The following is a 41809-nucleotide window of genomic DNA, read 5'->3' as shown; positions in this document are numbered from 1 at the left end:
ACATTAGCTCAGTTGGTAGAGCGATACCTTGCCAAGGTATAGGTCATCGGTTCGAACCCGATATGTCGCTCCAAATTTTAAAATTGCAAAATATGACTGACTCAGCTTAGAGTAATACCTTACTAAGGTATAGGTTTGAACCATTCTTTATTAGCTAGAAAGGTCGCTCCAACTCTCAATTTCTTTATATTATCCCTGATATCGTTTGTAGCATAAATTTATGGGCGTTTGATTAGCTCAGTTGCTTATTCTTAACATGATCAGGCGATACCTTGCTTGTTTTCCAAAGTATCAATCATCGGTTCGAACCATTCTTTGTTTATAAGAAAGATCGCTCTAAAGTAAAATATGACTGACTCTGTGTAGAGCGATACCTTGCTTACTTTTCCAAGGTATCAGTCATCGGTTCGAATCACTCTGCATGAATAGATAGGTCACTTCAAATCTTTATTCTTTAATTTAGAATTTAACTTTTGTTCGCCATTAATGAAATTTAATTATCTGAAATATAAATATTTTATAGATTATATGTTACTTGTACTTTCTTTAAACATGCTTTCTATTTCTAAAAACATCCATTCCATAATTGGGCCGTATGCCCTATCTCTTCGATTGACCACACCCATTTCGACTAATAGTGGATTGGGAATATTCTCTGTTGAAAGTTCTTTAACATCAGTATGGTACCATTGTGAATTAATGATATGTTCTGGAACCAATGCCCAGCCTAAACCTCTAATGACTAATGCTGTCATATAATAATAGCTGTCGATATACCAGTGGCGGCTTGATAAAGGTTTTGCTTGATGGTTACCGACACGATCGCGTATGACAAATTGTCGATATTGATTGAGATCATCAATGTTAGGCGCTTGAATATTTGAGAGAGGATGTTCAGTCGAAACAATGAGGCCATATTTAAATTGCCCAATGGACATGAACTCTAGTGAGTTAGGTAAGGGGCTGACATGGAAAAGGATCCCAAGATCCACTTTTTCATTGTCAACCCAACGTGCAATGTCTTCTTGAGAACCGTTAATAATGGTTAATTTAAGTTCTGGATAGACATGGGCTAATCGAGAAAAAAGTAATTCAAATGCATTAATAGGAACGGCTTCATCAATCGCTACCTGTAATTCGACTTCTTCTCCCATACAGATGGTCATTGCGCGAGATTGTAAACGCTGGCATTGCTCTATTATCCCTTGAGCTTGTATAAACATATCCTGCCCATCTTTGGTTAATGTAGGTAATTTCCCATCCCGATTAAATAGGGTAAACCCTAAGTCTGTTTCTAAGAGAGCGATAGCCGTACTGACTCTCGATTGGGCCCGACCGAGTTTACGTGCAGCAGCTGAAAATGATCCTTGATTAACCGCCATTACAAAAGCTTCTAATTGAGCGAGTGTCCAGTTCATGGTTCAAGATCTCGTTAACTATCCGAAAAGCGGATGGGAAGTGATTTTATTTATCTATTCTAGCAGAGTACTCTTTGCCTGTTTTTATAAAAAATGAAGTGTCGTTTATGCAAGTCAGTTTAAAATCCAGCAGTAACAATATGAATCGTACATTTTGGCGTTATGCTATTCCATCAATTGCTGCAATGTTAGTGAATGGTGTTTATCAAGTTGTTGATGGCATTTTTATTGGACATTATATCGGACAGCAGGGATTAGCGAGTGTCAGTATGGTATGGCCTATTATTTATGTTATCGCAGGACTGGGTTTGATGATTGGAATGGGAGCGGGAAGTTTACTGTCCATGACTCGAGGCCAAAGTGAAAAAGAGGGAATGCCTGTTAGTCAAAAAAGCATTGTTGATATTTTGTGTTCATCAAGCTTATTAATGGTTGTGATGGGCTTTTTTGTTGCTCTGACTTTAATGTTATGGGGAAGGGATTTTCTTAAGCTGCAAGGCGGAGAAGGAGAGGTCTTATTGATTGCAGAGCAATACTTAAGCCTCTTTATCGGGGGAGGGTTTATCACTATATTAGCCTCTGCCATGCCCATCTTTATTCGCAATAATGATGCGCCGACCTTAGCAACAACATTATTGATTATTGGTGCCTTACTGAATATCATTCTAGATTATTTGTTTATTGTGCAATTTGATTTGGGACTAAAAGGCGCTGCTATAGCGACATTAAGTGCACAGTTTTCTGTCTGTATCGGGGGAATATTTTACTTTCTTTCTAAGCAATCTAATATCCACTTTAAACGAGATTATATTACGTTTAATTTTTCATTAGTGAAAAAGATTGTGTTATTGGGCGCCTCAAGTTTAGTCATGTATCTATATGTGAGTTTTGTTTTTGCCTTACATAATCGCTTGTTTATGCAGTATGGTACAACAGTTAATCTCGGTGCTTTTGCTATTGTGGGTTATTTGATGGTGCTTTATTACCTCGTAGCTGAAGGGCTAGCTGAAGGAATGCAGCCATTGGTGAGTTTTTTTCATGGCGCATCACAACCACAAAAAATTAAAGCTGTAGTGATTTTGTCAATTAAGGCGACAATTATTACAGGTTTAGTCTGGATTGCTATATTAAATATTTTTCCTCATACAATGATAGGGATGTTTAATGATTTTGATGAGCAATTAATTCAAGAAGCGACTTTAGGGATACGGTTACATCTTTTTGCGATGTTTTTAGACGGTATTGTCGTTTTGGCCAGTATGTACTTTATGGCGGTAGGCTTGGGTGGGCGTTCTTTATGGATTGCTATTGGTAATTTATTGACTCAGCTGCCATTATTATATTTTTTACCCAAATGGTTTGGAATAACTGGGATTTGGTTAGTGTTACCTTTATCAACAATTATCATGTTCATTGTTGTTGTGCCTATGTTATGGCGTCATTGTTTTGCGCTATCTAAGGTTGGTCCAAAAAAGAAGCTCATTTTGCAGTCAAATTAACTGGTTTTTGTGGGTTCGCTCATGGGCTCTTCTATGTTGTCTTCTTTGCCCAAGATGTTATTAATGATTAAATAGGCTGTGGGTACCACAAAAAGACTTAAACAGGTACCTAGAGCCATGCCACCGATAATGACCCAGCCTATTTGATTACGAGCAACCGAGCCTGCTCCGTCGGAGAGGACCAAAGGCAGCGCTCCACAGATCATGGAGAGTGCTGTCATTAAGATGGGTCTTAAACGAATAGAAGCGCCATTAATAATCGCTTGACGCACATTCATGCCCTCTTTGCGCAAGTTGTTGGCAAAATCAACAATTAAAATACCATTTTTACTGATGAGTCCAACGAGCATAATTAAACCAATTTTCGTGTAGATACTTAATGTTGTGTCAGTCATATACATGGCATATAACGCACCAACAATGGCCAAAGGAACGCTTAACATTACAATGAAGGGATCGAGGAAATTATTAAAGTGCACTACAAGCAATAAATAAATGAGTGCTAAGGCAAAAGCAAAAGCGATGGCCAATTGAGAACCTGATCGTAATAAATCACGTGCTTCGCCTGTAAAATCATAGTTATAATTTTGCGGGAGCTGAGTATTGACATAATTTTCTAGGTAGTCAATTGCTTGGCTTAAAGAGTAATGATTTCCAATGCTTGCAGAGATAGTCGCTGAGCGCATTTGATCGAACTGATCTAAACTTTGCGGGATCACGGTTTCAGAAAAACTGATCACATTTTCTAGTGAAATCATTTCACCATTTGCCGCCCTGACATACATGTGGTTTAGATCAACGGGGTTCATGCGATATGCTTGAGGTACCTGAGGGATCACTTCGTAGTCGTAACCATCTAAACCAAAGAAACCAATAACAGGTTTACCCAACATGGTATTGAGGGTGCTTTCTATATCATTAACGCTTACACCTAAGTCGGCTGCTTTATCTCTGTTTATTTTTACTTGTAGTTGTGGCTTATCAATTCTAAAAGTCGTACTGGGGTTGGTAATTCCTGGGTAACCTGCTAAGTCTGCGAGAAGTTTATCGACGTGAAAGCTCATTTGCTCGTAGGTATCAGCTGATTTTAGTATGAAACTTAACGGTTGTTGTGTCCCGCCTGGAACAGTATTGAGTTTAAAGGCAAATGCTTGTATTCCTGGAATGGCAGCCGCTTTTTCTTGTATTTCTTGCAAGATTTCATCTTCACTGCGTTTACGCTCACTTTGCGGCGTCAGTAAAATCCAACTAATACTATTGGTTGCACCAAATAGAGGGATCCCGTTAATCATGCCCGAGGTTCTGCGTTCTGGAATGGAAGCATAAATATCATTAATAGGCTGAGCATATTTGACTAAATACTCATAATTGGCATTGCTGGGGCCAAGACCCAGTACGTTAATAGCTCCAGTATCTTCTATTGGCATAAGCTCTGAAGGAATATCTTCAAACAGTTTGATACCACCGAGGACTAATATAATAAAAACGGCAGCAACCATCCATTCCATGTGTAATACACTTGAGAGTGTTTTCTTATAGGCAATACGAACTTGTCGAAAGATATTATCGGCAACTTTTGTCAGTTTTGTTTGATGTCCTTTGCGAGGCAGTAAATAGGTACACATTACAGGGGAAACAAACAATGCCAGAATGCCTGAGACTAATACGACAAAGGACATGGTTAATGCAAACTCTTGGAAAAAAGCGCCAGAAAAGCCAGGAACAAAGGCAATAGGGGCAAAAACCGTTGCGACAGATAAAGTGATAGTGAAAATAGCAAAGCGAAGTTCTTTAACACCAGCGATAGAGGCTTGCAGGCGGGTCATTCCTTGTTCCATGTGACGGTGAATATTTTCTAATACCACAATCGAGTCATCAACCACTAAACCAATGGCAAGCACCCAAGCGAGCAAGGTTAAACCATTTAAACTGTACCCCATTATCCACATGACGGAAGCTGCACCTAACATGGATAAAGGAATGGTTACTAGCGGAATAGTAATCGAGCGCAGTGAGCCTAGAAACGCAAAGATAACAATAAAGACAAAAAAACCGGCTTCAAAAAATGTTTTATAGACTTCTTCTATGGATTGCTTACTAAATTGAGTGACATTCCAGTTAGGGGCAATATACAGTCCTTCAGGGGCATCCTCTTGAATGATCTTTAGTAGTGCAATAATGTTATCGGCTGTTTCTATTGAATTGGCTTTGTCGGCTGCGGTGATCCCTAAAATTACGGCAGACTCTCCGTGTACTATTCCACCACTTTGGTAATCGGTTGCGCCAAACTCACTGTAGCCAATATCTTTTATACGAACGAATCGACCATTCTCATTACGGATCACAATATTATCAAAGTCGGTTACACTGGATAAATTAGTATCTGTATTGACACTAATTTTGACTAAATCGCCATACAAAGAACCTGTGGTTGACACTAAATTATTATTGTTAAGTGCAGTGGTAATATCATCCGTTGTGACGTGATGCGCTGCCATTTTTTCAGGCAACAGCCAAATACGCATGGCGTATTGCCTTTCACCAAAAATGTTAATTTCATAAACACCTGGAACCGTTTCTAATCGAGGAATGACGATATTACGTAAATATTCTGTGATTTGTTTATTATCTAAAGTGTCAGACGTACTTTCTATGTACAAAATACCACTCGTTGCACCTGCGTTAGGGTCGATTTTTGTGATGACTGGACTGTTAATACCAGTGGGTAATTCCCACATGATCCCATTAATACGATTACCTATTTGCGATAGGGCGGCCTCCACATCGGTACCAATAAAAAACTTTAATGTGATCAGGCTTTGTTCTTCTGTATTACTGGCCATAGAATAATCTAGGCCTTCTAATCCAGTTAGTACCCGTTGCATGGGAACAGTAACAAATTCTTCCATTACTGTCGGGCTTGCGCCGGGAAAAGCGGTTGTTATGGTTACTTCAGAAGTGGGTAAAAGCGGGAAGTGCCTAACCGGCAGTTGCTGGTAAGCGGCTAATCCAACCAATATAATTAATAGACAAAGCGTAATGGCATAAACGGGTTTTTCTATAAACCTTTGAATAAGCATGTTTTTTACGCACCTTTATGTCTTTGATGGTTGAGGCTGGGATGGTTGTTTTGTTTGACCTGAACTGACTAATGCACCATCAGTGACTTTACGTAACCCAGCGCTGACAATAGTGTCTCCTGCTTGAAGGCCTTTTGTGATAATGACTGTATTTGCTTGTCTTTCGCCCAGTGTAACAACGGTTCGCTTTGCCTTGCCGTTATCGACTTTATAGACATGATTACCGTATAAAGAGTGCATCACAGCAGTTTGAGGAACGACAAGTTGAGGTTTTTTATCATCCAGCATTAAACTGATCTCAGCGTAACTACCTGGGATCAGGCCCTGAGGGGACACTTCTGCACGAATGCTTGCCGTTCGTGTGCTCTCATTGAGTAAAGGATCAATGGCATATACAGTACCGACGTGGCTAGGACTATTGCCTTCAGTACTTGAGCTAATATCAACTTTATTCCCTTTTTTAATGAGTTTGATATATTTCTGAGGAATGGAGAATTCAACGCGTAAGCGGTCAATGAGTTCTAAGCTGGCTAATTCTTGCCCAACAACAACCTCATCACCGACTTCTACATTGATAAGGCCTAAACGGCCGTCAAATTCGGCTTTGGTACTGGCTAAATCAAGGGATTGTTTTGCTGATTCAATTTTTGCTTTGCTGATAAGGTAGTTACTTTTTGCTGTGGTTAACTGTTCTAAGGAGATAACCTTTCGCTCATATAGTTTTTTTTGGCGTTCAAATTCAAACTCGGTGAGTTTTAGTTCGGCTTGGTTTTCATTAAGTTGTGCTTGAAGGACTTGCGGGTTGATTTCTAAAATGATGCTGCCTTTTTTGACATTACTGCCTGAACGCACATTAACGGCAGTGATACGACCAGCAATTTGCGCACGTAACGTGACGCCACTGAAGGATTGTATGGTGCCTACAGCATGGATAATGGTGCCGAGTTCTTTTGATTCTACCTTTGCCATTTCAACGATTGTGGCTTGTGAGGAAGGCTTTACAGCGAGTTCTTTGGCTTTATAGTCTGCTTTAATAAAATAGGATCCAACGGCAATAATGACAATGAAGGCCGTAATAATTAAAATCCTTTTTTTTCGCGGATCATTCATGTTTTATTTAACCTGTAATGTTTAAACTAGATGCATTTCCTGTCTATATTTAATGTAGTTCTAAATGAAAAAATCGCCATCTCTATTATTATGTAAATTCAAGCTTTATGTTGTATTTGTGCGATTTTTAAAATGACGCGTAAAGATTTAGCGGTTTACGTTCACAATAGGAGTTAAATGGTTTAGCTGAACCATGCATCTTGAAGTATCAATATATTGGAGAATAAGAATAATGAGTGATGATGCTTTAATTTCGACCCCTCTTTATACAAGCCAGCAAGTCAAAGCCGCTGAAATGCGAGCCGTGGAGGCTCAGAGCTGTTCATTATTTAACTTGGTTCAGTTGGCAGCGTCAGCTGCTTTTGAGTTATTAAAGCAATTAAGAAAAACAAACCAATCAATTAGTTTATTAGCTGGTAATGGCAATAATGGTTCAGATACTTATGTATTGGCAAGTTTGTTATTAAAAGAAGGGATCAAGGCTCAGGTGATGTCTCAACATAAGGCAGATTTACAGCCTGAATTGCGGCAAGCTCAAAAAAACTACCTTGATGAAGGTGGAACAATAGCGCCTTTTTGTGAGTCTAGGATTTTAGCCGCATCTGTCATTGTGGATGGATTATTAGGCACAGGGTTGAGGAAAGAAAAACTGACAACAGAAATGGATAAACTTATTTCAACAGTGAATGAAAGTGACGCTTGGGTACTGAGCTTAGATGTCCCTTCTGGTATTGATGCCAATACTGGTTTTGCTTATTCCACAGCGGTAAATGCGGATGTAACATTAACTTTTGGAGGCCAAAAACAAGGGCTATATACTGGCCGAGCTCGTCACTGTTGCGGAAAAGTTTATCATGCTTTTGTTGGACTGACAGAGCAATTGCCTGAGACAAAGACACAAGTGCTTTCTCAGTGTCATGTCAGTCAAGTTTTACCACCTAGACGAAAAGATGCTCATAAAGGTGACAATGGTAAAGTGGTCGTGATTGGGGGCGACTTAGGAATGGTGGGCGCAGTGATGATGGCGTCAGAGGCTTGTTTGAGATCAGGGGCTGGATTGGTTTCTACTATTTCAAGACCTGAGCATGGGATTATGTTGAATGCTAACAGATCTGAAGTGATGTTTTGTGCCTGTGAAAAGCCCGATATCAAAGTTAAAGATCGTATTGACTGGGCTGATGTGATTGTTATTGGGCCTGGTTTAGGTAGAGATAATTGGGGGAAGGAATTATTTAATCAGGTTAAATTGCGCCATAAACCTTGGGTGGTGGATGCTGATGCATTATATTTATTAAAAGAACAGCCTAGTTATCAAGAGCAGCGAATATTAACCCCTCATGCTGGTGAAGCTGCGAGGCTGTTGGGGATTTCTCGTCTTGAAGTTGAGCAAGATAGGTTTTCAGCTGTAGAAAAATTATACTCTATTTATCATGGTGTGATTGTGCTCAAGGGGGCTGGAACATTGATTTATGATGGTGTGAAAATAATGGTCGTTCCTGTGGGAAATCCAGGTCTTGCCAGTGGAGGAAGCGGTGATGTGTTATCGGGCATTATAGGAGCATTATTGGGACAAGGATTGACCGCTTTAAATGCAGCTATATTAGGGGTTGTGGTTCATGGCAAAGCCGCTGATATTGCAGCAATAGACGGAGAAATCGGTATGCTTGCCAGTGACCTAATGCCTTTTATTCGCCAACTGCTTAATGAGAAGATCATTAAAATATGATGGAGATTGTTTAGATAAGCAACCGTTTAGTATAAAATACTGGCAGTTATGTTCACGCCTAAAAACAATGAAAATATAAACCGTTTTTACAATCTGTAATGAAATCACTTTTTTGAAACAATTATTATTGAAGTAACTATGATATCAAGATTAACATCTGTCACATTTCACTTAAAAAATGAAAATGAGACTGTGGCCCTAGGGCTGACACTAGCCAATGTGATCTCAGCACCTTTGGTGCTTTATTTAAGTGGGGATCTGGGTGCAGGAAAGACCACACTAAGCAGAGGTTTGATCCAAGGATTAGGTCATAAAGGGGCGGTGAAAAGTCCCACATATGCACTTGTTGAGCCATATGAGCTGAATAATTTAGTGGTTTATCATTTTGACTTGTATCGCTTACTTGATCCTGAAGAACTTGAGTTTATGGGTATAAGAGATTACTTCGGAGACAATACGATCAGTTTAATTGAATGGCCTGATCGTGGGTTTGGTATGATCCCAGATGCAGATTTAAGTATTTTAATGCAATATGATGGATTAGAACGGACAATTACTTTGAATGCCACAACAGATGAAGGCTGTCGCATATTGTCGTGTATACATAATGAAAAAAAATAAACGTTTTGCACAATTTACCATATTGTTATTGGCCTGTTTTGTTTCTCTATCTTCTTATGCCGCTAATAAATTGGCCGGTGTTAGGATTTGGGCTGCACCTGAATCAACACGAGTGGTTTTTGATTTGAGTGCGTCACCGCAATATTCTCATTTTACATTAACGAACCCTTATCGAGTGGTCGTTGATTTAAAAGGAGGAACAACATCCGTTAACCTTAAGAAAATTGCAAATAATAGTAAAATAGTGAAAGGCATTCGAATCAGTACTCCGCCGAGAAAAGGGACATTACGTCTCGTTATTGATCTGAATAAACGTGTTAAAGCGAATTTATTTTCTTTATCTCCCACAGCGCCATATGGTAACCGTTTAGTCGTGGACTTAGACGACAGTCAAGTTGCGAAAAGTACTAATTTGACCGCACCTAAAAAAATGCGTGATGTCATTGTAGCTATTGATGCTGGCCATGGGGGAGATGATCCCGGTTCCATTGCAGCTTCCGGAGTTTATGAAAAAAAGGTCGTGCTTCAAATAGCGAAAAAGCTAGCAAAAAAGATTAACGCTACACCGGGAATGAAGGCGGTGATGACACGTACCGGCGATTATTTTGTTAATTTAAATAAACGATCTGAGATTGCCCGGAATAGTAAAGCGGATTTATTAATTTCAATACATGCTGATGCGTTTACGTCTCCAAGACCTAAAGGCGCTTCGGTTTGGGTGTTATCTATGCGCCGAGCAAACAGTGAAATCGGTCGCTGGCTGGAGAAAAAAGAAAAACACTCAGAGCTATTAGGCGGTGCAGGGGAAATTATTAAAAATACCGATAATGAGCAATATTTAGCCATGACTTTACTGGATATGTCCATGGATAGATCCATGGCTATGAGTCATAATGTTGCCGGGAAAGTGTTAAGTAATTTGGGTAAAGTTACCCAATTACATAAAAATAAACCTGAATCGGCCAGTTTTGCTGTGTTGAAATCACCCGATATCCCTTCAATTTTGGTTGAAACAGGCTTTATCTCTAATGCAAGAGAAGCGAAATTATTGACTCAAAGAGAACATCAAACGAATTTATCGAATGCCGTTTATAAAGGTGTCTTGTCTTATTTTAAAGCGTATCCACCAACAAATTCCTTTTTTGCAAGTCAAGCTCAAAGGCGTCATACAGTGAGAAAAGGAGAGTCTTTATCGGTATTAGCACAACGTTACCGAGTATCGATGGCCAGTATTAAAAAAGCGAATCGCTTAAAATCGGATGGTTTACGGATTGGGCAAAAATTAATTATTCCAAAAGCATAATATTATAATGCTGTTGGCGTCTTTCCTAGGTTTGGAAGTATTTTATGGCAATTCTTAAGCTGTCTCCCCAATTGGCAAATCAAATTGCAGCAGGTGAAGTGGTGGAGCGACCTGCTTCAGTGATTAAAGAGCTCGTTGAGAACGCGCTAGATGCCGGTGCGACTCAAGTTAATATTGAAATCGAAAAAGGCGGCAGTAAGCTTATTCGCATTCGAGATAATGGGGCTGGGATCGCCAAAGAAGATTTAACCTTAGCCTTATCTCGTCATGCGACTTCTAAGGTGACAAGTCTAGATGATCTCGATGCTATTTTAAGCTTCGGGTTTAGAGGTGAGGCGCTTGCGAGTATTAGCTCTGTATCAAGGCTGACTTTAACATCGAATACGTTAGAGCAAGATAAAGCCTGGCAAGCGAAAACCCAAGGGATAGAAATGGCGGTAGACGTATTACCGGCTGCACATCCTGTGGGTACCAGCATCGAAGTCATGGATTTATTCTTTAATACACCGGCTAGGCGTCGTTTTTTAAAAAGTGATAAAACAGAATTTACCCATATTGATGAATGGCTAAAACGGATTGTTTTAGTGAGACGGGATGTCCATTTTACATTGAAACACAATGGTAAAATGATACGAAACTACCGTAGTACTAGTAATCAAGCGCAATATTTACAACGTTTAGGACAAGTGTGCGGTAAAGTGTTTGCTGAAACGGCATTAGCGATAGATTGTGAACATGGAGATTTAAAACTTCATGGTTATTTACAATCTCCAGAAATTCACCTCAATCATGCCGATACTCAGTACTTCTACGTTAATGGACGTCTTATTCGTGACAGGCTGGTTAATCACGCCGTGAGACAAGCTTTTAGTGAACTCAATTCTGCGGTTAATCCTAGTTATGTGTTGATGTTGAACCTCGATCCTTTTCAAGTTGATGTGAATGTCCACCCAGCAAAACATGAAGTTAGATTTCATCAAAGCCGATATGTGCATGATTTTATATTACAAGCTTTACAATCAGCGTTAGCTCAAATGTATTTTGATGAAAATTCAAATGCCGATAAAGTGATTTTACAGAGCAGTGTTGACGATAAGGTGTCGTTACCTCAATCTATTGTGAACGCATCGGATCGATTGAAAGTGGATGAAAAAGAGCCTGAACAGTCAAATGTTCACTCACATTATTTTTTGCCAACTCACTCAATTGGAGAAAACAAAGTATCACAAATATCTTCTGGGTTAAGGGAACATACAGCTTACACAGCAGAGAATAATCAAGATGATACTGAACATAACGTCATCGCCAAACAATGGGAGGGCTCAAAGGGGAGCGCAGAAGAGATAGTCACCCATAATAGCAATAGTCCAAATCTAAAATCGACTCAACACGGAAAAGGGGCTTATTCGGCTGGAAAGCAGGGTCATGATTTACCTTCTCAAGCTGAAATTGTTGCCTATGGTGCTTTGTTGACAACGTCTCAGGATGTGGTGGGACTCAAGAAAAGTGCGCATTCAAATATATCAATGCCCTTGATGTTAGCAAAGGAGTATTGGGTCCTCACTCAGGATGAGGAATTGTTACTGGTAAAGATAAAAGACATTCAGAAAATTGTATTGAAAAATGAAATAAAGACTAAGCTAGCCCATGGGCTGATTAGCCAGCCTTTATTAATGCCTGTGTCTGTAGCGGCCGATCCTGATTGGATTGATACCATTAAATTAAGAGAAGTTTGTTTTAAAAAGTTGGGGATTGAGCTATCAATTCGACTTGGGCAGTTGATAATAAAGAAAGTGCCCCCATATTTAAGAGACAGTCAGTTAGCGACGCTTATCCCTGAGTTATTACAATGGCTAAGGTTTGAAGCTCCTGATGATGCTGCTTTAGTCACTTGGTTAGCAAAAGCCGCTGTGGTGAAGTTTATTGCACCATCAGAGGTGTGGTTGAAATGGATTGAGTTGGATGAAGATGTTCAGCAACAAGTAATAGCAAAGCAAGCTACCAGATTACCCTGGCAAGCATGGTTAAAAGAGAATACGAGTGAGTAGAGACATATCTCCAAAAGTGATTACCTTGATGGGGCCTACTGCATCAGGTAAAACAGCATTAGCGATAAAACTCGTACAAGAGTTCAATTGTGAAATCATATCTGTGGATTCAGCTTTAATTTATAAAGGCATGGATATTGGTACGGCGAAACCGACAGAGAGTGAACTTAAATACGCGCCTCATCGCCTAATCAATATTATTGAGCCGAATGAAAGTTACTCTGCGGCTGATTTTAGGCGAGATGCCTTAAATGAAATTGAAAAGATTTTGCTGCGGGGAAAAGTGCCACTTCTCGTGGGCGGGACAATGCTTTATTTCAAAGCGCTGTTGGAAGGTTTATCACCTTTACCTGCAGCGGATGAGACAGTCCGCCAACAAATCGCATTAGAGGCTCAAACTAAAGGCTGGTCGTGTTTACATGAGGAATTATCGAGTTTTGATCCGATTTCAGCAGCAAGGATCCACCCTAATGATCCCCAAAGGTTATCACGTGCAATCGAAGTTTATCGGCTCTCTGGGCGCTCTTTAACGGAGCTTTCTCAAACAAAATCTGATACCTTTCCTTACGATGTTGTGCAATTTGCGATTGCACCCACCGATAGAAAGATGTTACACAAGACTATTGAACAAAGATTTAGTGAGATGTTGGCTGAAGGGTTTGTTGAAGAAGTTCGAAAATTGAAAGCCAGAAAGGATCTACATTTAGATTTACCATCAATGCGTTGTGTTGGTTATCGTCAATGTTGGGAATACCTAAATGGTGACATTGAATATGATATTATGGTTGAAAAAGCTGTCGTCGCGACTAGGCAATTGGCTAAGCGTCAACTAACATGGTTACGAGGATGGCCAGAATTAAATTGGCTAGAAAGCGGTGAGGAAAATAATCTTGCTACAATAATGCGACTGTGTCGCTAGCTTATTAGCTGCAGCTGTATAATACTAAAACCAAACAATAAAGTTTTCTTTATTAGATTTATTACTGAATATTACATAAAAAGGAAATGAGAAATGGCTAAGGGGCAATCTTTACAAGACCCGTTTTTGAACGCTTTGCGTCGTGAGCGCGTTCCTGTATCAATCTATCTCGTTAATGGTATAAAATTACAAGGTCAAGTTGAGTCTTTTGATCAATTTGTGATTTTATTGAAGAACACTGTTAGCCAAATGGTATACAAACATGCCATTTCAACTGTAGTGCCTTCTCGTCCATTTAATGTGTCTAATCATCAGCCATCACAGAATGCGCAGCAAAATTATAATGCGCCTATTGATGACAACGGTGAAGTCTAATTTGAGGAGTTTGCTTTTTGTTTGATCGTTATGAGGCAGGTGAAAGTGCTGTACTGGTTCATGTTGATTTTTCTGATGAAGATAGTAGAGAAGATCTCCTTGAACTGCAGTTATTAGTCGAGTCAGCAGGAGCCCAGTCAATTGGCGTTATTACAGCGAGTCGTCGTTCTCCGGATAGAAAGTATTTTGTCGGTTCAGGAAAGGCAGAAGAATTAGCGGCTTTAGTTGCAGCCACAGAGGCTAATGTTGTCATTTTTAATCATGCCTTAAGTCCTGCTCAAGAGAGAAATCTGGAGCATCTATGCCAATGTCGTGTATTAGATCGTACCACGTTGATTTTAGATATTTTTGCCCAAAGAGCGAGAACCTATGAAGGAAAGTTGCAGGTGGAGCTAGCGCAATTGCGCCACATGTCAACGCGCTTAATTAGAGGATGGACCCATTTAGAGAGGCAAAAAGGTGGTATTGGTATGCGCGGGCCTGGGGAAACTCAGCTTGAGACGGATAGACGCCTATTAAGAGGTCGAATAAAAAGCATCAATAAACGCTTAGCTAAAGTTGATAAGCAAAGGGAGCAAAGTCGACGGGCACGAAATCGTAGTGATTTAGCAACCGTTTCTTTAGTGGGGTACACCAATGCAGGAAAGTCGACTTTATTTAATGCGTTGACACTCTCAGAGGTGTATGCTGCCGATCAGCTCTTTGCAACATTAGATCCTACGTTAAGAAAATTGGATTTAGATGATGGCAGCGTGATTCTTGCTGATACGGTTGGGTTTATTAGGCATTTGCCTCATGATCTCGTTGCTGCTTTTAAGGCAACGCTACAAGAAACACGTCAGGCTGATTTATTGCTGCATATTGTTGACTGTGCAGATGAAAATATGGGTGACAATTTTGAACAAGTGCAAAATGTACTGAAAGAAATTGAAGCTGATGATATACCACAATTGATTGTATGTAATAAGATAGACTTACTTGATGATGTGAGCCCTCATATCGATTATGATGATGAGGGGAAGCCTATGCGAGTATGGATTTCGGCTCAGAAACAGCAAGGTTTAATGCTGTTACAAGAGGCAATCAATGCCTTGGTAGGAAAAGCAATTAGTCAATTTACCTTGCAAATTCCTGCCAGTGCAGGGCATTATCTTGGACATTTTTATCGGCTGGATGCCATACAAGCAAAGGAATATGACGATTTCGGTAATTGTATTTTGTCTGTGCGTTTGTTAGAAACTGATTGGCTTCGCTTAACGAAACAGAGTCATGGGGAATTAACGACTTTTATTGTTGAAGAAAATGATACAGTAGAAGTTAATATTTAGTCGTTTCTTTTATTTTTATATGAATACGGAGTACTAAATGGCTTGGAACGAGCCCGGTAACAAGGGCAACGACCCTTGGGGAAAGAAGAATGGGAATGATAAAGGCCCACCAGATTTAGATGAAGTATACCGTAACCTAACCAAACGCTTTGGCGGAAAAGGTGGGGGGTCGGGCGTGAGCTCTTTTGCGGTATTAATCGTACTTGGGATCCTCGTTGTTGCGTGGGGGTTATCCGGTTTTTATACGGTAAAAGAAGCAGAAAAAGGCGTCGTCCTTCGTTTTGGTCAATATGTTGGTGATATTGGTCCTGGCCTGCATTGGAAAGCGACTTTTATTGATACGGTTATCCCTGTGAATGTGTCCACTGTTCGCTCTATTCCAGCGTCTGGTAGCATGTTAACGAAAGATGAAAACCTAGTTCAGGTTGAAATGGATGTACAGTATCGCGTTGTGAACGCAAGAGATTACCTATTCAGTGTGGTCAATGCGGATAGTAGCTTAAGTGAAGCAACTGACAGTGCACTCAGATTTGTTGTGGGTCACAATACCATGGATGCGATTTTAACCACTGGGCGCGATCAAATTAGGCGCGATACTTGGGATGAAATTAATCGTATTATGAAGCCTTATAATACGGGCATTGAAATTGTCGACGTCAACTTTTTACCTGCTCGACCACCAGAGCAAGTGAAAGATGCTTTCGATGATGCCATTTCTGCGCAAGAAGATGAGCAACGCTTTATTCGAGAAGCTGAAGCTTATTCGCGTGAAATCGAACCTAAAGCGCGTGGTGAAGTGCAGCGTATGGATGAGCAAGCTAATGCTTATAAACAGCGTGTAACGTTAGAGGCAGAAGGTCAAGTGGCGAGCTTTAATAAGCTGGTACCGGAATACCTTGCTGCACCGAATGTGACTCGTGAGCGTTTGTATTTAGATGCGATGCAAGCGGTGTTGTCAGGTACAAATAAAGTGTTAGTTGATTCAAAAAATAGTAATAACATGATGTATTTACCATTAGATCAATTGCTTAATTCTTCGACAAAAAAGAGCAGTAACACTTCGAAACAAAGTAGCATTCAAGTGACACCAACAAGCGTTTCAGGGATCCCAAGCAGTATTCCTATGGATGGCCGATCCAGTCGCAGTGATCGTACTAGACAGGGGAGAAACTAATCATGGGTAGACTTAGTGCTATTATTGTTGCCTTAGTGATTGCCATTGGTTTGTCATCATTGGTTGTGGTCAATGAAGGAGAAAGGGCAATTGTTTCTCGTTTTGGTGTGATCATCAAAGTGGATGGTAAAACCAAAGTATATAGTCCTGGCTTACATTTAAAAGTGCCTTTCTTGGACAAAGTGAAGTTTCTTGATGCGCGCATTCAAACCTTGGATGGCCAAGCGGATCGCTTTGTGACGTCTGAGAAGAAAGATTTAATGGTCGATTCATACGTTAAGTGGAAGATCATGGATTTTGAGCGTTATTACCTTTCAACCAATGGCGGACAAAAAGCCACGGCTGAATCGTTATTGCAACGTAAAATCAATAATGATCTTCGCACTGAATTTGGTCGCCGTACCATTAAACAAATTGTCTCGGGTGAGCGTGATGAAATGCAGTCTGAAGCACTTAAAAATGCAAAAGACAGTGCTGCTGATCTTGGTATCAAAGTGGTTGATGTGCGTGTGAAGCAAATCAATCTACCTGCTAATGTGAGCAGCAGTATTTATCAACGCATGCGTGCAGAGCGTCAAGCTGTTGCAAAAGAGCATCGTGCGCAAGGTCGTGAGCAAGCAGAGATTATTCGTGCTAGAACCGATGCGAGTGTGACGGTTCAAATCGCAGAAGCAAAAAGAAAAGCACTGACTACTCGCGGTGAAGGAGATGCATTGGCGGCGAAAATTTATGCTGACTCTTATACCAAAGCACCGGACTTGTATAGTTTCATGCGTAGTTTAGAAGCCTATAAAGCCAGTTTCGCTAATGGTTCAAATATGATGGTGTTGGATCCCGATAACGATTTCTTCAAATTTATGAAGAGTCCGACGGGCAAATAATTCGCCATTAAAACTCAATGAGTAACTGAAGCCCGATTTTTATCGGGCTTTTTTATTGCTATAAATCATTTGAATGTGTTTTGTTAGCTTTTTAATGGTTAAAAATTACATCTGTATTAGTTTGTCGCAGTCAGTCGTTATTTTTATTGTCTATTTTTTGTGCATAAATGTCGTTCAAGTTAACATAGTTAATATACTTGTGTATTTTCGCTATGATCTGTTTCTAATTTTTGGCTATAATGAGCGCGCCTCAAATCTATGTTAATTGATTTAAGTAGATAAGCTTAATTTCAAGTAACGTTATAAAACAAAAATTCCAACACTCTCTGGAGATAAGTGGATGAGCAATGCGCCAGTCAATACCGGACGTCGCAGATTCCTGACCGCAGCAACCGCCGTAGTGGGTGGTGCTGGTGCCGTCGCTGTAGCGGTTCCTTTTATTAAGTCATGGAATCCGAGTGCCAAAGCGAAAGCTGCAGGTGCGCCGGTTCAAGTAAATATTAACAAATTAGAGCCCGGTCAATTGATCCGTGTTGAGTGGCGCGGGAAACCTGTATGGGTTGTCCGTCGCACTGAATCGGTTCTCACGGAGCTTCCTACGCATGATGATCAATTACGTGATCCTGATTCATTAGAACCTCAGCAACCTGTGTATGCACAGAATGTGGGTCGTTCTATTAATCCTGAGTATTTTATTGCCGTTGGTTTATGTACTCACTTGGGTTGCTCACCAACCTATCAGCCTGATACGTTCGGTGAACAAGTTAAAGGGGTAACCTCTGGATTTTTCTGTCCTTGTCACGGTTCTAAATTTGACATGGCAGGTCGTGTTTTCCAAGGCGTACCTGCTCCGTTAAATTTAGTGATCCCACCACATCAATATCTTGATGACGGTACCGTACTTATCGGCGAAGATGAAGGGGCTACCGCATGATTAAAAATCTAATCAACTGGATTGATGAGCGTATTCCAATGACGGCGACCTATAACCGTCATGTGGGTCAATACGCAACACCCACCAATTTCAACTTTTGGTATTTTTTTGGTTCATTGGCCTTACTTGTTCTGGTTAACCAGTTGGTAACAGGTATTTGGTTAACCATGAACTATGTGCCGACGTCAGAAGGGGCTTTTGCGTCTATTGAATACATCATGCGTGATGTAGAGTATGGCTGGCTATTACGATATATGCATTCCACGGGGGCATCCGCCTTCTTTGTGGTGGTTTATTTGCATATGTTCAGAGGCTTATTATACGGTTCTTACCAAAAGCCTAGAGAATTATTATGGCTATTTGGAATGTTGATTTTCTTGGTGTTAATGGCTGAAGCCTTTATGGGATACTTATTGCCTTGGGGACAAATGTCTTACTGGGGCGCACAAGTGATTATCTCATTGTTTGGTGCAATTCCCGTTATTGGTGATGATTTAACGCTGTGGATCCGAGGTGATTTTGTTGTTTCGGGCGCAACCTTAAACCGTTTCTTTGCCTTGCATGTTATCGCTTTACCATTAGTACTGGTTGTACTGGTATTCTTGCATTTAATTGCTTTGCATGAAGTTGGGTCAAATAACCCAGATGGTATTGAGATTAAAAAGAATAAAGACGAAAATGGTTGGCCAAAAGACGGTATTCCGTTCCACCCATATTATACCGTGAAAGATATCATGGGAACGGCGGCTTTCTTAATTGTGTTTTGCTACATTCTGTTTTTCATGCCAGAAGGCGGCGGTTATTTCCTTGAAAAACCGAATTTTGAAGCGGCAAACCCAATGAAAACACCTGAGCATATTGCACCAGTTTGGTATTTCACTCCTTTCTACGCTATTTTGCGTGCGATCCCTGATAAGTTAATTGGGGTCATTGGTATGGGCTTGGCGATTGCTGTGTTGTTTATTTTACCATGGCTTGATCGTTGTAATGTGAAATCAATACGCTACCGTAGTATGACCCATAAGGTCAATATTACTCAATTTGCTATTTCGTTTATTGTGTTGGGCTATTTAGGGGCTGTTCCTGCAACACCTGAACTGACCATTGCTGCGCGGATCTTTACTGTGACTTATTTTGGTTTCTTCGTTTGGCTGTGGATTTACAGTAAAAATGAGAAAACCAAACCCGTACCAGAGAGGGTGACACACTAATGAAAAAATTATTAATAGCATTAGTCGCTTTAATTCCTACGTTTGCTATGGCAGCAGGAAGCAATGTTCATCTTGAAAAAGCCAATATTGACTTGCATGATAAAGAGTCTCTGCAGCGTGGTTTGAATTTATTTCAAAACAATTGCTCAGGTTGTCACAGTACTCAGTATCAACGATATGAGCGAGTGGCGACGGATTTGGATATTCCTCTTGATGAAATGAGTCAGCAGTATTTATACAATGACACTAAAATTGGCGCGTTAATGGAAAACGCGATTACCGATGATGATGCTGCTAAGTGGTTTGGTGCTGTGCCTCCTGACTTAACCTTAGTAGGTCGTGTTCGTGGTGAAGATTGGATTTATACTTACCTTAAAAGTTTTTATAAAGATGAATCTCGTCCATTTGGTGTGAACAATACGGTCTTTCCATCTGTCGGTATGCCACATGTGTTACAAACACTGCAAGGTGTTCCGGTTCTTCAAGAAGATGGTTCTATTGTTTCAACCGGTGGCGAGCTGTCTGCTGAAGAGTATGATCAAGTTGTTCGAGATATTACTGGATTTTTAGTATACTCAGGTGATCCTGTTAAACTTGAACGTGAAAGTTTAGGTTGGTGGGTGCTTGGATTCCTGTTTATTTTCTTCATTGTGTCTTATCTATTGAAGAAAGAATATTGGAAAGATGTACACTAAGCACCAATAAGAGTTAGAATAGCGTATTCATATGTTGTAAACGGGGGGCTATGCCCCTCGTTTGCATTTTTGTTTTTTTACAGATCCCGGAGGGTATCAATGGCTGTTGCTGCCAATAAACGCTCAATCATGACCCTGTACTCAGGCGCTGACGACCTTTATAGTCATCAAGTTCGTATTGTTTTGGCTGAAAAAGGGGTTACTGTCGATGTACTTCAGGTCGACCCTAATGACATGCCTGAGGATTTAATTGAAATTAATCCTTACAACAGTGTACCTACTTTGGTTGATCGTGAGCTTGTGTTGTATAACTCACGGATCATTATGGAGTATTTGGATGAGCGTTTTCCACATCCACCATTAATGCCAGTTTATCCGGTTTCTCGTGGTCAAACACGTTTGATGATGCACCGTATTGAATCAGATTGGTATACCTTAGTTGATCGTATCAGAAAAGGTGATCGAGTTGATTCTGCTCGCAAAGAGTTGCAAGAAAGCTTAACGGCTATTGCGCCTATTTTCACTGAAATGCCATTCTTCATGAGTGAAGAATTTGGCTTAGCTGATTGTTATTTAGGCCCATTATTATGGCGTTTGCCAGAATTGGGTATAGAACTTGATAATCGCGTCGCAAAAGAGATCAAAGCTTATATGACACGTCTATTTGATCGTGAGTCATTTAAAGCCTCTTTGACTGAGACCGAACGTGAAATGCGTATGGGTATGTAATGAAAGAACTATCACCGAATCGTCCTTATTTACTTCGTGCTTATTATGAGTGGCTAATGGATAATGAGCTCACACCACATGTTGTCATCGATGCTTATGTGCCAAATACCATGGTACCTCAACAATATGTTAAAGATGGGCAAATTGTACTGAATATTTCATCCAGTGCTGTTTCTGAGCTTGTTATCTCTAACGAGAGTATTGAGTTTAGTGCGCGTTTTGGTGGTGTATTACAGCAATTGTTTTTACCTATGGCGTCAGTGATTGCTATTTATGCCCGTGAAAATGGTGCGGGGACGGTATTTGATTTGGAAGATGCTTATCAAACCCCCGAAGAGCCCGAAGAACAAGGCTTAGCAATTGTCGAAGAGTCACAAGAAACGGTAAAAAGTGATACGAAAACCGATAAAGCTGAACAATCAAAACGTCGTAGTCACTTAACATTAGTGAAGTAACGGCAATATTTGATTGAGTATGACTTCAAATTGATGTTGAAAAGCCAATCAACGGATTGGCTTTTTTGTTTTTGAGCGCATACCACTTGTATTTTTATTTTAGTAACTCAATTAACTTCCTCAAAAATAATTCGTTATGCTTTTAATTATTGATAATTACGACTCATTTACTTATAACTTAGTGCAGTATTTTCAACAATTAGGACAAACCGTCGTTGTTAAGCGTAATGATGAAATCTCGCTTGAGGAGATAGAATGTCTTTCTCCTTCCCATTTAGTCATTTCTCCTGGACCTCGCAGTCCAAATGAAGCCGGTATTACTTTAGCTGCCATCGAATATTTTTCAGGTCAATTACCTATCTTAGGTGTGTGTTTAGGCCATCAAGCGATTGCGCAGGTATATGGCGCTAATATCGGACGTGCTCAACGTGTGATGCATGGTAAAACGAGCCTGATTACTCACAGTGGGGAGGCTTTGTTTAACCAATTAAATCAGCCATTAACGGTGACGCGTTACCATTCTTTATTGGTGGATGTATTGCCAAAGGACTTTATATTAGAGGCATGGTTTGATGATCCTATTCATGGCCGTGAGATCATGGCTATGCGGCACCAAGAGTTACCTTTATATGGTGTGCAGTTTCATCCGGAGTCCATATTGACCGAGCAAGGCTTAGACCTACTGCAGAACTTTTTAAATGTGAAAAGTTAACCTCTATTTTGTTGATTTATTTTGTTGTTTAGCACTTAATTCTTATCAATTTGTGATATAAATGGAAAATTATTTTCCATTGCTCTACGTTCCCACTACTGCATACCATGGCTATTAGCGTCTTAAGCTTCTTATTAAAAGGAGAGAACGTTGTATAGTGAGTTAAAAAATGCACACGGTGTTTGAGCCTAGGCTTATATCATAAGGAAAGAGGATGAAGCGTTTACTTCGCCAAACAGGATTGAGCTTACTTAGCTTATCAGTGCTTGCCAGTTGTACTTCTGTATCTTCAAATGACCCTATTACAACTTTACCCACTACCGAGCTTGCGCCGGTCGTATTGGTATCGCCTCCACAGGCTGCTACGCCTTTAACATTAAAGCAAATTATGGCTAACCCTGATTGGATGGGAATATTGGCTAAGAATGCCTATTGGAATGATGATGGTCAAAGTGTGTACTTTACCCGTCAAGCGCATGAGTCCACGATTAAGCAGCATTATCAACAGAGTGTGATACAAGGTGAAGCGGTTGAACTGACATTAGATAAGTTGCATCTAGCCAGTCAAGCAAAAGGCATATTTGATGCTTCACGTACACGCAAAGCTTATATTTATCAGGGTAATGTTTTTATTAAGCAGATCGCTACTCAACAAGTGAGACAACTGACCAAACAAACGCTTCCGGCTCAAGGTCTTCGCTTTTTAGATGATGGCAACTTGGCTTTTTGGCAAACATCCCAAGTATTTAAAATCCATTTAGCAACGGGACTCGTCGAACAAATTGCCAACCTTAAGATGGCTAATGCCCCTGAGTCATTTAAGGTCACGACTTATATTGAAAAGCAGCAAGATAGATTAATTGAATTTGTTTCCCTTAAAAATCAGCAAGCCAAAGATCGTGAATCTCATCAGCAACAATTAGAAAAATCCGATCCGACCTTAGCGCCTAAGACTTGGTATTTAGGTGATAGTGAGAAAATTAGCTCCTTGAGCCTGTCACCAAACGGTCGTTATATTATTTTATCTTTGATTGATAAACATTATAACTATGATTTTGGGGGCGATGAAACAACGGGGATCATGGCGAAGTTCATTACTCAAAAGGGGCCCATGGAGTCGACTCCCGTTCGCGCCTTGAGCAGCGAAGATGAGCCCGCCGGTGAGCGTTTTGTTTTATTGGATCTTGAAAGTCAGCAACAAAAGCCGATAAAAATAGACGGTCTTAGTGGGTATGATGAGGATGTGTTTGCTGACATTCGAGCTGAGAATGCCAAACTGAAAGGCAAGCAGTATCAAGCAACAAAAACACCGCGTAAATTTGAACTCCTCAAAGACTGGAGTCGTAAACAAAGCTCCATTCAATGGCAGATGCAAAGTAATCAAGTGGCGTTGATGATTGAAGCCATTGACAACAAAGATCGTTGGATTGCGACCTTAGATTTTTCAAGCGGTGAATTGAAGACTCAAAATAGAGTACATGATGATGCTTGGATTAATTATATCCATAATCAGTTTGGATGGCTGCCAAATACCTCAACCTTGTATTATTTATCAGAGCAATCAGGTTATTCACAACTTTATCTTAAGCCTCTTGGTGGCAGTGAAAAAGCATTAACTCAAGGTCAATTTGTAGTATCAGATCTTACGCTTGGGCCAAAAGCGGAGTATATCTACTATAAAGCCAATAAAGATCATCCTGGTATTGAGAACGTTTATCGTGTGAATGTGAGTACCGGAACGACTGAACAACTGACAGATTGGAAAGGCAGGCTAAGTTATGAGTTGAGCCCAAAAGGGAAGCAACTATTATTAACGGCGTCAAAATCCATCGAACCTGATGAGCTTTACATTCAAAAAGTTGGGGGCGAGCTTAAACAGTTAACCCATTATACCAGTAAGGCTTTCAGTGATTACCAATGGCAAGCACCTAAGGTTGTGAAAGTGCCGTCCAGTCATGGCGCTGATGATATTTATGCGCGAGTGTATTTGCCTAATGGTTTTGATAAAAATAAGGCGAGTCAGTATCCTGCGGTGATTTTTAATCATGGTGCGGGCTACTTGCAGAATGCGCATTTAGGTTTTTCAGTGTATTTTCGTGAATTTATGTTCCATAACTTATTGGCTCAAAAGGGCTATGTTGTCATGGATATGGACTACCGTGGTTCAGCAGGTTACGGACGTGACTGGCGCACCGCTATTTATCGCCAAATGGGCCACCCAGAAGTGGAAGATTTACAAGATGGCGTTAATTGGATGGTAAAAAATGCCAATGTGGATGTGAATAAAGCGGGCACTTACGGCGGATCTTATGGCGGGTTTTTAACCTTCATGGCGTTATTTACGGAGCCTGACTTATTCCAAGCGGGGGCGGCATTACGTCCAGTCACTGATTGGGCTTATTATAATCAGCCTTATGTATCTAATATTCTCAATACACCACAAATCGATCCCATTGCTTTTGAACGCAGCTCACCCATTGAGTGGGCTCAAGGATTAGAAAAGCCGTTACTTATCATGACAGGTATGGTGGATGATAATGTCTTTTTCCAAGACAGCGTTCGATTAGTTCAGCGATTAATTGAGCTTGAAAAGCCAATGTTTGAAACGGCCATTTATCCCGTGGAGCCCCATGGCTTTCGCCAACCTTCCAGTTGGTTAGATGAATACCGTCGTATTTTTAAACTGTTTGAAACTCAATTGAAGTAATATCAATCCAATGTTAATACTCACCTTAATAAGGTTTTTAAGGTGAGTATTATGTTTGATAATGCAATAGGAAACCGTCCTATTTATTACAACAAGGTTACTTTTTACCACATTTAAGCGAAAATACGCCCAACACTGTCAGGTTTGTTGAATATTAATATTCGTTAACTTAGGCTGGTTTTTACTTAACCTCCAATGTTATTCGAGATGAAATTTATATTTTTTTCTGTTTTCAAATACCTGGTACTTACTCTGTGTTTGGTGAGCCTATCGGGCTGCATTATGGTGGCGCGAAAAGGAATAGGGCAGCTAAGAGGGACAGAAACCGAGATATCAGCCTGCCCGATTGCCATACCATTTAATGATACTCAATATGCTGTGCAGATGACTGTGTTACCCAATGCCGATAAATTAACCGGAGAAGAGTCTGTTTTTATTGAGCAATTACAAAAAGATTTTACCGGTAAAGCGATTCAATTTAAATTGTCCTCTAAAGTCACTTCCAATGTTATCTCTAATAGCAGTCAAGCTAATGAAATAAGCAATACAGAAAAAAATCCAAATTTATCTAATCCTTCTTTGTCTTTTCAGTTTAATAACATAGAGCGCAGTTGGTTATGGAATCAATTCACTTTAACGGGCGAGATAGTGATTAAAAATAAAGCCCAAACAGTGACGCGGCCCTTTACTGTGATAACCCATAAAACCTTTGATGTGGCAGATAGCTTTTTAGCCAGTTTGAGTGAAAAATTGTCTCAATGTGTGATTGATGTAAACAGCCAAGCAGCCTTATCAAATGCCGCTCAGCCTTGATTGTGCGCTAATGAGTACCTTAGCTAAACAGGCTTAAGTAGGCATCGGCATTACGGCTGTGATTGATCTGCTCACTATCGGCAGTCTGACGATTAATATTTTCAATCGGTGTGATGTTAATGTCTTTATTATCGGCGTGTTGAAGGATGACATCTAGTTCAGTGAGGATAAATTGTTGAGTTTGGCGCTCAAGTAGCAGCTCTTTTTTTAGCATGTGTTGATACTGACTTGCTGATAGGCGGCTTTTACTGGCTCGCCTGTGTTGCCTATAGGGAATGAGTGCATTTTGATCATGCGCTTTCACTTTGCTGTTTAGCTCAGACCAAATGGCGGTATTTAAGATAAGAGATTGATGTTCAATGTGTAAATTGTCTAGCCATTGGGCCAGTAACAGTAAATTAACGTTGAGCTGATAAGTATCTTGCAGGGTAATATACCCTTTAGGATCCCGTGCATAAAGAACGTCGCACTCAGCCCATAAAGTTGGCTTAAGGTGAGATCTTAGCCAATTTAGTGAGTGTGTATGCGCTTTTTCCATGAGGGATCCTTAATCCTTGTGCTCAATGATTGTCATTCACTTATTCGTTGCACTATTTAATTAGCGGCCGCTTGCTCTATGTCTTCTATTTGCTCTTGCAGTGTGAGCCACTCCATTTCACTGGCTTCTAGGTCTTGGGTGAGCTGGGTACGTTCAGCCAGTACTTGAGTTAACTGTGCTTTGTTGTCGCTATCATAGAGGCTTGTTTCAGCCAGTTGCGCTTCAAGTTCGAGAAGTCTATCATTAGCTTTTTGCTGCTGTTTTTCCAGTTTAGTTTGTTGCTTCTTAATGGGCGAGAGCTGTTTACGTAACTCGGCCTCAATCCGCTTTTGCTGTTTTTTATCTTGGGCAGGGGTCGCATCGCTACTGCTCAGTTTTTTATTTTCTTCTTTTGCGGCATCGAGTAACCACTGATGGTAATCATCTAAATCACCTTCAAAACTGCGTACTTCACCTTGATCCACTAAATAGTAATCACTGCAGCTCAGGCGGAGTAAGTGCCTATCATGGGAAACAATAATCATCGCACCTTCAAAGGTCTGCAGTGCCATGGTGAGGGCGTGGCGCATCTCTAAGTCTAAATGGTTGGTGGGTTCATCAAGCAGTAATAGGTTAGGGCGTTGCCACACCAATAATGCTAAGACTAAGCGGGCTTTTTCGCCACCAGAAAAGGGCCTAACTGGGGCCAGAGCCATATCTCCGTTAAAACCATAGCCACCTAAAAAGTCCCTTAATTCTTGTTCACGTTTGGTGGGTGCGAGACGAATTAAATGCTGTAATGGTGAGTCATCTAAGCGTAAAAATTCCAGCTGATGCTGAGCAAAATACCCAATATTGAGGCCGGGGTTGGTCTCATATTTACCCTTCATGGGGGTTAATTCTTCCGATAACAGCTTAATGAGGGTTGATTTACCCGCGCCATTACGGCCGAGTAGGCCAATTCTGGCGCCCGGCACTAAGTTAAGGTGTACGCGTTTTAAAATTTCAGTTTCACCGTAACCTACCGACACTTGCTCCATTGTTACCAGTGGATTAGGCAAGGCTTCGGGCTCTCTAAAGGCCATTGAAAATTGGCTGTCAGCTTGAGAAGGCAGTAATTCTGTCATGCGCTCTAAGGCTTTTAAGCGACTTTGGGCTTGTTTGGCTTTGCTGGCTTTATAACGGAAACGATCCACAAAAGATTGCATGTGGGCGCGCTCTTTTTGCTGACGCTCAAATGCCACTTGTTGCTGAGCCATACGCTCGGCGCGAATACGCTCAAAAGCGGAGTAATTGCCCTTGTAATAATTCAGTTTTTGATTTTCCACATGCACGATTTCATCCACAATACCGTCGATAAAATCTCTGTCATGGCTGATTAACACTAATGTGCCTTGGTAGGCTTTAATCCAACCTTCTAGCCAATACATGGTGTCTAAATCAAGGTGGTTGGTGGGCTCATCGAGCAACAATAAGTCAGAGCGGCATAACAAGGCTTGCGCCAGGTTTAAACGCATGCGCCAACCCCCAGAAAAACTTTTTACGGGATCACTCTGCTTAGTCTCACTAAAACCGAGTCCTGCTAATAAGCTGGCGGCGCGAGACTGAATGGCATAACCGCCAATGGCATCAATTTTACCGTGAATAATGGCAATATCATGGCCATTATCTTCAATTTGTGCTTTTTCGAGCTGAGCCTCAAGTTGGCGATACTCGATGTCACCGTCAATGACATAATCAATAGCAGACACATCCAGTGCTGGGGTTTCTTGAGCGACTGTGGCGATTTCCCAACCACTGGGAACGTTGATATCGCCTTTATCTAAGTGAACCTGCCCTAAAATAAGCGCCAATAAGGATGATTTTCCCGTACCATTTGCCCCGACTAAGCCAACTTTATGACTAGGGTAAACAGTGAGTGAGGTATCATTCAATAAGGTTTTTGAGCCTCGAATGAGTTGTGCTTGATTGATGCTTATCATGGGTGATGACTTGAATGCGATCTGAAATAAATGGGACAGAGATAATAGCTTACAAAGGGGGCAAACTTCTACTCACAGAGCATAAATAGTGCATATTCTGTTAGGTTTTGTGGCAAAATAGACGTTATTGAACATGACCCAGTCAGGTATAGCGTGAATACCAAAATTAAAAAACGGTTTGTTGCCGGTGCTAAATGCCCGAAATGTAAAGCTAAAGAGAGCATTGTTTTATTTAAAGAAAATGGGGTGGAAACCGTAGAGTGCATCGAATGTGATTACCGAGAGCAGCAAACGGATGAAAAAGTCGAGAAAAAAGCTACCGGTGATGTGATTGGAGTGTTTAAACCCGACTAATATTACCTTGATAGCACAAGGTAGCATGCTTTGATTCTAGATTGTTGACATTTACAGTGTTGATTTAGTTGGATTTTAACCTTCATAGTTATCTATCGCTTGCAGCGGGCTGATGTATAAACATGTCTATGACACGCTGTAAACCCATCCTTGGGCGCTCTACGATTTCATCCCTGAAATCGAAGGTCATAGATCTGTTCACACCTGATTTTCAATGCAAAGAAAAAACAGCTTGTTGCTTCGATTAGGGTGTTCACTTGTGATCAGACATGATTGTATATATTTCAAAAAATAGGCCGCCTTTGAATGAAGGTTGGCGACATTTTGGTGAATTAAGCTGCGCTTAATTTAAGGGAAATAAGCGGTTGACTCATATAGGTATTGGGATAGTGTGTGCGAGTTTAACTTTAATGACTATCTATCGCTTGCAGCGGGCTTTTGTGTAAATATAAAAATAACGCGCCGTGAATATCTGACCTGCATGGATAGCAGGGAATGCCTTAAAATGTTGGGAACATTTTTGGCCCTATAGGCTCAACGAAGGCATCCCTGCCTCCGATGGTTATTTTTATATTCACACCTGATGTTAAGAGCAAAAAAACAGCTTGTTGTTTCGATTTGAGGTAATTGAAGCTATCAAGGTTATTGATTAGAAGTGATTGTAATTGGTCTTGATAGCATAAGGTTGCATGCTTTGTACCAGGGATAAATCGGGTTTATCACTGGTAGGGGAGCCGTCTTTATTTCACTTCACAATCAGTTTGTGTTTAGTCGTGAAGAAAACTAATGCCGATAAAAATAACCATACCTAGCGTCCCAATATTAAAAAAAATAATGAACATTAAATAGAGGCTATAGTTAACACCAAAAATCCTCTGAATATGCGAACGCCATAGAGATAGGTCAGATTTTTTTATACGCCACAAAAACCGTAGCATTGGGTATGTAAGCCAAGAATATCCAGCAGCACTTCCTGCAATCCACGACATATTGCTTTCCATCATAAACCTTGCTCGTTTACGAAATTTTTCAGGAGCAGACTCAGATATATCATGAACCATTTTCCATTTTTCTTTACGTAATTTTATGGTTAATGTAGTCATTAATATTATAAAAATAAAAGTTCCTATAATGGCGGAAAAACCCGATATAACCTTAATAGATTCCATATTAATCAAATATCTCACCTTCAAGCCAGCTTCCAAACTTGTTTGATTGTTCTCCACCTTCAACCCCCCAAGCTAAAGCCCCTGCACCTACAAGAGCAATAGAAAGACCTCCAGTTAAAGGTACAGCTCCTAAACCAAGACCAATTAAAATACCACCTCCGATATTCATCGCTGTAGATGAAACATTCCTTACACTTGAACGAGCGCAAGCTTCAGTCATTACCCCATTAATACTGCATGTTTGATAAATATCTTGACCATTACCATACACCCCTAATCCAATCACAAGCCAATTTGCTTTTCCTAACATTTTACTAAAAGACATTGCTTGTTTGTACAGCGCTGTCATATCAATACCTGCTATCGCTTTGGAAAAATTCTTAGCTTTATATAGTTGTCGCTTATCTACATTTAAATAACGATTAATATTTTTTGTCTGGATATTTTTAACGTATCCGGGCTTACCCACTTCAGACAAGATCCCGTTCATTTCAGACTGAAAACTTCTTGCTCTAGAGCGCCATTCTTTATAGGCAGGATTAGAATACAGTGCTTGTCCTGATAATCCTTTTGTTTGCTCAGAAATATAATTAGAGTAGCCTGCAAAGCTTTTTAACTGTTTCGCTATCTTATCTCCCTGAACTTGCGCTCCAGCAATCACAGCTCCTGTTCCAGCAATAATATGATTGATATCAATTTCTGTTAACTGATTGTTTTCACTTGATCCTTCATTGATATCTAATCCCGATGTGGCAGTCATTAACAAAACATTAGTGGTAGATTCGTGATGCTCTGCAAACCAGCTTCGTTGCTCTGAATTCATTTCTAAATATTCAGTCATTAATTCGTCGGCTTGTTCAATGGCCCATGCTTCATCTTCATGGGGCGATTGCCAAGGTGAAACCACTAAAGGCATTCCTTCAAGAATTTGACCAAAACTTTGCTTTAAATGAGAATTGGTATTTTTTACATGTTCAATGACTTCTGTATCTGTAGAAAGATAAGCTTCACTTGCAAATGCTTCAATATCCATTTTCTTATCAGAAAATATCAAGTAAACATCATCAATATCATTTTTCTGATCATCATTATCTTCACTCGCTGCCACTGCTGAGCTGGCCGCTGCTAAACTCGCAGCAGACAACGCAGCCGCTACTTTTTCTGCTTCCGCAGCCTTCCTTTTCGCTAATATCCTTTCTCTATGAGCGGCATGTCTGGCTTCATTTTCAGGGTCATACTTACTGTACTCCTCTGCCTCCATTGCCCGTTGTTTTTGTTGTCTTAATATCTTCTCTTTGGAGCAGGCTGTGGTTTAGCCCTTTGCTTTGAATTACAAAAATAGCAGTTACAACTCATCACAATCCTTTGTTAATGAAAAAGGGGATAGATTTACAGTTAACACATTGCTAATTCAAGGATTATTTTCAGAAATGATAGAAAGTGAGGGGGGGGTCGCAAAGTTGATAAGGGAATTTTAGAAATTGAAAGCAGCGATAAGGTGCCTTATTACTGGTAGGGATGTTAGCGTTCATCAATCAAAACACATTATTTTTTCAGTTGTTCACCCCTATTTTTTATTTTATCAACACCTTGTTTACAGTGTTCCATTGGAAGAGTATCGTTGCTTGATAATGTTAAACAGTTATGAATAAAAGGAGCTTTAGTGCAATCCATTGAATCAATTGCTAAAAGTTGCTTATGGATGTCAGATGTAAGTTGCTATGAGGTAGTCAAAGACTTTTCAGGGCCAGTCATCGCAGCTATGGTGGCTTTTTTTAGTGTGAGGTTTGCCTTTAAGCAAATCGCAATACAACATGTGAATACACTCGATGTCCAAATAGAGGGGCAAAAGAGGCAAACTAGAATCGAGTTATTCAAAGAAGTCGGTGGCCTCATGGAGCAATCAAAGTCTATTATTTTCGATATCAACTCATATTGCATGGGTAAAAAGTATTCGAATATCGAGATGAAGTCGGAAATCGACCACCTCGAATACCTAGAGCTTATGAGAAAGTTTGGTCAGGCTCTTATGCTTGTAATATGTAAAATTGAGTCCCACGAAATAGTAAATCTAATGTTATTTCGTGTTTTTAGGTTTTCACTTCAATCTATCCATCATGACCTACTAGCCATCCAGTTTTTGGAAAATAGATCTTATGTATTGGAGAGGTTAATACAGCTAACCGATGACTCACAGCTGTATTTTGGTGATTTTCAAGTGTGCCTGCAAAATATGGCATATGGTGATGTTTTCAAATCTGAAGTTCCTAAAAGGGAACCTGCAGATAAAAGGTGTAAGGTTATAACCAACGACCCTGAAAATCTAGAAGAACTTCACCATTACTTTTGGCGTGAGACAGATTGGGGGAAGACTTGTATTAAATACGAGGAAGAGGCTAATGTGCAGTTTTCCTCAGAATAAAAAAGCAATCGGACAGACTGATATACACCTGTTACTTTTGGGATTATCGTACTTTATCTAATCAAACCTAATTTATTTTCAAGTCCTCTTAACTCACATCTGTCTATTTATAAGTTGAAAAGTCCATTGATAATGGAGCCTTATCACTGGTATAGAACCCGTTATAAACCCACCTGTTTTTCCTGTACTGTCTCATGCTTATCAGATACTTACTTTAGCAATTAACGATTTTACAACAATGAGTTGGGAGTGTATCTTAATGTCATAATATTAAGCAGGCTTTTAACCCTATTAATTGATTTTCACAAGGACAGTCATGGATAAACAGGTAGAAAAAGAAAGGTTAGAAAGACTTATGGATATTCTTCCATTTAATCTTAATGCTGATTTAACTTTATTAAAAGGACACCTATTAATAGAGGAGTTACTATCTGAATTGCTAAAAGTTGGTTTAAAGCATGATAATCCACTCGAAATAAATCCTAACAATATGAAATTTAGTGCAAAATTAAATATGTGCTGGTTTTTAAATAGAGGTAAGTTACCTGATAGTGTATGGATTTATATAAAGAAGCTAAATTCTCTAAGAAACTCTATGGCACATGAAATTGAGCCTAAAGGAATCCATGAAAAAATTAATAATTTCAGCCAATCTGTTTTAATAGAATCGAAATGGGAATATGGAGAATATAATGATAACCATTTGCTACCGGCAATTGTATGGTTAGATGTTAATTTATACTCCTTACTACATAAACTAAATAGATTAGCTGATACAGCATAACTTCCCCATTTCCTCCTCGTTTTACCATAATAATGAAAGTATCTAATGCTACTTTGGCATTCAGTCATACTCTTGAGCGCCGTAAAAACCAATTTTAACTCAACGATAAGGGCCAAAATGGCCTTGATAATAAATGCCGCTCTATGAGTTAATAGGGTGGATTACCTTGATGAATACCTAAGGCTCGAGATTGGTTGCGATAGGAAAATGTTATTATATATTCTTTATTTATAATTAACTTGCTGTAATATAGCTTTTTTTTGTAATCAAGCTGTAGAGTTAAAATGATAGATTATGGTGAATGCTCATTGGATGAGCTGTATCAAGTAAAAATGGATATTGATAAAGCCGCTTTTCCTGATAGGTATCAAGCACTGTGTCAGGTTATTCAAGCCAAAGAATCCGCATTAAAAGATAGTTCTCATGATGTGGCAGCCTCAAGAGAGGAATGTGATAGCGAAAATAATGAGGTCGTCGAACTCAATCAATGGATGGTTCGATTTTTATCTGTTTCGACGATTGGCGGCGCGTTTTTAGGCATAACGAACATTGTAGCTAATCTCACTAATCTCAGTGGTGCCTTTGGCTATATCATTTATATTACATTTTTAATGCTTTATGCTGCAGGTATCATCGTTGCGGTTAAATTATTTGAAAAAACGACTGTGGGTGCGCTCAAGGCTAATTTACTGTTTTGGCTGGCGCAGGTGCCTATTTTTATGTCACCTGTTTTAGGTTTTCAATTGTCCAATGGCGTTTTTATGAATATTTGGATTTCCAGTGTAGACGGGGTTCAATTTGTCGCACTGATAGGAAGCGTGTTTAATTTCAGTTTTTTCCAACTAGAGCAGCCATGGGCAATTGGCGTGAATCTGCTTGCCATTGGGGTTGTGTTATATATTCATATGGTGCTGCAGTCAGCTGCTAAAAAAGGTGAAAATGTTGGAATGAAAGGCTAATGCTGCGTTCCCCTTCTTACTCTTACTCTTAATATTAGGAGGAAGGAGGAGTAAGAGGGGATGTTTTAGTGTTCAAGTTCCAATTGAGACCGTGTCTCGATTTGTCTTGTTTAGCACTTTTCAGTGGTGACGCTTTCACTAGTATTTTTGTCTATTTCATTCCATTCATCACTTTTTCTTCGCTATCGCTTCTTGCCTATTACTGAAACCTTACCTGCGATCACTTTTAGCGCTTCGCTAAGAGATATTGTGTCTATTTATTTCGAGTTCAGGTTAGTTTGAGTGGGTGTTTTTTGATCTGAATCACAACTCACAATACAAGTGTTTACATTTTGTAACAAGGTTTAATATATTGTTTCATCATTACTCGTTCAGGCGAGTTTATCGTTCAATAGCTTGTTAGAAAAGTGGCAGTGTTATTCAATTTTTTTATCTAACGGATTGATTATTCATCTGACATTTTACTGTCAACTTTAGCTCACTGATGAGTCATAAATTCGAAAAGATGGGGCGGTATTATCAAGGCGATTGTTACCAGAGGCACTTATTCCTATTGGCTTCTTAATCGCTTATGGGCGTATTAAAATCGCGAGTTAACATGTGTGAATAAATAAAAAAGTATTTTTTATCAGATGGATATAACGCCGAACGTTCAGGAGAAACGGCAATGAAACATACGTACATCGACAGATTTGGACCAACAACAACACGTCATTATTTTAATCCAGGGTGCTACCTTGATGATATGAGTTTGAAGCAAATTCATCAGGAATTATTGCGTGTTAATGATCAGGCTAAAAATTCTGTTGAACATAAATTATTGCAAGCCGATGATAATGTAGAGCAGATCCGCACTAAGTTTAGCAGCATGGTGGTGGGCATTCTTTATAAAGACAATGATGTGCCGATTGGTTTTCTGATCAGCCCGATTATCAAGCAAGATAAACTGACAGTGATTCATGCAGGCTTAGTGGTGATTGCTGAAAATAACGGTACCAATTTAATTGCACTTGCGACAGCGGGATTAGCAAAAATTATTTTTCGTAAATATCGCCGTGCTTACACGACAAATATTTCAGCGACTCCCCGTATTATTGAGAATTTTAGCCGTTTTACGGTAAAAGGTTGGCCAACTCAGGAGGCCAATCAAATCAAGCCTCCTTTACGTGTTTATACTAAGGTTGCCCATGCTCTCGTGAATGGTTATGTGAAGAAATATTTTCACAATCCAGAATCGGTCATATTTGATGAAAAGCGATTTGTGCTGTCTTCAGATACGGATGAAATGGGTTTTGAAAAAAACTTTCATAAGCTTCCTAGAGCCACGAGTCACGCAGTGAATAGTTTTGTACTCACCTGGATAGATACAGAGAAAGGAGAAGATATCCTTCAGGTAGGAGTGTTTAATTTTTGGGTGGCTTTTAAAACTTGGGCTCAAGTTTCTTTGTATCGACTCTTACTTAAATTTAATTCAGGCCCTGCTTATAAAAATCAGCCTATGACTGATCTGCATGCCATAGAAGCCGAGCAAGCCCGTAATACAATAGAGAGAGCATAGTCATGGATTATTCACGTAATTGGTTGTTTATATCGGATTTAGAGCAGCAAAAACTGGCCGATATTAATATTCTTATTGTGGGGTGCGGAATTGGCGGTGTGGTTGCTGAACTGGCGCTTCGAACTGGTATTCGTAATATCACCATTGCTGATGGGGATACGATTGAGGCGAGTAATTTAAATCGTCAAAACTTTACGGCTAAAGACTTGGGAATAAGTAAGGCACAAGCGATAGGGAAAAGACTGGCGAATATAGACAGTACGGCCAATGTGAATATTATTCCCATGTATCTTATAGGGGATGAGTTAAATGAGTTGATCCCAACCCATGATGTCGTTGTAAATACGATAGACTTTGATGCACCGGAATTTCCCTTGGTGCATAAAATTTGTGAGCAGCATGGAAAAACTGAAATCTTCCCGATTAATCTTGGGTTTGGCTCTGGAATGACTATTTTAGATAAAACAACCCCCGGTTGGTTGGAGCACTATCAAGTCGAAGAACATACGGCCATTAAAGAGGCAATTTTATTACACTTACTGCATTCAGGTGTTATTAAAGACTATTTAGTGAACAGCGCGAGCAGGTATTATCAAAGTCAGGTGGAATATGACTCGCAACTTGCGATTTCATCATCCATTTCAGCTTCTATGGTTGTTGGGGCAATCGTGTCCATGGTGAAAGGTGAGCAAGTGCCTAAGTTTCCAAACTTCCAATACGTCGATGTGATGGCTCCAATGATAATTTAATTCATCTTACTCAGGTTAACGAATCAACCCCTTAGTTCCACTCTTTTGGTCATTAAATAAAGAGTGGGTTAACTGGAAAGGCTCGCTTTGAATAATATTGCTGTTAAATATTCATTGTTGTGTTTTTAATGACACATCCTGAGTGCCTTTGAACGGCAAAAAACTTAATCATCAGTATTAAATAATTGTTTTAAATGCGCTTGATAACGAGTGAGATCGTGCTCTATTTGAGGGTTTTTAATTACGTCGTTGCTCATGAAAGTGCTAAGTGGCGTCATGCCTAAAAATTGATGTGCTTTATGCATTGCTAAATACACCCCATCAACGCCTGCACCTTCAAAAAACTGATTTGTGTCGGTAAAGGCTTCTTTTGGTGCGTTCCAAGTGACGGACAACATATATTGTTTACCTTGTAGCAAGCCGCCTGAGCCGTATTGGCTTTGTGCATCATGGCGTGAGCGTCCATCACTCTGATAGAGTCGACCATGGCCTAAGGTGAATACGTTATCAATGTATTTTTTGACTGTCCATGGTACGCCCATCCACCAAGCGGGGGTTTGTTGAATAATGATATCGGCCCATAGCCATTTATCTATTTCAGACTCGATATCGTAACTTTGATCAATATGAGTGACGTTGACTTCATGTTTTAAGCTGAGCAAATACTGCTCTGCAAAATGGGTGAGGACCTGATTAAGCTCGCCTTTTGAATGGGCAAAATTTTTGCCCCCATTTAAAATGAGTATTTTTTTCATCATAAATCACCTTTTACAGCTTATTGATCCCAACGAGGCGCAAGGGTTTCAGGGTTAATTTCACGACTATTAGCTTCTAATTGATCAATGCGTAACATCTCTTCTGCGCTTAAAAGTATGTATTGCGCTTTTAAATTACTGGCTAAGTTTGCTTTTTTGGTTGAAGAGGGGATCACACCATAGCCTTTTGCTAATGCCCAAGCTAAAGCGACTTGCGCAGGTGTGTCTTGTCGCTTTTTCGCGATATCTTGAATAATCGAGTCTTGTAATACTTTTCCATACGCGAGAGTCATGTAAGAAGTGACGTTAATGCCTTGGCTTTGCATAAAGGAGACTAATTGGCGGTTTTGCAAATAAGGGCTGAGCTCTATTTGATTGGTTTCGATGTTATCTGCGCCAACAATAGCGATGGCTTGTTTTAATAAATCGATATTAAAATTAGAGACGCCAATTTTTCGTGTGAGGCCTGCTTTTTTTGCCTCAAGTAATGCCGACATATATTCTTCAATTTGAATAGGATTTTGGGGCGCTGGCCAATGAATTAACGTTAAATCAACGGCATCGACTTTTAAGTTCTTTAAGCTATTTTTTAAGCTTGGTATGAGTTTGTCTCTGGATAAGTTGTCGACCCAAATTTTCGTGGTTAAATGAAGATCGTTTGCGGGAATATGGCTGTTTTTTATCGCAATGCCAATCTCTTTTTCATTATCATAAGCTTGCGCCGTATCAATAGCGCGATAACCTAACTCCAATGCCTGTGTGACTGATTGTATGACGGTGTCGCCTTGTAATCTAAAGGTGCCTAAACCAAATGGTGGAAGATGCATTTTCCTGCTCCAGTACGTTATATATTGAATGTGCTTACCGATTTGACAGGATTATAAATAAAGCTAAGATTGACAAAAAGTCACTAAATTTCAAAATATATTTGAATAAAAGTCAATAATGGTTTGAGAAATAAGAATGAAAGGTAAGCAGTGAAAGGGGTAATAATGAAAGTCACAATAAGCGAACTCTATACTTTCATGAGTATTGTGGATACAGGCACCATTAGTCAGGCCTCTGAACACTTAAATATCACAGTGTCTGCGGCGAGTCGTGCACTGTCACGATTAGAAAAAAAGCTAAATACAGCTCTATTTAGGCGCAATACAAGGCGATTGGAGCTCACGTTAGAAGGGGAAAAATATTTATCGAGAGTGCGTGATATTTTATACGATCTTGAAGCCGCTGAAGAGATGCTGGTACAGCGAAAGGGGATCCCCTCGGGGAAATTGCGCATTGATGCTGCGAGCCCTTTTATGTTGCATGTGATTGCCCCGTTAATTGGTAAATACAGTCATGCCTATCCTCAGGTTGAAATTGAGTTAGTGAATAATGACAATTTAATTGATCTATTAGAGCAACGTACCGATGTTGCTGTGCGTATTGGCGAGTTAAAAGATTCGAGCTTAAATGCCACGCCGTTAGGGTTAAGCCCTATTCGTATTATGGCGAGTCCCGATTATTTAAAGCAATACGGAACACCACAAAGTATTGATGATTTAGCGCGTCATCAATTATTGGGCTTTAGTGCTTTAGAGAAATTAAATGATTGGCCTGTTTATGATGCGTCAAATCAATTATTGCATATTCAAGCCAATATCACATCAGATAGCGGTGAAACACTCAGACAACTGGCGTTAAGTGGAGTAGGTATCGTGTGTTTATCCGATTTTATGACACGCAAAGATTTGCAGGCTGGGCGGTTGGTGCAATTGTTTACAGCTATCACCGTCAAAGTCGAGCAACCTATTAATATTGTTTATTACAGAAATAGAGAACTATCGAATCGTGTTAACTCATTTATTGCATTTTTAAAGCAAGAAGTTAAGATTTAGCGATATTAGCCATTGAGCATGACTCAAAACCTTGAGCCGATTGATCATTGATAATCAACACTGGCCGTGAACAGCTGATTGTTTGCATTGTAAGTATATTGATAAAGGCTAATAATTTTAGTGCCTTGGCTTATTGTTAAGCTGAGTGGGTTGTTATTATTATCATAGGTAAAAGTGTATAGCGTCAGAGTATTATTCGCGACTGTACTTTTTAGGCTGGCAGAGAGTAAATTGTTATTGCTATCATATTCAAAAGCCCAAATTTGGCTAGGTGTATTGACTCTGTTCTGATTATTGCTTGAGCTTACGCTGGTGGTGAGGTTAGCACTAATAAGTTTATTATTGACATCATATACAAATGAATAAGTGGCATTGATTGTCGTATTCAGTTTATTCGCTTGTATTTTTTCAATACTGCTGCTAATTCTTTGATTATTTTCGTTATAACGATAACGATAAATACGTTCATTGGTGCCATCATTGTCATTATCTAATGATGCGCTGAGTAAGTTATTATTTTGATCATAGGTATAAGTTTCGACACTTGAAATATCGCTATTACTGCTTTTTATTAAGCTAGCACTCAGTCGGTTGCCTTTGTCATCATAGGTATAGCTGTAACTGTTTTCAGGGGTATTACTTGCACCCGTAAATTGTGTTAAGGATATTAAATTATCTTTTTTATCATAGCCATATTGATAGGTGATGTCATCAATACCATCTGCATCATTGTCTAAACTGGCTGTTATTAATAATCCATTATCATTATAAGTATAGCGATATAAGGCTTCTTGAGCGCCGCAAGCATTGATATCTCGACTTTCACTGAGTCGTTGATTGTTATTATTGTAGGTATAAGTTGTAATTGCATCAGCTTCTCCATGAGAGTCATAATCAGCGCTGGCTTGAATGATATTACCCTGATTATCATAATTAAATTGATAAACACTATCGATGTTACCATCCGCTTTTTGGCCCGGTCTGTGAATAGCTAAAGCACTGGCAGTCACGATGGCTGAAGTTGAGGCGGCAGAGGTGGCCACAGAGTAGGCCGATGCGGTTGAAGTGCAAATGGAAATTGAAGGTAGAATAGATGTTGAAATGGAAATATCGGCTGAATAATCAATACTGCCGTCAAATGCTGCGCTCATATTGGCAGCAAAATCCCCCGCACTGGCTCGACTGATTGGATCTTGTATTGGGGCAAAAGCTCCTGCTGCAGCTAATGCACCGGCTATGGCACCAGATATTGCTCCAGAACCCGCTCCTGCAACTGAAGCACAAGCGGATACTGTGCCTATTCCAACTCCAACCCCTGCTCCTAAACCGATCCCAATCCCTGCGCCAGCACCGAGTCCAATTCCTGCTCCGGCTCCAAATCCTGCAGCCATACCAGTAACTGGAAGCATAAGGCTTAACATTAACAGTGAAAAGGGAGAGTTCATAGGAGTAGGACCTTATAACCTGAGAGTGAGAACCGGCATGTTAACTTTATTAAATAAAGTTAATTTTGAGGGCACGATAAAGGTTTTCTCTCAGTGTTGTCGAGTGAGTAAGCAACCTTTACATTACTGCTATATTCTTTATCAATAGAAATGAATAAAGGTGAGGAAATAAAGCTGACTTATGAGCTAATTGTATTTTAAATGTAATGAATTTTAATGAGCTGTTTTGGTAGGGGTTTTGAATTGGTTTTATGCAGTAAATAGCCCAAATGATGAAAAATCATATTTGGGCTATGTTGAATCGTCTTAAGAGAAGGCTCTTTTATTTATTTTTCAGCGTCAGAGCCGTAATCATCATTATCTTCATCAAAAGCGTTATGGTCTTCTCCGAAGTCACTGGCATCTTTTGATTCACGCCACTGGGCCGCCGCTAAGTCTTTTTCTTCTTGTGCGAGTGTACGTTCTTCACGTTGCTTAGCGCGGCGGTCATTACGTTTCACTAGGTTTTCTAAATAGGCTTGTAATTGTGTTTCTGCCCAAGCTTGTGCTTCTGCTTCGCTTTCAAAGCCTTGCTTCTTTTTCGATACAAGGGTTTTTCTAGCGGTCATGCGTCGAGTGATCTGTGCAGTCCAAGTGTTATTCTCTTGAATAAGGCGAAAATCAAACTTTTTATTTTGTGTCATGTTACATCTTTCCTACAAATAAACTGATTACTTCACTAGGATCTGTTGATCTTTCGTGGTTAAATTATGCTCGAGATAAATGTGTTTTCATCACGGCTTAGAAGGTGTTGCCTGTTTTTTTAGTGCCCTTTTTTAACAAAGAGGCCTACAGCACAGAATCAAACTACAGATCCTAAAAATATGTCGATAAAAATACGTTAGAGGTTGCTCAGAGCCACAGAAAGCGACATTATTTTTCAATCTCATTATTGAGCGACGTTAACTGGTCGCGATACTCGACACTCTGCATTGAATATGGAGTATTATAACTCTTTAGCCGCGTCGATATCACATTTCTTACAATTTAATTGATACCCTAACATTTGTGTGCGTCCTTGAACCGAAATAACCCATGGGCGGTTGACCCAAGGTGGATTGTGTCTGACATGCTGACAATGTCCGCATTCAAGTTCAGCGACCCAATCTCTCTTCATCTTGATGATAACCGACAATAGCTTGCTTCATTTGGTTATACTCATTATTGATAAATTCTGCTTGGCAACGATTTTATTGTTAATCTGGTCGAGTACGCTAGTTAAGTATCCTGATTAAGAATAGGGCGATTTTTTGGAACTTACCTCATATGATGGCGAACGAATAACGTCCGTCAATACCCATATCTAAGATTAAAGATAGTGAGTTATCTCAATTTCAGGAGCGCGAGGTTATCACGTACAGAAATAAAACAACATCTTTTTGATGGATGAAAATTAAACAATATTAATCGAGTATGAAGATAAAAATTGAAGTAACAGAGTGTTCATTATTTTTTCCT

General features: G+C 39.8%; 36 protein-coding genes and 1 pseudogene. 25 read left to right on the top strand and 12 right to left on the bottom strand.

Annotated elements, in window-relative coordinates; all coding sequences use genetic code 11:
* Positions 1 to 524: 524 nt before the first annotated feature.
* Entirely contained in the window at positions 525 to 1418 is an 894-nt protein-coding gene (locus tag Q0976_RS06345) for a LysR family transcriptional regulator (protein ID WP_299492173.1), read from the bottom strand.
* 107 nt (positions 1419 to 1525) lie between these two features.
* On the opposite strand from Q0976_RS06345, the gene Q0976_RS06340 reads away from it, so the two are divergent.
* Positions 1526 to 2917, top strand: coding sequence for an MATE family efflux transporter (locus Q0976_RS06340; protein ID WP_299492171.1), 1392 nt, complete (start codon positions 1526 to 1528; stop codon positions 2915 to 2917).
* Here the strand turns inward: Q0976_RS06340 and Q0976_RS06335 are convergent.
* Both Q0976_RS06335 and Q0976_RS06330 read right to left on the bottom strand, forming a co-directional pair.
* Entirely contained in the window at positions 2914 to 5997 is a 3084-nt protein-coding gene (locus Q0976_RS06335) for an efflux RND transporter permease subunit (protein ID WP_299492169.1), read from the bottom strand. The genes Q0976_RS06340 and Q0976_RS06335 overlap by 4 nt on opposite strands.
* Positions 5998 to 6012: 15 nt before the next feature.
* Positions 6013 to 7107 (bottom strand): efflux RND transporter periplasmic adaptor subunit, encoded by a 1095-nt coding sequence (locus Q0976_RS06330; protein WP_299492167.1) that lies wholly within the window; start codon positions 7105 to 7107, stop codon positions 6013 to 6015.
* A 232-nt stretch (positions 7108 to 7339) separates the two neighbouring features.
* On the opposite strand from Q0976_RS06330, the gene Q0976_RS06325 reads away from it, so the two are divergent.
* From Q0976_RS06325 to Q0976_RS06245, 17 genes are all read left to right on the top strand, one after another.
* Positions 7340 to 8833, top strand: coding sequence for an NAD(P)H-hydrate dehydratase (locus Q0976_RS06325; protein ID WP_299492165.1), 1494 nt, complete (start codon positions 7340 to 7342; stop codon positions 8831 to 8833).
* 138 nt (positions 8834 to 8971) lie between these two features.
* Positions 8972 to 9454 carry a tRNA (adenosine(37)-N6)-threonylcarbamoyltransferase complex ATPase subunit type 1 TsaE gene (tsaE, locus tag Q0976_RS06320; RefSeq protein WP_299492163.1) on the top strand — a complete coding sequence of 161 codons (483 nt, stop codon included), beginning with the start codon at positions 8972 to 8974 and terminating at the stop codon, positions 9452 to 9454.
* Positions 9441 to 10757, top strand: coding sequence for an N-acetylmuramoyl-L-alanine amidase (locus Q0976_RS06315; protein ID WP_299492161.1), 1317 nt, complete (start codon positions 9441 to 9443; stop codon positions 10755 to 10757). Before tsaE ends, Q0976_RS06315 begins: the two co-directional genes overlap by 14 nt.
* Positions 10758 to 10801: 44 nt before the next feature.
* Positions 10802 to 12805, top strand: coding sequence for a DNA mismatch repair endonuclease MutL (mutL, locus tag Q0976_RS06310; RefSeq protein WP_299492159.1), 2004 nt, complete (start codon positions 10802 to 10804; stop codon positions 12803 to 12805).
* Positions 12798 to 13724, top strand: a complete 927-nt coding sequence (gene miaA / locus Q0976_RS06305) for a tRNA (adenosine(37)-N6)-dimethylallyltransferase MiaA (protein WP_299492157.1) — start codon at positions 12798 to 12800, stop codon at positions 13722 to 13724. The genes mutL and miaA overlap by 8 nt, the downstream gene beginning before the upstream one ends.
* 93 nt (positions 13725 to 13817) lie before the next feature.
* Positions 13818 to 14099, top strand: a complete 282-nt coding sequence (gene hfq / locus Q0976_RS06300; protein WP_299492155.1) for an RNA chaperone Hfq — start codon at positions 13818 to 13820, stop codon at positions 14097 to 14099.
* Positions 14100 to 14116: 17 nt separating this feature from the next.
* Positions 14117 to 15427 carry a ribosome rescue GTPase HflX gene (gene hflX, locus Q0976_RS06295; RefSeq protein ID WP_299492153.1) on the top strand — a complete coding sequence of 437 codons (1311 nt, stop codon included), beginning with the start codon at positions 14117 to 14119 and terminating at the stop codon, positions 15425 to 15427.
* A gap of 37 nt (positions 15428 to 15464) precedes the next feature.
* Entirely contained in the window at positions 15465 to 16601 is a 1137-nt protein-coding gene (gene hflK, locus Q0976_RS06290; RefSeq protein ID WP_299492151.1) for an FtsH protease activity modulator HflK, read from the top strand.
* 2 nt (positions 16602 to 16603) lie between these two features.
* Positions 16604 to 17482, top strand: a complete 879-nt coding sequence (hflC, locus tag Q0976_RS06285) for a protease modulator HflC (RefSeq protein ID WP_299492149.1) — start codon at positions 16604 to 16606, stop codon at positions 17480 to 17482.
* 340 nt (positions 17483 to 17822) lie between these two features.
* Positions 17823 to 18416: a ubiquinol-cytochrome c reductase iron-sulfur subunit gene (petA, locus tag Q0976_RS06280; RefSeq protein WP_299492147.1), complete on the top strand. Its 594-nt coding sequence runs from the start codon at positions 17823 to 17825 to the stop codon at positions 18414 to 18416.
* Complete coding sequence (locus Q0976_RS06275; protein ID WP_299492145.1) at positions 18413 to 19627, top strand: cytochrome bc complex cytochrome b subunit; 1215 nt, start codon at positions 18413 to 18415, stop codon at positions 19625 to 19627. The genes petA and Q0976_RS06275 overlap by 4 nt, the downstream gene beginning before the upstream one ends.
* Positions 19627 to 20322 (top strand): cytochrome c1, encoded by a 696-nt coding sequence (locus tag Q0976_RS06270; RefSeq protein ID WP_299492143.1) that lies wholly within the window; start codon positions 19627 to 19629, stop codon positions 20320 to 20322. The genes Q0976_RS06275 and Q0976_RS06270 overlap by 1 nt, the downstream gene beginning before the upstream one ends.
* 99 nt (positions 20323 to 20421) lie before the next feature.
* Positions 20422 to 21051, top strand: a complete 630-nt coding sequence (gene sspA, locus Q0976_RS06265) for a stringent starvation protein SspA (RefSeq protein WP_299492141.1) — start codon at positions 20422 to 20424, stop codon at positions 21049 to 21051.
* Entirely contained in the window at positions 21051 to 21506 is a 456-nt protein-coding gene (locus tag Q0976_RS06260; RefSeq protein WP_299492139.1) for a ClpXP protease specificity-enhancing factor, read from the top strand. The genes sspA and Q0976_RS06260 overlap by 1 nt, the downstream gene beginning before the upstream one ends.
* A 136-nt stretch (positions 21507 to 21642) precedes the next feature.
* The gene (locus tag Q0976_RS06255) at positions 21643 to 22218 is read left to right on the top strand and encodes an aminodeoxychorismate/anthranilate synthase component II (protein ID WP_299492137.1); all 576 of its coding nucleotides are present in this window, start codon (positions 21643 to 21645) and stop codon (positions 22216 to 22218) included.
* Positions 22219 to 22432: 214 nt separating this feature from the next.
* Positions 22433 to 24925, top strand: coding sequence for a prolyl oligopeptidase family serine peptidase (locus Q0976_RS06250; RefSeq protein ID WP_299492135.1), 2493 nt, complete (start codon positions 22433 to 22435; stop codon positions 24923 to 24925).
* A gap of 207 nt (positions 24926 to 25132) precedes the next feature.
* On the top strand, positions 25133 to 25738 hold the full coding sequence (locus Q0976_RS06245) for a hypothetical protein (RefSeq protein ID WP_299492133.1): 606 nt from the start codon (positions 25133 to 25135) through the stop codon (positions 25736 to 25738).
* A gap of 19 nt (positions 25739 to 25757) precedes the next feature.
* On the opposite strand, the gene Q0976_RS06240 is transcribed toward Q0976_RS06245, so the two are convergent.
* Positions 25758 to 26276, bottom strand: a complete 519-nt coding sequence (locus Q0976_RS06240) for a DUF2390 domain-containing protein (RefSeq protein ID WP_299492131.1) — start codon at positions 26274 to 26276, stop codon at positions 25758 to 25760.
* A 56-nt stretch (positions 26277 to 26332) separates the two neighbouring features.
* Positions 26333 to 28237 carry an ABC transporter ATP-binding protein gene (locus Q0976_RS06235; protein WP_299492129.1) on the bottom strand — a complete coding sequence of 635 codons (1905 nt, stop codon included), beginning with the start codon at positions 28235 to 28237 and terminating at the stop codon, positions 26333 to 26335.
* A gap of 153 nt (positions 28238 to 28390) precedes the next feature.
* Here Q0976_RS06235 and Q0976_RS06230 point away from each other — a divergent pair, with 153 nt between their 5' ends.
* On the top strand, positions 28391 to 28591 hold the full coding sequence (locus Q0976_RS06230) for a YheV family putative zinc ribbon protein (RefSeq protein WP_299492127.1): 201 nt from the start codon (positions 28391 to 28393) through the stop codon (positions 28589 to 28591).
* A 767-nt stretch (positions 28592 to 29358) separates the two neighbouring features.
* On the opposite strand, the gene Q0976_RS06225 is transcribed toward Q0976_RS06230, so the two are convergent.
* Positions 29359 to 29769: a hypothetical protein gene (locus tag Q0976_RS06225; RefSeq protein WP_299492125.1), complete on the bottom strand. Its 411-nt coding sequence runs from the start codon at positions 29767 to 29769 to the stop codon at positions 29359 to 29361.
* Complete coding sequence (locus Q0976_RS06220) at positions 29762 to 31021, bottom strand: hypothetical protein (protein ID WP_299492124.1); 1260 nt, start codon at positions 31019 to 31021, stop codon at positions 29762 to 29764. The genes Q0976_RS06225 and Q0976_RS06220 overlap by 8 nt, the downstream gene beginning before the upstream one ends.
* A gap of 402 nt (positions 31022 to 31423) precedes the next feature.
* On the opposite strand from Q0976_RS06220, the gene Q0976_RS06215 reads away from it, so the two are divergent.
* From Q0976_RS06215 to Q0976_RS06195, 5 genes are all read left to right on the top strand, one after another.
* Positions 31424 to 32182, top strand: coding sequence for a hypothetical protein (locus Q0976_RS06215; protein WP_299492122.1), 759 nt, complete (start codon positions 31424 to 31426; stop codon positions 32180 to 32182).
* Positions 32183 to 32498: 316 nt separating this feature from the next.
* A complete protein-coding gene (locus Q0976_RS06210) occupies positions 32499 to 32966 on the top strand; it encodes a hypothetical protein (protein ID WP_299492121.1) in 468 nt (155 codons plus the stop codon).
* Between the two features lie 284 nt (positions 32967 to 33250).
* On the top strand, positions 33251 to 33925 hold the full coding sequence (locus tag Q0976_RS06205) for a hypothetical protein (protein WP_299492119.1): 675 nt from the start codon (positions 33251 to 33253) through the stop codon (positions 33923 to 33925).
* Positions 33926 to 34592: 667 nt separating this feature from the next.
* Positions 34593 to 35483: a hypothetical protein gene (locus Q0976_RS06200; protein ID WP_299492117.1), complete on the top strand. Its 891-nt coding sequence runs from the start codon at positions 34593 to 34595 to the stop codon at positions 35481 to 35483.
* A 2-nt stretch (positions 35484 to 35485) separates the two neighbouring features.
* Entirely contained in the window at positions 35486 to 36232 is a 747-nt protein-coding gene (locus tag Q0976_RS06195) for a ThiF family adenylyltransferase (RefSeq protein ID WP_299492115.1), read from the top strand.
* A 164-nt stretch (positions 36233 to 36396) separates the two neighbouring features.
* Here Q0976_RS06195 and Q0976_RS06190 read toward each other — a convergent pair whose 3' ends face one another.
* Together Q0976_RS06190 and dkgB are read right to left on the bottom strand one after the other, a co-directional pair.
* Complete coding sequence (locus tag Q0976_RS06190; protein ID WP_366525071.1) at positions 36397 to 36990, bottom strand: NAD(P)H-dependent oxidoreductase; 594 nt, start codon at positions 36988 to 36990, stop codon at positions 36397 to 36399.
* Between the two features lie 17 nt (positions 36991 to 37007).
* Positions 37008 to 37814: a 2,5-didehydrogluconate reductase DkgB gene (gene dkgB / locus Q0976_RS06185; protein ID WP_299492113.1), complete on the bottom strand. Its 807-nt coding sequence runs from the start codon at positions 37812 to 37814 to the stop codon at positions 37008 to 37010.
* A gap of 165 nt (positions 37815 to 37979) precedes the next feature.
* On the opposite strand from dkgB, the gene Q0976_RS06180 reads away from it, so the two are divergent.
* Complete coding sequence (locus Q0976_RS06180; protein ID WP_299492111.1) at positions 37980 to 38867, top strand: LysR family transcriptional regulator; 888 nt, start codon at positions 37980 to 37982, stop codon at positions 38865 to 38867.
* Between the two features lie 44 nt (positions 38868 to 38911).
* Here Q0976_RS06180 and Q0976_RS06175 read toward each other — a convergent pair whose 3' ends face one another.
* From Q0976_RS06175 to Q0976_RS06165, 3 genes and pseudogenes are all read right to left on the bottom strand, one after another.
* Positions 38912 to 40312 (bottom strand): hypothetical protein, encoded by a 1401-nt coding sequence (locus Q0976_RS06175; protein WP_299492109.1) that lies wholly within the window; start codon positions 40310 to 40312, stop codon positions 38912 to 38914.
* 326 nt (positions 40313 to 40638) lie between these two features.
* Positions 40639 to 40995, bottom strand: a complete 357-nt coding sequence (locus Q0976_RS06170) for a DUF3622 domain-containing protein (protein ID WP_299492107.1) — start codon at positions 40993 to 40995, stop codon at positions 40639 to 40641.
* Between the two features lie 302 nt (positions 40996 to 41297).
* A pseudogene (locus tag Q0976_RS06165) lies at positions 41298 to 41499 on the bottom strand (DUF3565 domain-containing protein).
* Positions 41500 to 41809: the final 310 nt, after the last annotated feature.

The sequence above is a fragment of the uncultured Shewanella sp. genome, from assembly GCF_947501665.1.
Taxonomy (GTDB): Bacteria; Pseudomonadota; Gammaproteobacteria; order Enterobacterales; family Shewanellaceae; genus Shewanella.
The sequence above is the reverse complement of the archived record's forward strand: the minus strand, read 5'-3'. Positions and strand labels throughout refer to the sequence as shown.

Coding starts and splice junctions, on each gene's coding strand:
- Q0976_RS06345 (WP_299492173.1), bottom strand. CDS start 1,418: ATGAACTGGACACTCGCTCAATTAGAAGCTTTTGTAATGGCGGTTAAT.
- Q0976_RS06340 (WP_299492171.1), top strand. CDS start 1,526: ATGCAAGTCAGTTTAAAATCCAGCAGTAACAATATGAATCGTACATTT.
- Q0976_RS06335 (WP_299492169.1), bottom strand. CDS start 5,997: ATGCTTATTCAAAGGTTTATAGAAAAACCCGTTTATGCCATTACGCTT.
- Q0976_RS06330 (WP_299492167.1), bottom strand. CDS start 7,107: ATGAATGATCCGCGAAAAAAAAGGATTTTAATTATTACGGCCTTCATT.
- Q0976_RS06325 (WP_299492165.1), top strand. CDS start 7,340: ATGAGTGATGATGCTTTAATTTCGACCCCTCTTTATACAAGCCAGCAA.
- tsaE (WP_299492163.1), top strand. CDS start 8,972: ATGATATCAAGATTAACATCTGTCACATTTCACTTAAAAAATGAAAAT.
- Q0976_RS06315 (WP_299492161.1), top strand. CDS start 9,441: ATGAAAAAAAATAAACGTTTTGCACAATTTACCATATTGTTATTGGCC.
- mutL (WP_299492159.1), top strand. CDS start 10,802: ATGGCAATTCTTAAGCTGTCTCCCCAATTGGCAAATCAAATTGCAGCA.
- hfq (WP_299492155.1), top strand. CDS start 13,818: ATGGCTAAGGGGCAATCTTTACAAGACCCGTTTTTGAACGCTTTGCGT.
- hflK (WP_299492151.1), top strand. CDS start 15,465: ATGGCTTGGAACGAGCCCGGTAACAAGGGCAACGACCCTTGGGGAAAG.
- hflC (WP_299492149.1), top strand. CDS start 16,604: ATGGGTAGACTTAGTGCTATTATTGTTGCCTTAGTGATTGCCATTGGT.
- petA (WP_299492147.1), top strand. CDS start 17,823: ATGAGCAATGCGCCAGTCAATACCGGACGTCGCAGATTCCTGACCGCA.
- Q0976_RS06275 (WP_299492145.1), top strand. CDS start 18,413: ATGATTAAAAATCTAATCAACTGGATTGATGAGCGTATTCCAATGACG.
- Q0976_RS06270 (WP_299492143.1), top strand. CDS start 19,627: ATGAAAAAATTATTAATAGCATTAGTCGCTTTAATTCCTACGTTTGCT.
- sspA (WP_299492141.1), top strand. CDS start 20,422: ATGGCTGTTGCTGCCAATAAACGCTCAATCATGACCCTGTACTCAGGC.
- Q0976_RS06260 (WP_299492139.1), top strand. CDS start 21,051: ATGAAAGAACTATCACCGAATCGTCCTTATTTACTTCGTGCTTATTAT.
- Q0976_RS06255 (WP_299492137.1), top strand. CDS start 21,643: ATGCTTTTAATTATTGATAATTACGACTCATTTACTTATAACTTAGTG.
- Q0976_RS06250 (WP_299492135.1), top strand. CDS start 22,433: ATGAAGCGTTTACTTCGCCAAACAGGATTGAGCTTACTTAGCTTATCA.
- Q0976_RS06245 (WP_299492133.1), top strand. CDS start 25,133: ATGAAATTTATATTTTTTTCTGTTTTCAAATACCTGGTACTTACTCTG.
- Q0976_RS06240 (WP_299492131.1), bottom strand. CDS start 26,276: ATGGAAAAAGCGCATACACACTCACTAAATTGGCTAAGATCTCACCTT.
- Q0976_RS06235 (WP_299492129.1), bottom strand. CDS start 28,237: ATGATAAGCATCAATCAAGCACAACTCATTCGAGGCTCAAAAACCTTA.
- Q0976_RS06220 (WP_299492124.1), bottom strand. CDS start 31,021: ATGGAGGCAGAGGAGTACAGTAAGTATGACCCTGAAAATGAAGCCAGA.
- Q0976_RS06210 (WP_299492121.1), top strand. CDS start 32,499: ATGGATAAACAGGTAGAAAAAGAAAGGTTAGAAAGACTTATGGATATT.
- Q0976_RS06205 (WP_299492119.1), top strand. CDS start 33,251: ATGATAGATTATGGTGAATGCTCATTGGATGAGCTGTATCAAGTAAAA.
- Q0976_RS06200 (WP_299492117.1), top strand. CDS start 34,593: ATGAAACATACGTACATCGACAGATTTGGACCAACAACAACACGTCAT.
- Q0976_RS06195 (WP_299492115.1), top strand. CDS start 35,486: ATGGATTATTCACGTAATTGGTTGTTTATATCGGATTTAGAGCAGCAA.
- Q0976_RS06190 (WP_366525071.1), bottom strand. CDS start 36,990: ATGATGAAAAAAATACTCATTTTAAATGGGGGCAAAAATTTTGCCCAT.
- dkgB (WP_299492113.1), bottom strand. CDS start 37,814: ATGCATCTTCCACCATTTGGTTTAGGCACCTTTAGATTACAAGGCGAC.
- Q0976_RS06180 (WP_299492111.1), top strand. CDS start 37,980: ATGAAAGTCACAATAAGCGAACTCTATACTTTCATGAGTATTGTGGAT.
- Q0976_RS06175 (WP_299492109.1), bottom strand. CDS start 40,312: ATGAACTCTCCCTTTTCACTGTTAATGTTAAGCCTTATGCTTCCAGTT.
- Q0976_RS06170 (WP_299492107.1), bottom strand. CDS start 40,995: ATGACACAAAATAAAAAGTTTGATTTTCGCCTTATTCAAGAGAATAAC.